Origin of the sequence: Frigoribacterium sp. CFBP 13707 (assembly GCF_014842245.1) — a bacterium.
GTDB classification, from domain to species: Bacteria; Actinomycetota; Actinomycetes; order Actinomycetales; family Microbacteriaceae; genus Frigoribacterium; species Frigoribacterium endophyticum.
Window position 1 is genome coordinate 1 of record NZ_JACYVL010000003.1, and the last position, 57,671, is coordinate 57,671.

Annotated in this window: 51 protein-coding genes, 1 tRNA gene and 1 pseudogene (1 of these 53 running past the window's edge); 35 read left to right on the forward strand and 18 right to left on the reverse strand. The window is 72.8% G+C overall.

What is annotated here, in order from left to right:
• Window positions 1-681: 681 nt before the first annotated feature.
• The 21 genes and pseudogenes from IFT45_RS07030 to IFT45_RS07130 all read left to right on the forward strand — a co-directional run bounded on the left by IFT45_RS07030 (window position 682) and on the right by IFT45_RS07130 (window position 21,155).
• Window positions 682-1,578, forward strand: coding sequence for a hypothetical protein (locus tag IFT45_RS07030; protein ID WP_192127436.1), 897 nt, complete (start codon window positions 682-684; stop codon window positions 1,576-1,578).
• Window positions 1,535-2,575, forward strand: a complete 1,041-nt coding sequence (locus IFT45_RS07035; protein WP_192127785.1) for an HAD-IIA family hydrolase — start codon at window positions 1,535-1,537, stop codon at window positions 2,573-2,575. The genes IFT45_RS07030 and IFT45_RS07035 overlap by 44 nt, the downstream gene beginning before the upstream one ends.
• 13 nt (window positions 2,576-2,588) lie before the next feature.
• Window positions 2,589-2,798, forward strand: coding sequence for a hypothetical protein (locus IFT45_RS07040; RefSeq protein ID WP_192127851.1), 210 nt, complete (start codon window positions 2,589-2,591; stop codon window positions 2,796-2,798).
• Window positions 2,799-2,857: 59 nt separating this feature from the next.
• Window positions 2,858-3,685 (forward strand): TlyA family RNA methyltransferase, encoded by an 828-nt coding sequence (locus IFT45_RS07045; RefSeq protein ID WP_185234027.1) that lies wholly within the window; start codon window positions 2,858-2,860, stop codon window positions 3,683-3,685.
• A complete protein-coding gene (locus IFT45_RS07050; RefSeq protein WP_185232930.1) occupies window positions 3,649-4,611 on the forward strand; it encodes an NAD kinase in 963 nt (320 codons plus the stop codon). The genes IFT45_RS07045 and IFT45_RS07050 overlap by 37 nt, the downstream gene beginning before the upstream one ends.
• Window positions 4,608-6,314 (forward strand): DNA repair protein RecN, encoded by a 1,707-nt coding sequence (gene recN / locus IFT45_RS07055; RefSeq protein WP_167259375.1) that lies wholly within the window; start codon window positions 4,608-4,610, stop codon window positions 6,312-6,314. The genes IFT45_RS07050 and recN overlap by 4 nt, the downstream gene beginning before the upstream one ends.
• Window positions 6,315-6,403: 89 nt before the next feature.
• Complete coding sequence (locus IFT45_RS07060) at window positions 6,404-8,161, forward strand: CTP synthase (RefSeq protein WP_192127787.1); 1,758 nt, start codon at window positions 6,404-6,406, stop codon at window positions 8,159-8,161.
• The gene (locus IFT45_RS07065; protein WP_056055410.1) at window positions 8,161-8,730 is read left to right on the forward strand and encodes an NUDIX hydrolase; all 570 of its coding nucleotides are present in this window, start codon (window positions 8,161-8,163) and stop codon (window positions 8,728-8,730) included. Before IFT45_RS07060 ends, IFT45_RS07065 begins: the two co-directional genes overlap by 1 nt.
• A gap of 22 nt (window positions 8,731-8,752) precedes the next feature.
• Window positions 8,753-9,688 (forward strand): tyrosine recombinase, encoded by a 936-nt coding sequence (locus IFT45_RS07070; protein WP_192127438.1) that lies wholly within the window; start codon window positions 8,753-8,755, stop codon window positions 9,686-9,688.
• Window positions 9,689-9,746: 58 nt separating this feature from the next.
• Window positions 9,747-10,655, forward strand: coding sequence for a ParA family protein (locus IFT45_RS07075; RefSeq protein WP_082514396.1), 909 nt, complete (start codon window positions 9,747-9,749; stop codon window positions 10,653-10,655).
• Window positions 10,656-10,701: 46 nt separating this feature from the next.
• A complete protein-coding gene (locus IFT45_RS07080; RefSeq protein WP_371810938.1) occupies window positions 10,702-11,535 on the forward strand; it encodes a ScpA family protein in 834 nt (277 codons plus the stop codon).
• Window positions 11,525-12,118, forward strand: coding sequence for an SMC-Scp complex subunit ScpB (gene scpB, locus IFT45_RS07085; protein ID WP_192127441.1), 594 nt, complete (start codon window positions 11,525-11,527; stop codon window positions 12,116-12,118). Before IFT45_RS07080 ends, scpB begins: the two co-directional genes overlap by 11 nt.
• Window positions 12,108-12,899 (forward strand): annotated as a pseudogene (locus IFT45_RS07090) (pseudouridine synthase); the annotation flags it as partial. The gene scpB and the pseudogene IFT45_RS07090, both read left to right, overlap by 11 nt.
• A 1,373-nt stretch (window positions 12,900-14,272) precedes the next feature.
• Window positions 14,273-15,385: a prephenate dehydrogenase gene (locus tag IFT45_RS07095; RefSeq protein ID WP_192127789.1), complete on the forward strand. Its 1,113-nt coding sequence runs from the start codon at window positions 14,273-14,275 to the stop codon at window positions 15,383-15,385.
• Window positions 15,386-15,537: 152 nt separating this feature from the next.
• Complete coding sequence (gene cmk / locus IFT45_RS07100) at window positions 15,538-16,215, forward strand: (d)CMP kinase (protein ID WP_192127791.1); 678 nt, start codon at window positions 15,538-15,540, stop codon at window positions 16,213-16,215.
• An 8-nt stretch (window positions 16,216-16,223) separates the two neighbouring features.
• Window positions 16,224-17,732 (forward strand): ribosome biogenesis GTPase Der, encoded by a 1,509-nt coding sequence (gene der, locus IFT45_RS07105; protein ID WP_056055401.1) that lies wholly within the window; start codon window positions 16,224-16,226, stop codon window positions 17,730-17,732.
• 142 nt (window positions 17,733-17,874) lie between these two features.
• A complete protein-coding gene (locus IFT45_RS07110) occupies window positions 17,875-18,219 on the forward strand; it encodes a hypothetical protein (RefSeq protein WP_192127443.1) in 345 nt (114 codons plus the stop codon).
• The gene (locus IFT45_RS07115) at window positions 18,216-19,349 is read left to right on the forward strand and encodes a hypothetical protein (RefSeq protein WP_192127445.1); all 1,134 of its coding nucleotides are present in this window, start codon (window positions 18,216-18,218) and stop codon (window positions 19,347-19,349) included. Before IFT45_RS07110 ends, IFT45_RS07115 begins: the two co-directional genes overlap by 4 nt.
• Window positions 19,235-20,023 carry a hypothetical protein gene (locus IFT45_RS07120; RefSeq protein ID WP_192127446.1) on the forward strand — a complete coding sequence of 263 codons (789 nt, stop codon included), beginning with the start codon at window positions 19,235-19,237 and terminating at the stop codon, window positions 20,021-20,023. Before IFT45_RS07115 ends, IFT45_RS07120 begins: the two co-directional genes overlap by 115 nt.
• Window positions 20,020-20,553: a hypothetical protein gene (locus IFT45_RS07125; RefSeq protein ID WP_206759066.1), complete on the forward strand. Its 534-nt coding sequence runs from the start codon at window positions 20,020-20,022 to the stop codon at window positions 20,551-20,553. The genes IFT45_RS07120 and IFT45_RS07125 overlap by 4 nt, the downstream gene beginning before the upstream one ends.
• 107 nt (window positions 20,554-20,660) lie before the next feature.
• Window positions 20,661-21,155, forward strand: coding sequence for a hypothetical protein (locus IFT45_RS07130; RefSeq protein WP_371741202.1), 495 nt, complete (start codon window positions 20,661-20,663; stop codon window positions 21,153-21,155).
• 45 nt (window positions 21,156-21,200) lie between these two features.
• On the opposite strand, the gene IFT45_RS07135 is transcribed toward IFT45_RS07130, so the two are convergent.
• The 4 genes from IFT45_RS07135 to IFT45_RS07150 form a co-directional block, all read right to left on the reverse strand.
• Window positions 21,201-22,115, reverse strand: a complete 915-nt coding sequence (locus IFT45_RS07135) for an ABC transporter permease (RefSeq protein ID WP_371810898.1) — start codon at window positions 22,113-22,115, stop codon at window positions 21,201-21,203.
• Window positions 22,112-23,179 carry an aliphatic sulfonate ABC transporter substrate-binding protein gene (locus IFT45_RS07140; protein WP_192127448.1) on the reverse strand — a complete coding sequence of 356 codons (1,068 nt, stop codon included), beginning with the start codon at window positions 23,177-23,179 and terminating at the stop codon, window positions 22,112-22,114. Before IFT45_RS07140 ends, IFT45_RS07135 begins: the two co-directional genes overlap by 4 nt.
• 90 nt (window positions 23,180-23,269) lie before the next feature.
• Window positions 23,270-24,085 (reverse strand): ABC transporter ATP-binding protein, encoded by an 816-nt coding sequence (locus IFT45_RS07145; protein WP_192127450.1) that lies wholly within the window; start codon window positions 24,083-24,085, stop codon window positions 23,270-23,272.
• 277 nt (window positions 24,086-24,362) lie between these two features.
• The gene (locus IFT45_RS07150; protein WP_192127452.1) at window positions 24,363-25,400 is read right to left on the reverse strand and encodes an HNH endonuclease; all 1,038 of its coding nucleotides are present in this window, start codon (window positions 25,398-25,400) and stop codon (window positions 24,363-24,365) included.
• 68 nt (window positions 25,401-25,468) lie between these two features.
• Here IFT45_RS07150 and IFT45_RS07155 point away from each other — a divergent pair.
• The 3 genes from IFT45_RS07155 to IFT45_RS07165 all read left to right on the forward strand — a co-directional run bounded on the left by IFT45_RS07155 (window position 25,469) and on the right by IFT45_RS07165 (window position 27,758).
• A tRNA-Pro gene (locus IFT45_RS07155) sits at window positions 25,469-25,545 on the forward strand.
• A 127-nt stretch (window positions 25,546-25,672) separates the two neighbouring features.
• On the forward strand, window positions 25,673-25,993 hold the full coding sequence (locus IFT45_RS07160) for a nucleotide pyrophosphohydrolase (protein ID WP_192127454.1): 321 nt from the start codon (window positions 25,673-25,675) through the stop codon (window positions 25,991-25,993).
• Window positions 25,983-27,758, forward strand: a complete 1,776-nt coding sequence (locus IFT45_RS07165) for a DUF2075 domain-containing protein (RefSeq protein ID WP_192045824.1) — start codon at window positions 25,983-25,985, stop codon at window positions 27,756-27,758. Before IFT45_RS07160 ends, IFT45_RS07165 begins: the two co-directional genes overlap by 11 nt.
• 45 nt (window positions 27,759-27,803) lie before the next feature.
• Here IFT45_RS07165 and IFT45_RS07170 read toward each other — a convergent pair whose 3' ends face one another.
• Both IFT45_RS07170 and IFT45_RS07175 read right to left on the reverse strand, forming a co-directional pair.
• The gene (locus IFT45_RS07170; RefSeq protein ID WP_197982289.1) at window positions 27,804-29,846 is read right to left on the reverse strand and encodes a nuclease-related domain-containing DEAD/DEAH box helicase; all 2,043 of its coding nucleotides are present in this window, start codon (window positions 29,844-29,846) and stop codon (window positions 27,804-27,806) included.
• A 431-nt stretch (window positions 29,847-30,277) separates the two neighbouring features.
• The gene (locus IFT45_RS07175) at window positions 30,278-30,739 is read right to left on the reverse strand and encodes a GNAT family N-acetyltransferase (protein WP_192127458.1); all 462 of its coding nucleotides are present in this window, start codon (window positions 30,737-30,739) and stop codon (window positions 30,278-30,280) included.
• A gap of 364 nt (window positions 30,740-31,103) precedes the next feature.
• On the opposite strand from IFT45_RS07175, the gene IFT45_RS07180 reads away from it, so the two are divergent.
• Window positions 31,104-31,652 (forward strand): G5 domain-containing protein, encoded by a 549-nt coding sequence (locus tag IFT45_RS07180; protein WP_244637816.1) that lies wholly within the window; start codon window positions 31,104-31,106, stop codon window positions 31,650-31,652.
• A gap of 206 nt (window positions 31,653-31,858) precedes the next feature.
• Here IFT45_RS07180 and IFT45_RS07185 read toward each other — a convergent pair whose 3' ends face one another.
• The 3 genes from IFT45_RS07185 to IFT45_RS07195 form a co-directional block, all read right to left on the reverse strand.
• Entirely contained in the window at window positions 31,859-32,686 is an 828-nt protein-coding gene (locus IFT45_RS07185; RefSeq protein WP_192127460.1) for an inositol monophosphatase family protein, read from the reverse strand.
• 94 nt (window positions 32,687-32,780) lie between these two features.
• Window positions 32,781-33,086 carry a hypothetical protein gene (locus tag IFT45_RS07190; protein ID WP_192127463.1) on the reverse strand — a complete coding sequence of 102 codons (306 nt, stop codon included), beginning with the start codon at window positions 33,084-33,086 and terminating at the stop codon, window positions 32,781-32,783.
• A gap of 209 nt (window positions 33,087-33,295) precedes the next feature.
• Entirely contained in the window at window positions 33,296-34,213 is a 918-nt protein-coding gene (locus IFT45_RS07195) for a hypothetical protein (protein ID WP_192127464.1), read from the reverse strand.
• 359 nt (window positions 34,214-34,572) lie between these two features.
• Here IFT45_RS07195 and IFT45_RS07200 point away from each other — a divergent pair, with 359 nt between their 5' ends.
• From IFT45_RS07200 to IFT45_RS07245, 10 genes are all read left to right on the forward strand, one after another.
• Complete coding sequence (locus IFT45_RS07200) at window positions 34,573-36,180, forward strand: ABC transporter substrate-binding protein (protein ID WP_192127466.1); 1,608 nt, start codon at window positions 34,573-34,575, stop codon at window positions 36,178-36,180.
• A complete protein-coding gene (locus IFT45_RS07205) occupies window positions 36,177-37,268 on the forward strand; it encodes an ABC transporter permease (RefSeq protein WP_192127468.1) in 1,092 nt (363 codons plus the stop codon). The genes IFT45_RS07200 and IFT45_RS07205 overlap by 4 nt, the downstream gene beginning before the upstream one ends.
• Window positions 37,265-38,251, forward strand: coding sequence for an ABC transporter permease (locus IFT45_RS07210; protein ID WP_192127470.1), 987 nt, complete (start codon window positions 37,265-37,267; stop codon window positions 38,249-38,251). Before IFT45_RS07205 ends, IFT45_RS07210 begins: the two co-directional genes overlap by 4 nt.
• Window positions 38,248-40,098, forward strand: a complete 1,851-nt coding sequence (locus tag IFT45_RS17780) for a dipeptide ABC transporter ATP-binding protein (RefSeq protein ID WP_192127472.1) — start codon at window positions 38,248-38,250, stop codon at window positions 40,096-40,098. The genes IFT45_RS07210 and IFT45_RS17780 overlap by 4 nt, the downstream gene beginning before the upstream one ends.
• 122 nt (window positions 40,099-40,220) lie before the next feature.
• Window positions 40,221-42,224 carry a CocE/NonD family hydrolase gene (locus IFT45_RS07220; protein ID WP_371810899.1) on the forward strand — a complete coding sequence of 668 codons (2,004 nt, stop codon included), beginning with the start codon at window positions 40,221-40,223 and terminating at the stop codon, window positions 42,222-42,224.
• On the forward strand, window positions 42,221-42,865 hold the full coding sequence (locus IFT45_RS07225; RefSeq protein ID WP_371810900.1) for a TetR/AcrR family transcriptional regulator: 645 nt from the start codon (window positions 42,221-42,223) through the stop codon (window positions 42,863-42,865). The genes IFT45_RS07220 and IFT45_RS07225 overlap by 4 nt, the downstream gene beginning before the upstream one ends.
• Window positions 42,866-43,063: 198 nt before the next feature.
• Window positions 43,064-43,480: a G5 domain-containing protein gene (locus IFT45_RS07230; RefSeq protein ID WP_192127474.1), complete on the forward strand. Its 417-nt coding sequence runs from the start codon at window positions 43,064-43,066 to the stop codon at window positions 43,478-43,480.
• 112 nt (window positions 43,481-43,592) lie between these two features.
• Window positions 43,593-44,069, forward strand: coding sequence for a hypothetical protein (locus IFT45_RS07235; RefSeq protein ID WP_192127476.1), 477 nt, complete (start codon window positions 43,593-43,595; stop codon window positions 44,067-44,069).
• A 10-nt stretch (window positions 44,070-44,079) separates the two neighbouring features.
• Entirely contained in the window at window positions 44,080-44,316 is a 237-nt protein-coding gene (locus IFT45_RS07240; protein WP_192127479.1) for a hypothetical protein, read from the forward strand.
• A 91-nt stretch (window positions 44,317-44,407) separates the two neighbouring features.
• Window positions 44,408-44,770, forward strand: a complete 363-nt coding sequence (locus tag IFT45_RS07245; RefSeq protein ID WP_192127481.1) for an SdpI family protein — start codon at window positions 44,408-44,410, stop codon at window positions 44,768-44,770.
• A 41-nt stretch (window positions 44,771-44,811) separates the two neighbouring features.
• Here the strand turns inward: IFT45_RS07245 and IFT45_RS07250 are convergent, their stop codons facing one another.
• From IFT45_RS07250 to IFT45_RS07290, 9 genes are all read right to left on the reverse strand, one after another.
• Window positions 44,812-45,057, reverse strand: coding sequence for a hypothetical protein (locus tag IFT45_RS07250; protein WP_192127482.1), 246 nt, complete (start codon window positions 45,055-45,057; stop codon window positions 44,812-44,814).
• Window positions 45,058-45,474: 417 nt separating this feature from the next.
• Window positions 45,475-49,068: an SbcC/MukB-like Walker B domain-containing protein gene (locus tag IFT45_RS07255; RefSeq protein ID WP_192127484.1), complete on the reverse strand. Its 3,594-nt coding sequence runs from the start codon at window positions 49,066-49,068 to the stop codon at window positions 45,475-45,477.
• Window positions 49,065-49,982 (reverse strand): DUF4194 domain-containing protein, encoded by a 918-nt coding sequence (locus tag IFT45_RS07260; RefSeq protein ID WP_192127485.1) that lies wholly within the window; start codon window positions 49,980-49,982, stop codon window positions 49,065-49,067. The genes IFT45_RS07255 and IFT45_RS07260 overlap by 4 nt, the downstream gene beginning before the upstream one ends.
• The gene (locus tag IFT45_RS07265; protein WP_192127486.1) at window positions 49,979-51,658 is read right to left on the reverse strand and encodes a DUF3375 family protein; all 1,680 of its coding nucleotides are present in this window, start codon (window positions 51,656-51,658) and stop codon (window positions 49,979-49,981) included. The genes IFT45_RS07260 and IFT45_RS07265 overlap by 4 nt, the downstream gene beginning before the upstream one ends.
• A 343-nt stretch (window positions 51,659-52,001) precedes the next feature.
• On the reverse strand, window positions 52,002-52,910 hold the full coding sequence (locus IFT45_RS07270) for a hypothetical protein (RefSeq protein ID WP_192127487.1): 909 nt from the start codon (window positions 52,908-52,910) through the stop codon (window positions 52,002-52,004).
• Window positions 52,911-52,969: 59 nt separating this feature from the next.
• Window positions 52,970-54,142 carry a zinc-binding dehydrogenase gene (locus tag IFT45_RS07275; RefSeq protein ID WP_197982290.1) on the reverse strand — a complete coding sequence of 391 codons (1,173 nt, stop codon included), beginning with the start codon at window positions 54,140-54,142 and terminating at the stop codon, window positions 52,970-52,972.
• Window positions 54,143-54,145: 3 nt separating this feature from the next.
• Complete coding sequence (locus tag IFT45_RS07280; protein WP_192127488.1) at window positions 54,146-55,192, reverse strand: ABC transporter permease; 1,047 nt, start codon at window positions 55,190-55,192, stop codon at window positions 54,146-54,148.
• 14 nt (window positions 55,193-55,206) lie between these two features.
• Window positions 55,207-56,751, reverse strand: coding sequence for a sugar ABC transporter ATP-binding protein (locus tag IFT45_RS07285; RefSeq protein WP_082514389.1), 1,545 nt, complete (start codon window positions 56,749-56,751; stop codon window positions 55,207-55,209).
• A gap of 79 nt (window positions 56,752-56,830) precedes the next feature.
• Window positions 56,831-57,671: the 3' portion of a substrate-binding domain-containing protein gene (locus tag IFT45_RS07290; RefSeq protein ID WP_192127489.1), read on the reverse strand. 182 nt of this gene lie beyond the right edge of the window; only the last 841 of its 1,023 coding nucleotides appear in the window; its start codon lies beyond the right edge, outside the window — the gene reads right to left on this strand; the stop codon is at window positions 56,831-56,833.

A 57,671-nucleotide genomic window follows, 5' to 3' on the forward strand; every position in this document is an offset into this window, starting at 1 on the left:
CCTTTCGTGTTTGTCCGCCCTTCCCGGGCGAAGGCCCTGAGATAGAGTCGGGGCGCCACAACACAACAGCAGCCAGAAGACCCGAGGAGAACCTCTGTGAGCGACCGCGACGACGACCGAGACGACCGGCCCCGACGTTCCCCTTCCTCTGGCGGCTCCACGGGCTCCGGCACCGGTCGTGACGGCGGACGCCGTGACGCGCGAGGCCCGGCACAGGGCAGCCCCGACGGGCAGCGCGGCTCGGCTGACCGCCGGTCGGGTTCTGGCCCCCGTCAGGGAGATCGGCCTCAGAGGTCCGATCGTCCGTCCAGCGACCGACCGCAGCGTTCTGACCGTCCGTCGTACGGTGACCGTCCGCAGCGGTCCGACCGCCCGTCAGGTGATCGTCCGCAGCGGTCAGATCGTCCGTCGTACGGTGACCGTCCGCAGCGGTCCGACCGCCCCTCGGGTGATCGCCCGCAGCGCTCGGACCGTCCGTCCTACGGCGACCGCCCCCAGCGGTCCGACCGTCCGGGCGGGGGCGACCGTCGGGGCGCGCCCGGCCGTGGGGCCGCAGCCGGCGGTCGTGGCGGTGGCCGCGACTCCTTCAACTCGCGGGATCGCCAGACCCCGGAAGAGCGCGACCCGTACGGCCTGAAGTCCGTCCGGCCGGCCCAGGAGGTCGCCCATGTCCCTGACGACGTGGAGCCCCGCGACCTGGACAAGGTCGCTCGTGGCGAGCTCAAGACGCTGAGCAAGGAGAACGCGGACTGGGTCGCCAAGCACCTCGTGATGGCGGGCCGCCTCATCGACGAGGACCCGGAGGAGGCCCACAAGCACGCCCTCTCGGCCGGTCGTCGTGCCGGCCGCATCGGTGTCGTGCGCGAGACGATCGCCATCACGGCCTACACCGTCGGTGACTACGCCATGGCCCTCCGCGAGCTGCGCACGTACCGTCGCATCTCCGGTCGTGACGACCACCTGCCCCTGATGGTCGACAGCGAGCGGGGCCTCGAGCGTCCGGAGCGCGCCCTCGAGCTGGGCCGCTCGGTCGACGTGGCCACGCTCGACGTTCCCGTCCGCGTGCAGCTCGCCATCGCGATGTCGGGCGCCCGCCTCGATCTCGGTCAGCCCGACGCCGCCCTGCGTGAGCTCGAAATCCCCCAGCTCGACCGCAAGAAGGCCTTCTCGTACAGCCCCGCGCTGTTCGACGCGTACGCGACGGTGCTCGACGACCTCGGTCGGGAGTCCGAGGGCGACGAGTGGCGTGCCCTCTCCGAGCGCGCGTCCGCTGCTCTCGACGCTCTCGCCGGCGGAGACGACCTCGAGACCGTCGAGATCGTCGAGGAGGAGCTCGAGGTCGACCTCGACGACGAGTGGATCGACGTCGAGGGCGTGACCGCCGAGGTCGCCGCCGACGACGAGGACCCCGGGGACGCGGACGGCCCTGCCGGGGACGAGCAGGCGACGGACGGCGTCGTCGACTCGCCTTCGGACGACGAGGACGCTGCGGACGAGCATGCTGAGGAAGACCACGGCGACGACGAGCACGGCGATGACGAGCAGCCCCACGACGAGCAGGCCGACGACCGTGGCTGACGGTCCGTCGCCGCTCGACGGCGTCGACACGGTGCTGGCCGACCTCGACGGCGTCGTGTACCGGGGCCGCGCTGCCGTGCCGCACGCTGTCGAGAGCCTGACCGCCGCCTCCCGCACCCACCGTGTCGGCTACATCACCAACAACGCGTCGCGCACCGCGGCCACGGTGGCTGAGCAGCTCTCCGGCTACGGGCTGGCGGTGGGGGAGGACGACGTGGTGACCTCCCCGCAGGCGGCTGTGCGCCTCCTCGCGGACGCGGTGCCGGCCGCCTCGACCGTCCTCGTCGTGGGCGGGGTCGGCCTGACCTCCGTGCTCGAGCAGGAGGGCTTCGTCGTCACGCGGTCGGCCGACGACCACCCCGCGGCCGTCGTGCAGGGCTTCAGCCCCGACGTGGGCTGGGCCGACCTCGCCGAGGCGTCGTACGCCCTGGCCGCCGACATCCCGTGGATCGCCACGAACACCGACTGGACCATTCCGCAGGAGCGCGGCACGGCCCCCGGCAACGGCACCCTCGTGTCGGCTGTGCACACGGCCGTCGGCCGGCTGCCGGTCACCGCGGGCAAGCCCGAGACCCCGATCTACCACGCTGCCGTCGAGCGCTTCGGCGCCACGAAGGCGCTGTTCATCGGCGACCGCCTCGACACCGACGTCGTCGGGGCGAACGAGGCCGGACTCGTCTCGGTGCTGGTGCTCACCGGCATCGACGGGGCGAAGCAGCTCCTCGCCGCCGACGCGCGGTCGCGGCCGGACTTCGTTCTCGGCGACCTCCGTGAGCTCTCGCAGCCCTACCCCCAGGTCGTCGAGCACGACGAGGGGGACGTGCACGTCGTCACCGTGCGCGGCGCGAGCGTCGCCGTGCGCGGCGGCACCGTCCGCGTCATGACGCCCGGCCCCGACCCCGTCGACCTGCTCCGGGCCGGCGCGGCCGCCGTGTGGGGCACGGGGCGTGCGATCTACGGGCTCGACATCGACCCGGCCCTCCACCCCGACGGTTAGGGTGGACGCCACCATGCAGCAGATCGACGACCCCGGGCACGAGCGCTCCGAGCACGAGCGCATCGACGATCGTCCGCCGGCGGTGCCGGGCCTGGAAGCGCGCCTCCGCCAGGTCGAGGAGTCCCCGCTGGAGTCGCGGGCCGACTCGTTCGCCGCCCTCCACGACGAGCTCCGTGGCGTGCTCGAGGGCACGACGGCCGACGGCGCGGCAGGCCCCCGGTGACGGTCGACGCCTCGGGGAAGCCCCTCCGCTCCGGACGCGGCACCTCGGCGCCCGAGCCCGTGGCCGACGAGCCGGTCGCGGCCGAGGCCGTCGACGAGCGCCTCGACGCTGCGCTCGCCCGCCGGGGCCTCGCGCGGTCCCGCACCCACGCCGCCCGGCTGCTCGCCGACGGCCTCGTGACCGTCAACGGCACCGGCGCCGTCAAGGCCTCCGCCCGTGTCTCGGTCACCGACCGCGTCGAGGTCGCCGGCCTCGACCACTACGTCAGCCGAGCCGCCCACAAGCTCGTCGGCGCCCTGGACGCGTTCGGCGTCGACCCCACTGGTCGCACCGCCCTCGACGTGGGCGCCTCGACCGGAGGCTTCACCCAGGTGCTGCTCGAGCGCGGCGCGGAGCACGTCGTCGCCCTCGACGTGGGCCACGGGCAGTTGTCGCCGTCGGTGCGCTCGGACCGCCGCGTCTCCGTCGTCGAGGGCGTCAACGCCCGCTACCTCACCGCCGAGCAGCTGCGCGGCCTCACCGACCGGGCCGACGACGTCGACCTCGTCGTGGCCGACCTCTCGTTCATCTCGCTGACGATGGTCCTCCCCGCGCTCACCGCGTCGCTCGGCACCGGCGCCGACTTCGTCCTCCTCGTCAAGCCGCAGTTCGAGGTCGGCCGCCAAGGCGTCCGCGAGGGCATCGTGCACGACCCGGCGCTGCGCGCCGAGGCCGTGACGACCGTGCTCTGGGCTGCCCACGACCTCGGCCTCGGCACGGCGGGGCTCATCCCCTCACCGATCGTCGGGACGGCGGGCAACAAGGAGTACGTGGTGCACTTCTCGGCCTCGACCGGGACGAATCCGACAGAATGGCTGAGCACGGCAGACACCACGACGGGAGCGTGAGAGAGATCACTTCGACACGACACATCCTCGTCGTCTCGCACACGGGGCGACCGGACTCCATCGGGGCGGCGCTGGAGGTCTGCGGCCTCCTGCGCGCGGCCGGTGTCGTGCCCGTCCTGCCCCTCGACGAGTGGAACGACATCCGCGTCGCGGCCCCCGAGGTCGGCGAGGTCCACATCCTCGGCGACGACGTCCTGGCCGACCAGCTCGAGTGCGTCATCGTGCTCGGCGGCGACGGCACCATCCTCCGCGCGGCCGAGCTCGTGCGCGGCACCCGGTCGCCCATCATCGGCGTCAACCTCGGCCACGTCGGGTTCCTCGCCGAGAGCGAGCGCGACGAGATGACCGAGACGGTGCAGCGCGTCCTCGCCGCCGACTACGACGTGGAGGAGCGGTTCGCCCTCGACGTCACGGTCACCACCGACTGCGAGGTCGTCTACCGCACCTGGGCGATGAACGAGGCGACGGTCGAGAAGGCGTCCCGCGAGCGGATGCTCGAGGTCGTCATCGAGGTCGACGGGCGGCCGCTCTCCTCCTTCGGCTGCGACGGCGTCGTCATGTCGACCCCGACCGGGTCGACCGCCTACTCGTTCTCGGCCGGCGGCCCCGTCGTCTGGCCCGAGGTGCAGGCGCTGCTCCTCGTGCCGCTGAGCGCCCACGCGCTCTTCGCCCGCCCGCTCGTGGTGGGCCCCGACTCCACCCTCGCCGTCGAGGTGATGAACCGCACCGACGCCAAGGGCATCCTCTGGTGCGACGGCCGACGCGAGCACGACCTGCCGCCCGGGGCCCGGGTGGAGTGCACCCGCTCGACGCAGCCGGTGCTGCTGGCGCGCCTCCGCCAGGGGCCGTTCACCGACCGCCTCGTGGCGAAGTTCCACCTCCCGGTCACCGGCTGGCGCGGGCCCGACCAGGCGGCCGCCGAGTGATCGAGGAGATCGCGATCCGCGACCTCGGCGTCATCGGGCGGGCGACCCTGCCCCTCGGCCCCGGGTTCACGGCCGTCACCGGCGAGACCGGCGCGGGCAAGACCATGGTCGTGACCGCCCTCGGCCTCCTGCTCGGCCAGCGGGCCGAGAGCGGCATCGTCCGCTCCGGCAGCGCCCAGGCGGTCGTCGACGGCCGCTGGGTCGTGCCCGAGGAGGGCTCGGTGGTCTCGCGCGTGCGCGACGCCGGGGGAGACGTCGACGACGGCGAGCTGTTCCTCAGCCGCGTCGTCTCGGCGGAGGGCCGCAGCCGGGCCGTCGTGGGCGGGCGCACCGCCCCGATCGGCGTCCTGGGCGACCTCGCCGACCACCTCGTCGTGGTGCACGGTCAGAGCGAGCAGATCCGGCTGAAGTCGGCGCAGGCGCAGCGCGCCGCCGTCGACGCCCACGGCGGCGCCCCGCTCGCCGAGGCGGCCACGTCGTACCGGTCGGCCTACGACGCCTGGCAGGCCGCCCGGGCGGAGCTCGACGAGATCACCCGCGACCGGGACGCCCGCCGGGCCGAGGCCGAGGCGCTGCGTGAGGCGATCGACGAGATCGAGGCGGTCTCGCCCGTCGCGGGCGAGCTCGACGAGCTCGACGCCACGGCCGAGCGGCTCAGCAACTCCGAGGACCTGAGGCTCGCCGCCGGGCTGGCCCACGAGATCCTGTCCACCGACGCGGTCGACGGCACCCGCGACGTCCTCTCGCTCGTCGAGGAGGCACGGCGCCAGGTCGAGCGGGTGGCCCCGCACGACGCCGCGCTGCAGCCGATCGCCGACCTGCTCGCCGAGGTCAGCGTCCAGGTCAGCGAGTCGTCGTCGCGGCTATCCAGCTACCTCGGCAGCCTCGACGCCGACGCGGCCGGCGACCTGGAGGTCGTCCAGACGCGGCGGGCCGAGATCGGCTCGCTGCTCCGCAAGCACGGCCCGACGGTCGACGACGCGCTGCGCCTGCTCGACGAGGGCAGCCGCCGTCTCGTCGAGCTCGACAGCGACGACGACCGCCTCGCGCAGCTCGACGACGAGGTCGAGCAGTTCCGGGCGGAGGCGGAGACCAGGGCGAGCGTCCTCACCGACCTGCGCCGCGCCTCCGGAGCGGACCTGTCGAGCCGGGTCAGCGCGGAGCTCCGCGCGTTGGCGATGGCCGGCGCCGAGATCGTCGTCGAGGTCTCGCCCCGCGGCGAGCTGGGCGCGTCCGGGGCCGACGCCGTGGCGCTCCTGCTGCGCCCGCACCCGGGCAGCGAGCCGCGCCCGCTCGGCAAGGGCGCCTCGGGCGGCGAGCTCTCGCGCGTCATGCTCGCCCTCGAGGTCGTCATGGCCGGGTCGAGCGAGGTGCCGACGTTCGTCTTCGACGAGGTCGACGCCGGCGTCGGCGGCGCCGCGGCCATCGAGATCGGCCGCCGCCTCGCGGCTCTCGCCGAACGGGCCCAGGTGATCGTCGTGACGCACCTCGCGCAGGTCGCCGCCTTCGCCACGAACCACCTCCGCGTCGTCAAGGACGCCTCGGGCGAGGTCACCGCGAGCAGCGTCCAGCAGCTCGACGGCGACGAGCGCGTGGCCGAGATGGCACGCCTGCTCTCGGGCCTGCCCGACAGCGCGAGCGGGCTCGACCACGCCCGCGAGCTCCTCCAGCTGGCCTCCGCCGGCGCCGACCGGCGCCCGTGACCCGACAGCGGGGTGCCGACGGGCCTCCGCGTGACATAGGATGGAACCCCGTGGTGAACGAACAGAACTCGGGCCTTGATTCCTCCTCGATCGACGGGGGGGGCCCTTCTGAGGTCCCCTCGTCCACGGCAGCCGCTCCCGCGGCCGTCACGAAGCACATCTTCGTCACCGGCGGCGTGGTCTCGTCGCTCGGCAAGGGCCTCACGGCCGCCAGCCTCGGCAACCTGCTGACCGCCCGCGGCCTCCGCGTCGTGATGCAGAAGCTCGACCCGTACCTCAACGTCGACCCGGGCACGATGAACCCCTTCCAGCACGGCGAGGTCTTCGTGACCGACGACGGCGCCGAGACCGACCTCGACATCGGTCACTACGAGCGGTTCCTCGACATCAACCTCGACCAGGCCGCCAACGTCACCACGGGCCAGATCTACTCGACCGTCATCGCCAAGGAGCGCCGCGGCGAGTACCTCGGCGACACGGTCCAGGTGATCCCGCACATCACCGACGAGATCAAGCGCCGCATGCGGCAGCAGGCCGAGGGCGAGCTGAAGCCCGACGTCATCATCACCGAGGTCGGCGGCACCGTCGGAGACATCGAGAGCCAGCCGTTCATCGAGTCGGCCCGCCAGGTGCGCCACGAGCTCGGCCGGTCGAACGTCTTCTTCGTGCACGTCTCGCTGGTGCCCTACATGGGCGCCTCGGGCGAGCAGAAGACCAAGCCCACCCAGCACTCCGTCGCCGCGCTCCGCTCGATCGGCATCCAGCCCGACGCTCTCGTGCTCCGCAGCGACCGTCCCGTCAGCGACGCCAACAAGCGCAAAATCGCGCTGATGTGCGACGTCGACGAGGACGCAGTGGTCAACGCGAAGGACGTCGCGAGCATCTACGACATCCCGTCGATGCTCAACGACCAGGGCCTCGACAGCTACATCATCCGCCACCTCGGCCTCACCGAGAAGGCCGGCGAGGTCGACTGGTCGGGCTGGCAGACCGTGCTCGACGCGGTGCACCAGCCGAAGCACGAGGTCACCATCGGCCTCGTCGGCAAGTACATCGACCTGCCCGACGCCTACCTCTCCGTCACCGAGGCGCTCCGGGCCGGCGCCTTCGCGCACCAGGCGAAGGCCAAGCTCGTGTGGATCCCCTCCGACGACTGCGAGACCCCGGAGGGCGCCGCGAAGGCGCTCAGCCAGGTCGACGGCATCTGCGTGCCCGGAGGCTTCGGCATCCGCGGCATCGAGGGCAAGCTCGGCGCGCTGAAGTTCGCCCGCGAGAACGGCGTGCCCGCGCTCGGCCTCTGCCTCGGGCTGCAGTGCATGGTCATCGAGTACGCGCGCAACGAGGCGGGCCTGACCGGCGCCTCCTCGTCCGAGTTCGACCCCGAGACCGAGTTCCCCGTCGTCGCGACGATGGCCGAGCAGGTCGACATCATCGCGGGCGGCGACCTCGGCGGCACCATGCGCCTCGGCCTGTACCCGGCCGCGCTGCAGACCGGCTCGCTCGCCGCCGAGCTCTACGGCTCGGAGCTGGTGGAGGAGCGCCACCGCCACCGCTACGAGGTCAGCAACCAGTACCGCCAGCAGATCGCCGACGCCGGCCTGGTCTTCTCCGGCACGTCGCCCGACGGCACCCTCGTCGAGTACGTCGAGCTCGACCGCGCCGTGCACCCGTTCTACATCGGCACGCAGGCGCACCCCGAGCTGCGCTCGCGCCCGAACCACGCCCACCCGCTCTTCAGCGGCCTGGTCGAGGCGTCGCTCGAGCGTCAGAACTCGAGCAAGCTCTTCGCCGACGACGCGGACGGCGCCACGCCCGGCGTGACGGACGCCGCCGAGGTCGTGGCCTGATGGGCGCCGAGGGAGAGCTGCTGCGCGACGAGCCCGCGGCCCCCGAGGTGACGAGCTCGGAGACGGTGTTCGAGGGAGCGGTCTGGAACGTCGTCCGCGACACCGTCGACTACAACGGCTCGCCCATGGTGCGCGAGTACGTCGCGCACACGGGCGCCGTCGCCGTCCTGGCGGTCGACGACCAGGACCGCGTGCTCGTCATCCAGCAGTACCGCCACCCCATCCGCTCGCGCGACTGGGAGCTGCCCGCGGGGCTGCTCGACGCCGAGGGCGAGAGCAAGCTCGACGCCGCGAAGCGCGAGCTGATGGAGGAAGCCGACCTCCAGGCGACCACGTGGGACGAGCTGGTCTCGTTCCACACCTCGCCCGGCGGCAACGACGAGATGGTCACCGTCTACCGGGCCACGGGCGTCAGCGCGACCGAGGGGGCGTTCGACCGCTCCGACGAGGAGGCCGACATCGTGACGCGGTGGGTCAGCCTCGACGAGGTCGTGGAGGGCGTGCTCGCCGGCCGGCTGCACAACTCCATCCTCAGCATCGCGGCGCTCGCCGCGGTCGCGGCCCGCTGACGGCCCGACGGGGCGGCAGGCCGTGACGACCGTCGAGGAGGCGGTGGCCCGGTACCTGCGCCACGTCACCGTCGAGCGCGGCCTCTCCCCGAACACGACCGCGGCCTACCGCCGCGACCTCGTGCTCTGGCAGGCGCACCTGGCGGCGCTCGGGCGGGACTCGGTCGACGAGGTCGAGCCGGGCGACGTGGCGTCGTTCCCCGTCGCGCTGGCGACCCGGCCGGAGAAGCCGCTCGGCGCCTCCAGCGTGGCCCGGGTGCTGTCGTCGGTGAGGGGCCTGCACAGGTTCCTGGTCGAGGAGGGGCTGCTCGAGGTCGACCCGGCCGCCACGACCCGGCCGCCCAAGCTGCCGTCGCGGCTGCCCAAGGCGATCTCGGTCGCCCAGGTCGAGGCGCTGCTCGCGGCGACCGACGGCGACGAGCCCGCGCGGGTGCGCGACAAAGCGCTGCTCGAGCTGCTCTACGCGACGGGCGCCCGGGTCAGCGAGGCGGTGTCGCTGAACGTCGACGACGTGGTCGAGGGCGACGTCGTGCGGCTGTTCGGCAAGGGCGGCAAGCAGCGGCTCGTGCCGCTCGGCAGCTACGCCCGGCGGGCGCTCGACGCCTGGCTGGTGCGCGGCCGGCCCGAGTTCTCGGCCCGGGGCGACGCGACCCCCGCGCTCTTCCTCGGCGCGCGGGGCGCCCGGCTCTCGCGGCAGAACGCCTGGCTGGTGATCAGCGGCGCGGCCGACCGGGCCGAGCTCGGCCTCGACGTGTCGCCGCACACGCTGCGCCACTCGTTCGCCACCCACCTGCTCGAGGGCGGGGCCGACGTGCGCGTCGTGCAGGAGCTGCTCGGGCACTCGTCGGTGGCCACGACGCAGATCTACACGCTGGTCACGGCGGACGCCCTCCGCGACATGTACTCGACCGCCCACCCCCGGGCCCGGAAGGCCGTCAGACCTTCACCTGCCGCATGAGGCTTCCTGTGCACGGGCCGGGCGCGGCAGCCGCGCCCCGCTCGGGGGCGCTCGTACTATGGAGCCCGTGAGCACCAAGCCGACCCCGAGCACACCCGCCCTCTTCGAGAGCGCTCCGGCGGCCGTCCCCGCGAACGGCCCGACGGGGCGACCCCGCACCGAGTTCCCGACGCCCGACGTGCTGGCGAGCCACGGCCCCGCGCGCATCATCACGCTCTGCAACCAGAAGGGCGGCGTGGGCAAGACCACGACGACCATCAACCTGGGCGCCGCGTTCGCCGAGTACGGCCGCCGCGTGCTCGCCATCGACTTCGACCCGCAGGGCGCGCTCACCGCCGGCCTCGGCGTGCAGTCGCACGACCAGTCGACGATCTACGACCTCATGATCGGCGCCGTCCGCGACGCACACGACGTCATCGTGCCGACCCGCGTCGAGGGCCTCGACGTGATGCCGGCCAACATCGACCTCTCCGCCGCCGAGGTGCACCTCGTCAACGAGGTCGCCCGCGAGCAGATCCTCGCGCGCATCCTCCGCCAGGTCAGCGCCGAGTACGACGTCATCCTGATCGACTGCCAGCCCTCGCTGGGGCTGCTGACCGTGAACGCCCTCACCGCGGCGCACGGCGTGCTCATCCCGCTCGAGTGCGAGTTCTTCGCCCTCCGCGGCGTCGCCCTGCTCGTCGAGACGATCGAGAAGGTGCGCGACCGGCTCAACCCCGCCATCGAGCTCGACGGCATCCTGCCGACGATGTTCGACTCGCGCACGCTGCACAGCCGCGAGGTGCTCGAGCGCGTCGTCGAGGCGTTCGGCGACGAGGTGCTCGAGACCGTCATCGGCCGCACCGTCAAGTTCCCCGACGCCTCCGTCGCCGGGACCCCGATCACGAAGTTCGCGCCCGAGCACCCCGCGGCCCAGGCGTACCGCCAGCTGGCCCGAGAGCTGATCGCGCGTGGTGCCGCAGCCTGAGCCGGCCACGACGGTGACGGTCGACGTCGCTCCCGAGCGGGGCGGCGTGGTGGACGCTGCCGCCTCGACGCGGGGCGACGCCCCCGTGCCGCCGGAGGTGCCCGGCTTCGCCGTGGCCCTCGACAACTTCACCGGCCCCTTCGACCTCCTCCTGACGCTGATCAGCAAGCGCGAGATGGACGTCACCGAGGTCGCGCTGAGCGCCGTCACCGACGAGTTCCTCGCCCACCTCCGACGGCTCGACACCGACGCCGACCTCGACCAGGCCAGCGGCTTCATCGTCGTCGCCGCGACCCTGCTCGACCTCAAGGTCGCCGGGCTGCTGCCGCAGGGCGAGCTCGTCGACGCGGAGGACGTGGCCCTGCTCGAGGCCCGCGACCTGCTCTTCGCCCGCCTGCTGCAGTACCGCGCGTTCAAGCTCGCCGCCGAGTGGTTCGCCGAGCGGTCGGTCGCCGAGGCCGCACGACACGCCCGGTCGGTGCGGCTCGAGGAGAAGTACCGGGTCACGACGCCGGAGCTCGTCTGGACCCTCAGCCCCGACGACTTCGCCGCCCTCGCCACGCTCGCGCTGACCCCGGCCGAGGTGCCGACCATCGGCCTCGACCACCTGCACGCGCCGCTCGTCAGCATCCGCGAGCAGGCCGCCGTCGTCGTCGCGCTGCTGCGCGGGCGCGGGCTGCTGACCTTCCGCGAGCTCGTCTCGGGGGTCGACGTCAAGGGCGTCGTCGTCGCCCGCTTCCTCGCGCTGCTCGAGCTCTACCGGCACGGGTCGGTGTCGTTCGAGCAGATCGAGCCGCTGGGGGAGCTCAGCGTGCGCTGGGTCGCCGAGACCTGGACGGACGAGAGCCTCGCCGCGCTGGGGGCCGACTATGACGGCTGACCCTGTGACGGCTGACCCTGTGACGACCGTCGCCGTGGCCGTCGAGCGGCGCCTGGAGGCGCTGCTGATGGTCGCCGACGAGCCGCAGTCGCTCGTCGACCTCGCCACCGCGGTCGGCGAGCCCGTCCCTGTCGTGCGCCGGGCGGTGGAGGCGCTGGTCGCCGACTTCGACGGCGTGGACGGCGGCGTGCGGCGCGGTTTCGAGCTGCGCGAGGTCGGCGTCGGCTGGCGGTTCTACGTCCGCGAGGAGCACGACCCCGTCGTCAGGGATTTCGTGATGACGCAGAACCCGTCCAGACTGTCGCAGGCGGCTCTCGAGACGCTGGCGGTCATCGCCTACAAGCAACCCATCACCCGCAGCAGCATCGCGCAGATCCGCGCGGTGAACGTCGACTCGGTCGTCCGCACGCTGCTGGGTCGAGGCCTGGTCACGGAATCGTCCACCGATCCCGAGACGGGCGCCACCACCTACGAAACGACGGAACTCCTGTTGACCCACCTCGGCATCAGCTCGCTCGACGAGCTCCCGCTGATCTCCCCGCTCCTCTCCGACGGATCCGGAGGATTCGACGATGCCCACTGACACCACCCCCACCTCTGACGACCTGCCCTCGGGCGAGCGCCTCCAGAAGGTCATGGCCGCCGCCGGCGTCGCCTCGCGCCGCGTCTCGGAAGACCTGATCGCCGCCGGCCGCGTCACGGTCAACGGCAAGGTCGTGACCGAGGCCGGTCGCCGCATCGACCCCGCGACCGACAAGGTCGTCGTCGACGGCACGGCCGTCCAGCTCGACTCGACGCGCCGCTACGTGATGCTGAACAAGCCGGTCGGCGTCGTCAGCACCCTGAGCGACGAGAACGGCCGCCCCGACCTGACGCAGTTCACCAGCGACTACGAGGAGCGCCTCTTCAACGTCGGCCGCCTCGACGTCGAGACCAGCGGACTGCTGCTGCTCACGAACGACGGCGAGCTCGCCCACGTGCTGGCCCACCCGTCGTTCGGCGTCACCAAGACCTACATCGCGAAGGTCAAGGGCCTCGTGACCCCGGCCGTCATCGCCGAGCTGCTCTCGGGCGTCGAGCTCGACGACGGCCCGATCGCGGCCGACAAGGCCGCGGTGGTCGGGGGAGGCGCGGGGCTGTCGCGCTCCGCCGACTCGTCGCTCATCGAGATCACCCTGCACTCGGGGCGCAACCGCGTCGTGCGCCGCATGCTCGAGGCGGTCGGGCACCCGGTCATCGACCTGGTGCGCCGGTCGTTCGGGCCGCTGCACCTCGGCACGCTCAAGGTCGGCCACATGCGCTCGCTGAACAAGGCGGAGCTCGGCGCCATCCTCACCATCTCGCGCGACGCCTCCCCGTCGCCCCGCGTCGACGCGATGCCCGTCACCGAGAGCGCCGACGCGCCGGTCGACGAGGCCGACGTCGTCGAGGTGCCCCTCGACGAGGCCGAGGTCGAGAAGGAGTACTACGACGAGGACGACGAGGAGTTCGACCCCGAGACCGACGCTCGCGACGCAAAGCGCCGCCGCGGGCCGTCCGGCTTCACGGGCGACGCCTCGGCCGCTCCGTCGCGCCGGGCCGAGGTGCGCCGCCAGCAGGCCGGCCGCCGCGAGCCCCGCGACGAGCGCGGTGCGCGCCCGGCGCGCGACGACCGCGGTGGGTACCAGGGTCGCGACGACCGCGGTGGCCGTCCGGCCGCGCGCGACGACCGTGGCGGGTACCAGGGCCGTGACGACCGCGGCGGGCGTCCGGCCCGTGACGAGCGTGGTGGCTACCAGGGTCGCGACGACCGTGGCGGGCGACCCGAGCGTGGCGGCTACCAGGGTCGCGACGACGGTGGCGGGCGGCCCGACCGCGGTGGCTTCGTGTCGCGCGACGACCGTGGCTCGCGTCCTGAGCGCGGGGGCTTCGTCTCCCGCGACGACCGTGGCGGTGCGTCGCGGGGCGGCGACCGTCCGCTGAGCGCCGGCGAGGAGCGCGCGGCGGGCTACCCGAACCGCGACGCGAACCGCGACCCGCGCACGGGCCGTCCCTCCGGCGTCCGCGCCGGTGGCCCCGGCGCCGGCCGCGGAGGCCGTGACTACCCCGTCCGCGACGACCGCACGGGCGACCGCGGCGGGTACCAGGGTCGTGACGACCGCTCCGGCGACCGTGGCGCGCCTCCTCGCGGTGGCTACCAGGGTCGTGACGACCGTGGTGCGCCGTCGCGCGGCGGGTACCAGGGCCGTGACGACCGTTCGGGCGACCGTGGCGGACCTTCGCGTGGTGGGTACCAGGGTCGTGACGACCGTGGCGGCCCCTCGCGGGGCGGCTACCAGGGTCGCGACGACCGGTCGAGCGACCGTGGTGCGCCCTCGCGCGGCGGGTACCAGGGTCGTGACGACCGCTCGGGCGACCGTGGTGCGCCGTCGCGCGGCGGCTACCAGGGTCGCGACGACCGTGGCGGGCCTTCGCGTGGGGGGTACCAGGGTCGTGACGACCGCTCGGGCGACCGCGGCGGCTACCAGGGCCGTGACGACCGTGGCGGGCCCTCGCGGGGTGGGTACCAGGGTCGTGACGACCGTGGCGGGCCCTCGCGCGGCGGCTACCAGGGCCGTGACGACCGTCGCGACGACCGCGGCGGCGACCGTCCGTACCGCGGCCGCCCCGACGGCGACGGCCGCGGGCCCCGGGGAGGCGGCCGGTCGTGACCGACCCGACCCGCGACTCCTCGACGCTGCCTGAGCCGGCGACGGCGGTGACCGTCGGCGACCTCGTCGACGGCAGCCGCCGCCTCGCCGGCCAGGTGCGCGTCGTGGGCGCGGGCCTGCTCGGCACCAGCATCGGCCTGCGCCTGCGCCAGCACGGGGTGGACGTCGTGCTCGACGACGTCTCGCCGTCGGCGCGCGCGCTCGCCGTCGACTACGGCGCCGGCCGCGTGCCCGCCGCCGACGACGCCCCCGTGCTCGTCGTCGTCGCGGTGCCGCCCGACGTCACCGCCGAGATCGTGCACCGCGAGCTGCAGGCCCACCCGGAGGCGCTGGTCACCGACGTCGCGTCGGTCAAGGGCCTGCCCCTCGACGAGCTCGTCGCCCTCGGCGCCGACGTCTCGCGCTACATCGGCTCGCACCCCATGGCCGGGCGCGAGCGCGGCGGGGCCGTCTCGGCCCGCGCCGACCTCTTCGTCGGCCGCCCGTGGGTCATCGCCGGGCACGACGACATCAGCTACCGGCGCGCGGCCCTCGTCGAGGACCTCGCGCTCGACCTCGGGGCGACCCCGATCGAGATGACGCCGGAGGAGCACGACGCCGGCGTCGCCCTCGTCAGCCACGTGCCGCAGGTCGTGGCGAGCCTCACGGCGGCCCGTCTGCGCGACGCGCCCGACGCGTCCCTCGCCCTGGCCGGCGGCGGGGTGCGCGACGTCACGCGCATCGCGAGCAGCGACCCGGCCCTGTGGGTGCAGATCCTCGGGGCGAACGCGCCGCGCGTCGCCGCGGTGCTCCGCGAGCTGCGCGACGACCTCGACGGCGTCGTCGCCGCGCTCGACGCCCCCTCGGCCCCCGGCGCACGTCGTGCGGTGGCCGACCTCATCGGAGCCGGCAACGCCGGCGTCTCACGGCTGCCCGGCAAGCACGGCCAGTCGACCCAGTTCCGCTCGGTGGTCGTCATGGTCGACGACACGCCGGGCCAGCTCGCCCGCCTGCTCACCGAGATCGGTGAGATCGGCGTCAACCTGGAAGACCTGCGCCTGGAGCACTCGCCCGGCGCGCTGGTCGGACTCGCGGAGGTGTCCATCGTGCCCGAACAAGAAGACCGGCTCGTCGCCGAGCTGCAGCAGCGCGGCTGGACCGTCGTCGGAGGTGTCGCGTGAGCGCCGCGGACGGCGGCGCCGGTGCCGACCTCACCGGTGCCGACCTGACCGGTGCCGACCTCGGGGTGGAGCGCTCGCCGGGTGAGCACGGCGTCGGCGGCCCCGCCGGCGAGGCGCACACCGCCGAGCTGCGCGACGAGACCGCCGAGGCCGTGCACCGCCACGTCGTCGTCGCCGTCGACGGCCCCGCCGGCAGCGGCAAGTCGAGCGTCAGCCGCGCCTCGGCGATCGCCCTCAACTACGACTACCAGGACACCGGCGCCGCCTACCGGGCCTTCGCCCTGCACGCCCTGCAGACGGCCGTCGACCTCGACGACGCGGACGCGATCGTGGGCGCGCTGCCCTCGTTCCGGTACGCGATCGAGATCGACCCGCACCGCGCCTCCTCGGTGACCGTCGACGGCGTCGACGTGACCGACGAGATCCGCACGCCCCGCGTCACCGGCGCGGTCAGCCACGTCGCGAAGGTGCCGGAGGTGCGGCGCTACATGGTCGACCTGTTCCGTCGCGTGATCGCCTCGACCGACAAGGCCGGCATCGTCACCGAGGGCCGGGACATCACGACCGTGGTCGCGCCGGACGCCCAGGTGCGGATCCTGCTGACGGCGAGCGAAGAAGCTAGGATGGCCAGGCGTTCAGCCGAGGTCACCGGGCAGAGCGCCGAGGAGACCGCTCGGCAGCTCTCGACCCGCGACCGGCTCGACAGCAAGGTCGTCGACTTCATGACCGCCGCCCCCGGCGTCTCGACGGTCGACTCCACCCACCTCGACTTCGACCAGACCGTGCAGGCCGTGGTCGAGCTCGTGCAGACGAGCACCCCCACTTCCTAGGAGCCTCCATGGCAGACGACGACAAGTACCCCGCGCTCGACGACTCGATGGTCGAGCGGATCCAGACGATCCCCGACGAGGACGCCGAGCAGCGCGCCCGCGCCCTCCGCGCCGGCCTCGCCGACTACGAGCTCGACGACACCGACCTCGACGTGCTCGACGGCGGCGAGTGGGACCCGAACGCGCTCACCTACGCGCCGGCCCTGCCGGTGCTGGCGATCGTCGGCCGCCCCAACGTCGGCAAGAGCCAGATGGTCAACCGCATCCTCGGCCGCCGCGAGGCCGTCGTCGAGGACAAGCCCGGCGTGACCCGTGACCGCGTCTCGTACAAGGCCGAGTGGGGTGGGCGCCGCTTCACCCTCGTCGACACCGGCGGGTGGGAGCCCGGCGCGATCGGCATCGACCGGTCCGTGGCCCTCCAGGCCGAGATCGCCGTCGACCTCGCCGACGCCGTGCTCTTCGTCGTCGACGTCAACGTCGGGGCGACCGCCACCGACGAGGCCGTCGTGCGGATGCTCCGCGCCTCGCACAAGCCCGTCATCCTCGTCGCCAACAAGAGCGACGACGCCCGGAAGGACCTGGAGGCCGCCGCGCTCTGGTCGCTCGGCCTCGGCGAGCCCTTCCCCGCGTCGGCGCTGCACGGCCGCAACGTGGCCGACCTGCTCGACCTGGTCATGACCAAGCTGCCCGCCGTCTCGACCGTCGCGAAGGAGGAGATCGGCGGCCCCCGCCGCGTCGCCATCCTCGGGCGCCCGAACGTCGGCAAGAGCTCGCTGCTGAACAAGGCCGCGGGGGAGGAGCGGGTCGTCGTCAACGAGCTGGCCGGCACCACCCGTGACCCGGTCGACGAGCAGGTCGAGATCGCCGGACGCGTGTGGACCTTCGTCGACACGGCCGGCATCCGCAAGCGCGTCCACCTGCAGCAGGGCGCCGACTTCTACGCGTCGCTCCGCACGTCGGCCGCGCTGGAGAAGGCCGAGGTCGCCGTCGTCGTCATCGACGTCACCGAGCAGATCTCGACGCAGGACCTCCGCATCATCGACCTGGTGCTCGAGTCGGGCCGCGCGCTCGTGCTCGCCTTCAACAAGTGGGACCTCCTCGACGACGACCGCCGCCGCTACCTCGAGCGCGAGATCGAGCAGGACCTGGACCACGTGTCGTGGGCGCCGCGCGTCAACATCTCGGCCCGCACCGGCCGCCACCTCGAGAAGCTCGTGCCCGCCCTCGAGCTCGCGCTCGACTCGTGGGACACCCGCATCCCCACCGGCAAGTTCAACGCCCTGCTCGCCGAGCTGGTCGCGGAGCACCCGCACCCGCTGCGCTCGGGCAAGCAGCCGCGCATCCTGTTCGGCACCCAGGCGGCCAACCGCCCGCCGACCTTCGTGCTGTTCACGACCGGCTTCCTCGACCCGCAGTACCGCCGCTTCATCACGCGCCGCCTGCGCGAGATCTTCGGCTTCGAGGGCACGCCCATCACGGTGAACATGCGGGTGCGCGAGAAGCGCAAGCGCCCCTGACCGGGCGGCCCCCGGGCCGTTCCCCTCACAGCCGCTGGAGCACGACGCCCGGTGTGGACCCCGTCCACGCCGGGCGTTCGTGTTGCTAGGGTCGTCCGTACGTCACATGACGTATATCGACGGCGATGCGGAGGGCTGCGGCATGACGACAGGGGTGAGCGTCGATCTCGACGCGCTGGGCGAGATGAGCGAGGTGATGGCGCACGCGCGCGACGACCTGCCCTTCTCCCATCAGCTGACGGGCGACTGCACGGCGGCGCTCGGCTCGGGCGAGGTCGCGGCCGCCCTCGCGGAGGTGAGCCGCCACCTGGCACGCCGGGTCGACCGCCTGGTCGCGGCGATCACGGACGCGGCGCGGCTGCCGCGCCGCTTCGCGGAGGAGCTGCGCGCGGCGGACGAGTCGCTGGCGGGCGTGGCGGCGGGCACGGCGGGCGTGGCAGCGGGCACGGCAGGCCTGGCGGGGGCGGTAGGGGGCGGTCGACGGTGACCGGGCACGAGGGTGACCCCGGCCGGGGCGACGCCGCCGAGGTCGAGCGGCTCGCGCGCTGGCGGCGGGAGAAGGTCGACGACCTCGACCTCGGGCGCTACCACGCGGTGCGCTGTGGCGAGTGGGCGGCGACCTCGTGGCGGGCCGAGTCGGGTCGTGCCTTCGTCGCGGAGGCGGAGGCGATCGTGCGGGAGCTCGACGTGCTTCTGTCGACGGTCGACGAGCACGGCGTCGCCCTCGAGGGCTACGCGAGGGAGCTCGTCGACATCGCCGCCGCTCAGCGGCTGCTCGAGCAGGCGCGGGCGAGGGCGGAGGAGGCGCGGGACGACGCGTCGGCCACCCTGGTCGTCCTCGAGGCGGAGGCGGAGCTGCGGGTCGATCTGCCCGGGGTCTCGACGCCCGCCGATCACCGGCACGTCGAGCGGTCGGCCCTCGAGCGGCGGATCGTCGACGCGGTCGCCGAGCTCGGCGTCGTGGGGCGACGGTGGGCCGAGCTCGTCGACCGGCGGCGGGCCGCCGACCACCGCCTCCTCTCGGCCCTGCACGGCGGGGGAGCGGTCGGAGCGCTCGTCGAGACCGCCGACGCCGCCCGCGGCGTCACGAGCCCGGAGGGTGCGCTGGGGGTCGTGGCGGGGCTGACGCCGTTCGAGCTGGCGTCGCTGCTGGCCGACGTGCCGCTGCTGGCCGTGCTCGTCGGCCAGGCGTCGCCCGAGGAGGTGCGCGGCTGGTGGGAGTCGCTCGGCGTCGACGTCGCGCTCGACGAGGACGGCTTCTCCGCGGCGCAGCGGGCGCTGCTGGCGGGGGCGCCCGGCCTCTTCGGCGCGCTGGACGGCCTGCCGCCGAGCGCGCGGGTCCGGGCCAACGGGATCGCCGCGCGTCGACAGATCGCCGAGAACGAACGGACGATCGCGGGGGTGCTCGACGACCCGGAGCGAGGCGCCGTGATGGACGGGCTCGTGACGGCGCTGCGGAGGGAAACGAGTACCTCGCGCGTGCCGCGGCGGTGCCGCCGGCGGTGCAGCTCTACACGTGGGACCGCGAGGGCGACCGCATCGTCGAGATGGTCGGCGACTGGGAGGCTCCGCCCGAGCGCGTGTACACGTACGTGCCCGGCACGTTCTCGGAGATGACGGGGTTCTGGGCGGAGAGCGGGGGCACGCAGTCGGTGGGCACCTGGCTCGTCGAGACCGACTCCGTCGACAGCGTCGCCTTCGTCTACAAGGACGGCCGCTTCCCCGGAGGGGGCGGCGTGGTCGCCCCGACGGAGACGATGGGCCTCGTGCCCGGCCTGCTCGAGGCGAACGACCAGGGCTACGCCCGCGAGTCGGGAGACCGCCTGGCCGCCTTCCAGCGGGGCCTGCACGCCGACCCGCTCTTCCGGTCGGCGCCGCCCGTCGAGGTCGCCGTCGGGCACAGCTGGGGCCTCGCCGACGTGTTGGCCTCGGAGGTGGCCGGGGCCCGGTACGACCACGTGGTGTCGCTCGCGGGGGCGGGCGCCGTCGACGACTGGCAGCCCGACCCGTCGACCGAGTACGACTCGCTGCGCTACCGCGACGCCCTCGGGCTGGCCCAGGCGACCGGCGGTGTCTACGCGGGGAGGGACCCCCAGTCGATGGTGGTCTTCGAGGACCAGGTGTTCGAGAGCGACGGAGACCGCGCTCTCGAGCTCGGCTCGCCGGTCACGGAGTGGTTCGAGGTGCTCGCGGCCAACCACGGCCTCGTCGCGACGACCGAGGTCGAGAACAGGCTCGTGCTCGGTCAGCTGCTGGCGGAGCTCGAGCGCAAGGACGTGTGGCCCCGATGAGGGTGCTGCACAGGTCGGTCGCGGTCGTCGCCGTGGCCTCGGTGGTCGCGGTGGCGACGGGAGGATGTTCCATGCTGACAGGGCCCCGTGCCGACCGGACGCCGGTGCCGATCTCGCGGCAGCCGCTGGCGGAGATCAAGGTCGACGTCAAGGCCGTCGAGGCCGACCTGGCCTCGTTCGTACCCGCCGAGCTGGTGCTCGCCGTCGAGCCCGACACGAGCGGCGTCATCATGGACTGCTCGAACGGGGGCGTCTCGTGGGCGAGCCACACGACGGTGCGGGTGTCGCGGCCCCCCGACTTCGAGGAGATGGCCGAGCGCCTCCGGGCGACGTGGGCGCGCGCCTCCGAGTTCTCGGTCGTCGTCGGTGACCCCCGCCAGGCCGGCGACGGCTTCTACCTCGTGGGGTCGGGGGCGCAGAGCTACATGGTCGGCATGCTCGGCGACGTCGTCCAGATCATGTCGTTCGGGCCCTGCTTCGAGCTCGTGCCCGAGCGCGACGGCTACGCGTGGGACATCCGGGCGGAGTAGCGGGCGAGATGGTGCACGATGGGGTCGTGCGACTTGTGCGAGACGGCGTGGTGCGACCCCGGGAGGGTGCCGAGGCGACCACGCGGCTGAGCGATGCGGCCGACGAGCTGTGGCGGCGCCTCCGGCTGGACCGCCTCGCGGGCGGGCGGCAGGCGAGCTACGTCATCCACGAGGACATGCGGGAGCACCCGCGCACGGTGCGGGCGTTCATGGGCATCCGCTGGCTGCTGCTCGCCGAGACCGTCGTCGGCCTCACCGCGATCTTCATCGCGGCCGTGCTGACGGCCCGCGGGGAGCACGTGCCGTGGGCGGTGTGGTTCCGGTCGACCGTCGTGCTCTTCCTCACCGCGACGCTCTACGTCTTCGCCTGGCGCGCCCAGCTCGGCTGGTGGTGGGCCTACGCCCGGCTGAGGCTGTTCAGCCGCATCTTCCCGATCGTCACGCTCGTCGTCGCGACCATCCCCGGGCTGTACCCGTTCTGGATGGTCGTCGAGCAGATCGTCTTCTCGCTCATCATGATCGGGATCGGCGACCTGCTGACCAGCGACCACATGCGCGAGGCGTTCCCGCGGCCGGCGAAGGGCGGGCGCGACCGGCGCTGACGGGTGTCGCTGCTGCTGCTGCTGTCGCCGCCGCTGCCGTCGCGGCTAGCGCCAGCGGCGGAGCAGGACCTTCTGCAGGAGGTTCAGCACCGCGTCGGTGAGGGTGCCGAGCACGGCGAGCAGGATGATCGCGAGGAACATCCGGTCGACGCGGCCGTTCGCCTGCGAGTCAGAGAGCAGGAAGCCGAGGCCCATCGACGAGGCGATCAGCTCGGCCGCGACGAGGAACAGCCACGACTGCGCCAGGGCCAGCCGGAGCCCCGACACGAGCGACGGCAGCACGGCCGGCAGCTGCACCCGGGCGAAGAGCGAGACGGGGCCGAGGCCGTAGGCGCGGCCCGCCTCCACGAGGTGGGGGTCGACGTGCCGGAGCGAGCCGGCGACCGTGGTGAACACGGGGAAGGCCGCACCGATCGCGATCAGGGTGATCTTCGAGTCCTCGCCGATGCCGAGGTAGAGGATGAGCAGCGGCACCCAGGCCAGCGACGGTACCGCGCGCACCGCGGCGATCGACGGCGCCAGCAGCGCCTCGCCGACCCGCGACAGCCCGACCACCGCGCCGAGCACGAGGCCGACGACCGAGCCGACCGCGAAGCCGATCAGCACCCGCTGCACTGAGATCGCGACGTACTGGCCGAGCTGCCCGGTGCCGGCGAGCTGCACGCCCGCCGTCCAGACGTCGAGCGGCGAGGGGACCTTGTAGGCCGGGACATCGCCGACCGTGGTGGCGAGCACCCACGCGAGCACGAGGGCGACGGGCAGGATCGCCCCGAGCAGTGCCAGGCCGCGGCGCCGGGAGCGGGACGGTGCGGGGGTGCCGGCCCGCGACTCCTGCGAGCCCGACCGGGCCCCGGCACCGGACCCGGCAGCACCGCCGGCGCGCGCGTCCGCGGCCGCGGCCTCGACGACGGCGAGCGACTCGGCCCGGCGGCCGTCGATCGGGAGCGACTGGTCGGTCACGACGCCGTCGCGGCCTTCGCGTAGGTGTCGTCGAAGAGGGAGTCGAGGGCGTCGTCGACGGCTCCCTCGGAGGCGACGTCGCCCGACTCGACGAGGATGGGCGCGACCTTCTCGAGCACGGCGCGCTGGTCGTCGCCGGGCACCGGGTCGACGTCGAAGTGGGTGCGGTCGAGCACGCTCGTCGCGACGGCGGGGTCGATGCTGGCGACCCCGGCGAGGATCTCAGCGGTCTGCTCGGGGTTCTCCTCGGCCCAGGCGCGGGCCTCCTCGTAGGCGTCGACGACGACCTGGGCGAGGTCGGGCGACTCGTCGAGGAACGACTCCGTCGCGTTGAGGAACCCGTAGGTGTTGAAGTCGACGTTGCGGTAGAGCAGCTTCGTGCCCGACTCGGCCTCGCTCGCGGCCATGATCGGGTCGAGCCCGGCCCAGGCGTCGACGCTGCCGTTCTCGAGGGCGGCGCGGCCGTCGGCGTGCTGGAGGTTCTGCACCGTGACGTCCTGAGGGCTGAGGCCGTTCGCCTCGAGCGCCTGCAGCAGGAAGAAGTAGGGGTCGGTGCCCTTCGTCGCGGCGACGGTCTTGCCCTTGAGGTCGGCGACGTCGGTGATCGCGCTGTCGCCGGGGACGACGAGGGCCGACCACTCGGGCTGCGAGTAGATGTCGATCGTCTTGATGGGGGAGCCGTTCGAGCGGGCGAGCAGGGCGGCCGAGCCGGCGGTCGAGCCGACGTCGACGGCCCCGGCGCGCAGCAGCTCGTTGGCCTTGTTCGAGCCGGCCGACTGGGTCCAGGTGACGGTGACGTCGTCGCCGAGGGCGTCCTCGATGAACCCCTGGTCCTTCACGATCAGGCTCAGCGGGTTGTAGGTGGCGAAGTCGACGTCGAGGGTGTCGGCGCTCCACTCGGCGGTGCTCGCGCTGGCGTCGCCGCCGGCCGCGGCCGCCGCGTCGCCGTCGGAGTCCTCGCCGGCGACGCAGCCCGTGAGGGCCAGCGCCGCGACGGCCGTCATGCCGAGGGCCGCGAAGGAGGCGCGGGTGCGGCGCGAGGGGGAGGTGCGGTGGCGGGTCATGGTCGTCTCCGTGCTGTCGGGGGCGGGGCTGGTGGGGTGGGTGGTGGGGGTGATGGGGCGGGGTGGCCGGCCGGCCGGGACGGTGGCCGGTCAGGCGGTCCGGGCGTGGGCGCGGTGGACGCCGAGGCCCTCGAGCAGCTCCTGCCGGAGGGCGGCGAGCTCGGGGGCGTCGCGGTCGCGGGGGCGGGCACCCGGGACGGTCACGATGCGCTGGACGCTGGTCGCGCCTCCGGTGCTCGCGGCGAGATCAGCGAGCAGCACGACGCGGTCGGCGAGGTAGAGCGCCTCGTCGACGTCGTGCGTCACGAGCACGACGGTCGTCGGCAGGGAGGCGTGGACGTCGAGCAGCAGGTCCTGCATGCGCAGCCGGGTGAGGGCGTCGAGGGCGCCGAACGGCTCGTCGAGCAGCAGCACCGCGGGCTCGCGGGCGAGCGCCCGGGCGAGGCTGGCGCGCTGGGCCATGCCGCCGCTGACCTCGCGGGGGCGGAGGTCGCCTGCTGCTCCGAGCTGGACGAGGTCGAGGAGCTCGGTGAGGCGCGCCTCCTTCGCTGCCTTGCTCAGCGACGACCCGTCGGGCCCTCGACGGGGCAGGCCGAGGGTGACGTTGCCGCGGAGGGTCCGCCAGGGCAGGAGGCGCGGCTCCTGGAACGCGACTGCGCACCGCTGGTCGGCCGGTCGCGCTGCGTCGTCGGCGATCTGCACGGTGCCGACGTCGGGCTGGTCGAGCCCGCCGATCTGGCGCAGCAGGGTCGACTTGCCGCAGCCGGAGGGGCCGAGCACGGCGACGATCTCGCCGGCCGTCACGTCGAGGTCGAGCCCGCGCAGCACGTCGCGCCCGAAGGTGCGGCCGACGCCGCGCAGGCGCAGCGGCAGGGCGCGGGAGGCGGTGGTCGGGTCAGCGGGCATGGGCACGACGGTAGGGCGCGGGCGGCGCTGCCCGCGCGGTGCCCGTAACGGGGCGCAACAGAGGCGAGCGGGGCTCGGGGGCGCGGGGCGCGCCTGTCATCGGTGGTCTGCGTAACACGTTCCGCGCCTCCTCGTGGCGGCGGGTGCCGACGAGATCGCCCCGGCGGCGGTTCTGGTGTTCGGGCGAACTCGGTGATCGTGATGTTCCTCTTCCTGCAGCGGCACGTCGTGACGGGGATCGCGCAGACGGGTTGAAGGAGGGGTGACGGTGCCGGCCTCAGGCGTCGTCGCGGTCGTCACCCGGCCTCGACCATCGGCTCATCGCCTTCTGTGCGGCCCTGGTCCGGTACAGGGCGTCCAACGCCCTCGGGCTCGGACGCTGAGGCAGGTGCGTGAGGGCCTCGCGCGTGATGCGGAGGGCCTCGGCATCCGTGCCCGGCGCGTAGCTCAGTCGCTGCGTGTCGGGGTCGACGATGACCAGGAAGCGATCGAATGCCAGGTGGTGGTTGGCGCAGAGTGGAAGACCGTTGGCGGCCTCATCGATGCCGCCGAGACTCTTCGGGGCGATGTGAGCGGCCTGGACGAGGTGCTCGGAGTCGATGTCGCAGAAGGCGCACCGCGGTCCGTAGCGCTGCAGGACATGGATGCGGAAGCGCAGCTGATTGGGGCGTTCAGCGACGAGGCGCGTCGTGCGTGTGGGGAGTTGCTCGAAGAGGATGAGGGCACGGTCGTCGGCGGGGAGCTCAGAGGGTCTGGGCAGGGGAAGCGGTTCGTCGAAGAACGTGACGACGAAGACTCGCTGGGCGTCGTCGTGCTCGCCGACGTAGCCGAGGCGGACTCGGCGCAGTGAAGCGGCCCCGGGCTCGGGAGAGATGACGAAGACCGGCAGGCCCAGAGCTTGCGCGGTCTTGACGGCCGTGATCTCGTTCGAATCGTGCGCTCCCCGACGATTGGTCGAGGGGTAGTGGTAGAGCAGGCCCTCGTCCGTGAGGTCGTCGTCATAAGAGGTGCCAGTGTGGACGAGCGTGAGCGCGACGGGCCCCGGTCCGTCCCTCGCCCACTCGGCCTTCATGTCGGCGAAGATGCCGGCCTGGCCGCGATAGAGCCCTCTCGCCTCGATGTCGTCCTTGGGACTGAGTCGTCGCGCTCCGCCCCGGGCGAGGAGCTCACGCCACAGTGCCGACCGACGAGCGGCCTCCGTCTCGACCCACGTCGCAATCGTCACGAGTCGATCATTGCTCAGTCCTGGGTGACCGGCGCCGTCGCCACGCCATCCTGCGCCGGAGCTACAGGTGGCAAGACGGGGCCCGTTCATCCGCTATGCTTGTCGGGTTGCCTCGGTCGGGGCAACACCAAGAAATTGTTTCTTCGGAAACGAATTCTCGGGCTGTGGCGCAGCTTGGTAGCGCACTTGACTGGGGGTCAAGGGGTCGCAGGTTCAAATCCTGTCAGCCCGACCAATTACTTCATGCGTCGCATCGCGGGTGCCGGTGTTAGCGCGTAAAGGCCACGGCAGGGAATGGGCCATTCCACCGCGAGCGTCCCCGCTTGCCGAGCTCGGTCAATGCCACTGATACGGTCGGTCGCATGACTGGCAGGGCAACCATGGATGCGATCAAGGCGGTCACTGCGGAGCGTCAGTGGGAGCAGTTCCACGCACCGGAGAACTTGGCCAAGAGCGTCGCCGTCGAGGCCGGCGAGTTGTTGCAGTGCTTCCAGTGGGGAGCCGAATTCGACGTTGACCGCGTGCAGGACGAGTTGGCGGACGTGCTGACCTACTGTCTGCTCCTCGCTGACAAGCTCGGCGTGGACCCGGAGCAGATCGTTCTGCAGAAACTCGCCGTCACTCGGGAGAAATATCCTGTGGACGGAGCCCGGGGTCGGAGCACGAAATACGATGCCCTCTGAGATCGTCCGAGTTCCCTTCGACCGAGAGGCCATCGACCTCTGGGCCCTGACCGATGCGCGCAACGTGGACTGGCCTGTCGTCTACGTCCTCGATCAGTCCAGGCCCCACCGGACCAGCCGGCACCCGCACGAACGGCTGAGAGACATCTACGTGGGCGAGACCCGTAACGGTGCGGGTCGGATGAGGCAGCATCTCGCGAGCCCGGACAAGCGCCAGCTCGACACAGTCCGAGTAGTCGTCGATGAGACCTTCAACAAGTCTGCGTGCCTCGACCTGGAGTCGAGGCTCATCCAGTTGTTCTCAGCCGATGGCGCCTACAGCGTGCTGAACCGCAACGACGGCATCACCTCGGCCAACTACTACGACCGTGAGCGGTACCGAGGCCTGTTCACGGCCGTCGTGCAGCAGCTCAGATCCGAGGGAGTCTTCACGCGGCCGATCCCAGAGATCGAGAACAGCGATCTCTTCAAGTTGTCGCCGTTCAAGGCTCTGACGCAAGACCAAGCCGCAGCTCTTGAGGACATCCTCGAAGGCCTCTTCGTCGACCTCCGCGAAGCGCGGGGCGACACGATCGTCATCCAGGGGCACCCGGGCACGGGCAAGACCGTCGTCGCCATCTACCTGCTCAAGCTGCTCGTCGACATCGGCTCCACGCCTCCTTCGGACGACTTCGACGGGGACTCGCTCTTCGCCGACTTCTTCTTGGGTGAGTACCCGGCTCTGTTGGCGGATCTGCGCGTCGGCATGGTCGTGCCCCAGCAGTCACTCCGCGAGTCGATCAAGCGAGTGTTCCGCAAGACGCCTGGGCTCGACCCAGCCATGGTGTTGACGCCGTTCGAGGTCGGTCAGTCCGACGGTGACTGGGACCTGCTCCTGGTCGATGAAGCCCATCGTCTGAATCAGCGGGCGAACCAGTCGACGGGCGTGCTCAACGCGAAGTTCCCGCTGATCAACGAACGCCTCTACGGCGCTGACGACCTCTCAAAGACGCAGCTCGACTGGATCCGAGCCAAGAGCCGTCACCAGATCTTGTTCGTCGACGAGGCCCAGAGCGTGCGGCCGGCCGATCTGTCGAAGGAGTCCGTCGTCGAGCTTCTCGAAGACGCGCACGCCCGTGGGCGGCACTATCGGCTATCGACGCAGATGCGCGTCCAGGCCGGCGCTGACTACGTGGGATACGTGCGGGACGTTCTCCGGATTGCTCGTGCGGGGCACGCCGTGGGCGACGTCGTGCCCAGGAGCTTCGAGGGTTATGACCTCCGGGTCTTCGACGACCTGGCGAAGATGCACGAGGAGATCCGAGCACGTGATGCTGAGCACGGCCTGGCCCGACTCGTTGCGGGCTACGCCTGGCGGTGGGCTTCGAGGAAGGACCCCGAGGCAGCCGACATCGAGCTCGACGGCGTCGCCCTGAAGTGGAACGGCACGTCCAAGGACTGGATCGCCTCGCGCGGAGCGCTGGAGGAGGTCGGGTCGATCCACACCGTCCAGGGCTACGACCTGAACTATGCCGGCGTCGTCATCGGCCGAGACCTCCGGTACGACGTCGACCGCGACGAACTCTTCATCGATCGCGCTTCGTACTTCGACACCAAGGGTGCAGAGAACAACAAGCAACTCGGGCGGTCCTACACAGACGGCGAGCTGCGTGAGTTCATCAGCAACATCTACGGAGTGCTGCTCACGCGGGGGATCAGGGGAACGTACATCTATGCCGTCGATGCAGGGATGCGTGCCTACGTGAGGCGTTACTTCTCGACCTGAGCGAGGCCCTGAGGCCGCTTGCTCTCACGGCACCGGGAACACTTCTTATGTGCGCGTGCCGACCCAGAGGCCGTCGCGGGCCCGGGTCATCGCGACGTACAGCTCCCGCCGGTCGAGCTCGCGGCGTTCTCGCTCCGTCTCCGAGGAGGGTGCAGGCGTGTCGTGCTCCAGCAGCTCCGCCTTGACTCGCGCCAGCAGCACCTGCTTGAACTCGAGGCCCTTGGCTCGCTTCACTGTTCCGACCTTGACGGCGTCCGTGTGCTGACCGTCGTAGTCGAGGAGATCGATGGCGGGAATGCCGGCGGCGACCAGTGACGCCTTCATGGTGGTGGCGTCCCAGGTCGTGGCGGTCAGGACGCCGATGTCACCCCGCCTCACGCCGATGAGGTGCATCACGTCGCGGACTCGCTCGACGACGGCAGCGTCGTGCTCGGCCCAGGTCTCGTGCCTGGAGAGTACAGGCGCTGGGCCCGTACGTTCGACGGTCTCGACACCGTCGATGGTCTGGCCCGTTCCCTCGATGTCCGCGTACTCGTCACCGAGCACTGCGGCGTTCGCGAAGGCGAGGATCTCCGCTGTGTTCCGGTGGTTCACGTCGAGGACGACTCCTCGACCGCTCAGGGAGATCCCGACCTCGGAGAGCGTGTAGCCCCCGGGGTAGATGGTCTGCTGGCCGTCGCCGATGAGGGTAAGACCATCGGGCCGGTTTCCGACCAGGCTGTGGAGGAAGGCGACCATGGCGCAGGTGAGGTCCTGCGCCTCATCAACGAGGACAGCGCCGTACCCCGTGATCGGCGTGGTTCTGACGCTGGAGAGCGCCATCAGGATGACGTCAGCGAAGTCGATCGCCTTCCGTCGACGGAGTCCCGCGTCGTAGCGCTCGTAGAGGGACCAGACGCTCCTGCGCTGATCGACCGTCAGGCGGTGCCTGCGTCCCACGCGCGCCAGGTCCGCGTACTGCTCGAACGTGCGGATGCCACGGCCCTTGATGACGTAGGTGATCTCGTCTCGCCAGTAGTCGGAGGACATCCTCGAGGAGCCGAGAGCGCCTCCTTCGCTTCTCCCTGCCCACGCTTCGGCGAACGCAGCATCAGCCGCCTTCGGGTCGATGCGGACAGACGTGCCGCGTTCTCTGAGGATGCCGAGCGCCAACTTGTGGATGTTCGCGAACTCGACCTGATGCGCGGCCTCGGGAGCCATCCTGACGAAGAGGTTCTCGAGCACGACGGGGAGCGTCTTGACGAAAGTCGTGAAGAGGACCTTGCCTTGCCCTCCGCGGGCCAGGTAGGCGGCACGGTGGAGGCCGACGACGGTCTTGCCGGTGCCGGCGGACCCGCGGATGCGCGCTGGGCCGTTGAAGCTGCGGCGGGCGAGCTTGGCCTGTGCCGGGTCGAGGAACGACATCCACGTCTCGATGGGAGCCTCGAGGACCCCGTCGAGGAGGGCTGCGTTGACCTCCTCGGCGGTGATGAGCTCGGCCGTGTCGACGGGATCAGTCGGTCGAGTGAGGACCGGCTCCGGCACGGTGACGTCGATGGCGGAGGACGTCCGCAACACCGGGAAGTGGTCGAGGACGCGACGGAGCACCGTGTCGACCTGCAACGAGGTGAGGCGGGCGCCGGGCGAGGTGACGTGACGGAGGGCGTCGTGCTCGCCGATCACGGTCACGGGACCGACCGTCTCCCTGATGCCTCGGTGGCCCGCCAGCACGGCGAGCGCGTGCACCTCGGTCGCGGCCAGGCCCACCTCGGAGAGGAGCGCCTCGGTGTTGTGCGCGAGGTCGGCCATGTTCGCGAGGTCGTCGGACACATCGGCCTGGCCTCGGAAGATGCGGCCGCCGCGGATGGAGACCTCCTTCCACGCCTTCGTGTCGACGATGTGCACGCCGGACGGGCCGACGACGATGAGATCGACCTGGGCGCCGCTGCGACGGCTCCCCGGCCAGGCGCGGTCGGGGAGGAGCGTGTAGCCGACGGCGGCGAGCGGGGCGAGGACGCCGGCGACGCGGCTCTCGGTGATGCCGGCGAGGCCGTAGCGGGCGGCGGCGTCGCGTGCTTCTGCCGCCGCTTGCTCGTGCGCTTCGGCCAAAGCCTGTTGACGATGCGCTTCTTCTCGCGCGGATGCTCCTGCTGCGGCCATGTCATTCCCCCATGTTCGAGGTGAACCTGGTCGGGGTCCGCCTCGGAACCATGCTCACATGGGAGCGCCGAGGGCTCGGTCGATCGTACGGACCCAGTTGAGGGGGGAACCAGTGTTCGACGCAGCGCCGTCTGGACAGGCTGTCGGTGGTCATCGAATTCGGGCTTGATGCCGAGACCTGGGGCTGAGTCGGGATGTCATCCCCTCTTCGTGTTCGCTCTTTTCGATGACTCAAGCAGGAGACGAACTAAGGGCAGACAGACCTGGTCCTGTCGGCATCGGGCGCGCTTCACAAGACTCGTGAGTCACCCAGAGCCAGTGCCAGTGCCATCGAGGTCAGCTGCGGGCCGGGCAGCCGTGTCGGAGGTGACCCGCGCCTCCTAGGGGGTCGTCGGGCGGAGGTCGGCGAGGGGGCGCGACCAGGCGACCTCGCGGGCGAGCTGGCCGCTCGCGCGGAAGAGCTGCACCTGGTGCGTGTCGGGGAGGGCCGCGGCGAGGGCGTCGCGGTCGGCGGGCGTGAAGCCGAGCTTCTGCCAGAAGGGTCCGGAGCGGCGAGAGAAGAGCCAGGCGTGGTCGGCTCCGGCCGCGGCTGCCTGGGTGAGGGCGTGGAGAGCGAGTCGGGATCCGGCACCGCGGGTGCGGCCGGTGGCGGCGACGGCGACGCTGCGGATCAGGGCGTGGGCGCCGTCGGTGCTCGACTCGTAGCCGGTGCTGCCGACGATCATGCCCGTGGGGTCGCGGTCGATCCACAGGTGGAGGCGCGGTGACGGGGCGTCGAGACCGGCGAGGGTGAGATCGGCCGCGGCGAGGAAGGCGCGGAGGTCGCCGAGGTCGGCTGACATCGAAACGCTCGGGGTCGACGCGACGTTCGGAGGCCCTGCATCGGAGGTCGCCAAGGGGGAGACGCGGACTAGGGGCATGGAGTCGATTCTGGTGTGCAGTCGTCCTGCTCGATGCCCGGGGTCACACAGTCCGCGATCGTCCTGGCGGCCTCAGTGAGCATCGCCCCGTCGAACGATGACCTCGTGGCTATCTTCATGACCGGACCCGGAAGGGGGGTTCTCTCCTCCGCTCCACGTGAGTGAGGATCGCTCGGGGCGTCATGGTGACGTCTGTCAGGTCAGGGGGCCTTCGATGACGCACCGCCGAACGACGAACACGATGGGGAGGCTCGCGGTCCAGGGCGCTGCTGTGACAGTGGGGCTCTTGCTGGTCCTGGGGCTCACGGGATGCGGCGACGCGGCACAGGCCGAGAGCGCCCGGGCCGGCTCGGTCGTCCAGGCGTCGCCGTCTCCGACTCCCGTCGTCACGGTCGAGCAGGAGGACGTCACCGAGGTCGTGCCGTTCGACGCCGTCTCGGTCGACGACGCGACTCGCGACATCGGTCAGGACGCTGTCACCGTCACGGGCCAGAACGGGTCGATGGTCCTCACGTACGACGTGACCTACACGGACGGCGTCGAGACATCACGAACTCTCGCGGGTCAGTCCGCCGTCGTTGCGCCTGTGCAGCAGGTCACGAGCGTCGGCACCCGTGTTCCCTACGTCGCCCCGGCACCCGTCGCTGCCCCAGCCCCCGCCGCATCCGGCTGTGACGCCAACTACTCGGGAGCGTGCGTTCCCGTGGCCTCCGACGTCGACTGCGCGGGGGGCAGCGGGAACGGGCCGGCCTACGTGCAAGGCCCGGTGACGATCATGGGCAGCGACGTCTACGACCTGGACCGCGATGGGGACGGCATCGCGTGCGATCGCTGAGGTGCGTCTCCCATCACCCTTGCCGCGGGCGTCAGATGGCCACGGCGGCCACCGGCCTCACGCCCCCGGTCAGACGGGGAAACGCGGGGGTCGCCACCCGCGCCACGCCACGACCGGCGCTGACCGAGGGCGCTCGACTCGAACTACTCCGGCCCGCGCGTTCTTAGCGACTCGGACGTCGAGTGTGCCGGAGGTCGCGGTAACGGTTACGGCTGAATCCAAGGACCCGTGACCGTGCGCAGCACCTCTGAGGCCTCGCCTACCGCCCGAGCGGACCCCGCGAGGTGCCAGCGCCGCCCGAGATGCTCGATCACCTCGGTGCGTCCACCCGCTCCCTCGACGAGGGCGCGCCCCGGCATCCAGTCCCAGTCGTCGCAGTCCCACTGCACCCAGAGTCCGATGCGCCCGGCGGCGACGTCCGCCAGGTCGCACGTTCCCGACCCGCTGATGCGCACGGTCGCCGCCGAGTCGAGCATGCCCGTCATGACGGCGACCACTGTGGGGTCGACCATGTCGGCGGGGTTGACGTAGGTGGCGACACTGCTGTCCGCCAGCGGACGATCGGCCAGGGGAGCGACGCGCTTGCCGTTGACACGCGTGCCTCGGGCATCAGCCAGCCAGGTCTCACCGAGCTCCGGGCGGTGCACAGCGCCGATGACGAGCTCGTCGTCCACCTGCAGCGCCACCGCGCTGCACCACGAGGCCAGGCCCGACAGGAAGTTGAAGGTGCCGTCGACGGGGTCGACTATCCAGAGGCGCCCGTTCCGGGAGTCGGACGAGGTGCCCTCCTCGCCGAGCAGGCCATCGCCGACACGCTCGCGCGCGAGCGTGCCCCGGACGAGGTCCTCGGCCGCACGGTCGGCGGCGCTGACGAGGTCGGCGTTCGACGTTTTCCGTTCGCTCGTGAGCCCTTGGCGGCGCAGCTCGCTCGCCAGTGACGCCGCTCGCGTCACGAGCTGCTCCGCCAGATCGATATCGTCCACGACGGCTCTCGGGGAGGCAGGGTCTTTGCTCGGAGGAAGCACGGTGTCCATTCGTTCAGGGGTCGGGCAGGGATCGACTGCTCGGTCGCGCCGACCGTGGCCTCAGGGGCGCATTCATCACGCGTCGGTCATGGCGACTCTTCAGTCACGCCAGGGAGTGGGACACACGACCTCGCAGCTGCACGATCACCGTGACGGCCGCGAGCGCCGCCGCCGCAGCGGGCAGCACGGGCCCTGCGGCCGAGAACTCGAACACGGGGGCTCCGCCGGGGAAGGCTGCGGACCACGACGCGACCCCCGGGATCGCCAGCGGCGTGCCCGCGACGAGGCTGATGGCGAACGCGACGAGCATCAGCAAGAACATGACGGCCACGGTGAAGAGAAGGGCGCCGACGAGTGCCGACAGGACACCGCCCGCGACGCGCGCGGAATGAGACACGGAGAACATCACCCGATTCTGCTGGTCGCCGGAAGAGCTTGGCAAGTGGTAGCCGGCAAGGCGGGTCCGCCTCGTTGGACAGCGTCACCACCGAGCCCGGCGAGGCTCTCCTGGGGAGGCGCGGATCGAGAGAAGCTCTCCAGTGCGTTAATGCCGTAGCGAAGGAAGCGTTCTTCTCGGGATGGTCAGCAGGTGGTCGCGCAGCGTCACCGGGAGACGGGTCACGTCTCGGGGGAGGGGGTGGTGCGGTGCGAGGCGTCGACGAGGGCCCCGATGGTCGCGATGGCGAGCACGGCGAGCATCACGCCGCCGAGTGCGAGTGACCACGTCGACTCTCGGAGCGAGGAGCCGACGTAGACGAGGGCGGGCAGAGACGACATGACGAGTTCGTTCCGGAGGGGATCGCCGTGGACGATGCCGATCTGCAGCACGAGGAAGGGGAGGGCGATCAGGAGGACGGCGACGATCGGTCGCACCCCCACCGGAGGCCCACCGACGAGGAGGACCGGACCGGCGATCAACGCGAAGAGGACGCTCGATCCCACGAAGCGGACGACGTTGATGTCCGTGGCCGTGAGACCGTGTGCCCGCAGGCGCTGGGACGCGAGCACGATGACGACGCCCGCCACCCCGACGACCACCGTCACGGCGAGGCCGATCGCAGTCGCCGACGAACTCGGCTGCTCTCCAGCGCGTCCCAGCACCAGCAGGACCACCACCACGGACAGCAGCAGCACGATGCTGGGCGCCGTGGCTCGTCGGAGCGACCCTCCTCTCACCGGGAAGAGCAAGAGGGCGAGGAAGGGACCGATCCCTGCCTCGAGCGAGCTCACGGCGACAGCGTCGATCATCGTGATCGCGAGGTAGAAGCCTCCGAAGACCGCGCTCGTCGCGGCGAGGAGGAGGAGGCTCCATCGCCGTGCTGGCGTGACCGACGTCAGCAGCGCGGCCAACCGGCGCGCGCCTCGAGGCCCGAGCGCGGCGACGGAGATCACCGCTGCCGCCACGAACGCGATCAGCGTGTTCGCGACGGCTCCGCCAGGCTCGACCCCGTGGCCGAGGATGACGCTCCCCGCTGCCTGTCCGAGCGTTCCCGTCGCGACGCAGGCCAGGGCTGTTCGCTGAGTAGATTTGCGCATTAGCAAAACACTAGCCGTGACATGTTCCGTGATCCACGCCGCATATCGAGCGACATCACCATCGACCTCCTCTTGTCATGCCCGTGGCCATCGTGTTCGTGCGGCGGCGACCATGCCGTCCCGGTCGCCCCGGTGATGAAGGGCTCATAGAGCGACCTGGCGGCGCCGTCGTGTAACGACTGCGTGAAGGTTCGGGGGCGGGAGGGGGAGGGCGCGGGGCGCGTTTGAGGCCCGTGCCTGCGGGGATCGCGGGGTGCAGAGTGCGCAGCCGACCCGCGCCTCCTACGACCCTGAGGCCTCGCCGCCGGCGCGACCTTCCCCTATCGTTCACCCGAACGATAAACGGAAGGCCATCCCGAATGACACCGATCGTCCCCGAACACCGACCCGAGAGCAGAGACGCCCGCGGCCCCAGCCGGCGCTCCGTCATCGCCGGCGCCGCCGGCCTCGCCGGGCTCGGCCTGCTCACCCTCGCCGGGTGCACCCCGGCCCGCAGCACCCCGACCATCCCCGAGGCCGCCGCCACGGGCATCGCGAAGAGCGGCGGACGCCTCCGCATCGCCCGCCCCGCCGCGAGCGCCGCCGAGACCCTCGACTCCGCCAGCTCCCTCTCGGCCTACGAGTACCTCGGCGCCCTCTACAACCGCCTCGTCAAGCTCGACGAGAAGGGCGTCACCGTGCCCGACCTCGCCGAGGAGTGGTCCGCCACCCCCGACGGCGTCACCTGGACCTTCCGCCTCCGCCGCGGCGTCACCTTCCACGACGGCCGCCGCTTCACCGCCGCCGACGCCATCTACTCGATCGAGCACATCCTCGACCCCGCGACCGCCTCGCCCCAGGGCGAGGTGCTCGCCGCCATGATCGGCCCGGGCAGCATGAGCGCCCCCGACCCGCTGACCCTGCGCTTCGAGCTGCTGACCGCCAACGCCGAGTTCCCCTCGCTGCTCACCGCGTACCAGTGCTACGTCATCCCCGAGGGCAGCGCCGGCGAGATCGGCACCACCGGCATCGGCACCGGGCCCTTCACGCTCAGCAGCTTCGAGCCCGCCGGCACCGGCAGCGTCGAGGCCTTCGACGACCACTTCGCCGGGCGCCCCGTGCTCGACGGCATCGACTTCTACTCGATCCAGGACACCACCGCCCGCGTCAACGCCCTCCTCGCCGGCCAGATCGACCTCATCTCGCAGACCAACCTCGACTTCGCCACCGCCCAGGTCGTCAGCGCCTCCAGCACCGCCACCGTCGCCCGCTCCGCGAACGCGCAGTGGTACACGATCCCGATGCTCCACACCTCCGCCGAGTTCAGCGACCCCCTCGTGCGCCAGGCCATGAAGCTCGCCTACGACCCCCAGGCCATCGTCGACACGGCCCTGCAGGGGACCGGCAGCCCCGGCTGGGACAACCCCGTGCCTCCCACCCAGGCCGCCTGGCTCGACGAGCAGCGCGCCTACGACCCCGACAAGGCCAGGGCGCTGCTCAAGCAAGCAGGCCGCGAGGGGCTCCGCACCGAGATCTACACGTCCAGCTACGAGTCGGTCTTCACCCCGATGGCCGTCGCCTACCGCGACCAGGTCAAGCAGGCGGGCATCGACCTCGTCGTGCGCAACGCCTCCTCCGACTCGTACTACACGCAGATCTGGATGCAGAAGCCCCTCATGGTCAGCTACTGGTTCACCGGACGCCCCATCGACCAGCTGCTCAACCAGATCTTCCGCACCGGCTCGTCGTACAACGAGAGCGCCTGGTCGAACCCCACCTTCGACGGGCTGCTCGACTCCGCCCGCGCCGAGATGAACGACGACCGTCGCCGCATGCTCTACCAGGACGCCCAGCGCGTCATCGTCGACGACTCCGCCGACATGACCCCCATGTTCGGCGACCGCCTCGTCGGCCTCGGCCGCGACGTCGTCAACTACCGAGAGTTCGGCTTCGAGTTCGACTACCTGCAGATCGGACTCCGCGCATGAGCACCTCCGACACCCGCACCGACACGACCGGCACCGGCACGACCGGCACCGGCGCCACGCCCGCTGAGAGCCGAGGACGCGCCCCCGCCTCCCGCACGCCCTCCCGACCCAGCGGGGCCGGCCTCGCCACCCTCGCCCTCGTCGCCCGCCGGGTCGGCACCGCCCTGCTCACCGTGCTGCTCGCCTCCTTCCTGGTCTTCTTCGCGGTGCAGGCGCTGCCCGGCGACGTCGCGCAGCAGCTGCTCGGCCAGGACGCCACCCCCGACGCGGTCGCCGCCCTCCGCGAGACGCTCGGCCTCGACCAGAACGTCTGGGCCCGCTACGGCCAGTGGCTGCTCGGCGCGAGCCACGGCGACTTCGGCGTCTCGCTCGTCAGCGGCGCCCCCGTCGGCCCTGACCTGCTCATCGCCTTCCGCAACAGCATGCTCATCGCCGTGCCGGCGATGCTCGTCGGCGTCACGCTGTCGCTCACCCTCGGCGTCATCGCCGGCGTGCGCCGCGGACGCCCGAGCGACCACGCCATCTCGCTGATCAGCCTGATCGTCATGAGCGTGCCCGAGTTCATGGTCGCGACGATCCTCGTGCTGCTCTTCGCCGTCGCGATCCCGGTCTTCCCTGCCGTCGTGCTGCGCGGCGACAGCGCCACGATCGCCGAGCTGCTGCCGGCCGTCTGGCTGCCCGTCATCGTGCTCACGCTCGCCATGGCCGCCTACATCGTCCGCACCGCCCGCTCGTCGACCATCGACGTGATGGCCTCCGAGTTCGTCACCACCGCCGAGCTCAAGGGCCTCACCACCCGCCAGGTCGTCTGGCGCCACGCCGTGCCGAGCGCCATGCTGCCGACCCTCAACGTCGTCGCGCTCAACGTCGCCTGGCTGCTCGGGGGAGTGGTCGTCGTCGAGAACGTCTTCAACTACCCCGGCATGGGCAAGCTCATGCTCGAGTCCGTCTTCACCCGCGACCTGCCCACCATCCAGGCCATCGCCGTCGTCAGCGCCCTCGTCTACGTCGTCTGCAACCTCGCGGCCGACCTGATCGCCCTCGCGCTCGACCCGAGGCTCCGCACCCGACGGAAGGCCCGCTCATGAGCCCGCGCACCAGCCCCGGCCCCGGCAGTAGCACCGGCACCGGCAGCAGCACCGGCACCGGCACCGAGGAGGCGCGGGCCGCGTCGTCCGCACAGCCCGCCGCCCCGCGCACGGTCGGCACGCGACTGCGCAGCACCGCGACCGGCCTCACCGGCAGCCTCCGCGCCTCCTCGGCCCTCAGCCTGGGGCTCGGCCTCATCGCGCTGCACGTCGTGCTCGCGGTGCTCGCGCCCTGGGTCGCCGGCCACGACCCCGTCGCCACCGACTCGACCGCCGCCCTCACCGGCACGAGCTGGTCGCACTGGCTCGGCACCGACCAGTACGGGCGCGACATCCTGTCGCGCACGCTGAACGGCGGTCGCTACGCCCTGCTCGTCACCGTCCTCGCCACGACCATCGCGGTCGGCATCGGCACGGTGCTCGGCTGCGTGACGGCCTACGCCGACAACTGGTTCGACGAGGTCGTCATGCGCGTCGTCGACGCGCTGCTCAGCGTGCCGTCGATCCTCGCGCTGCTCGTCGTCGTGACCGTGTTCGACTCGGGGCTCTGGGTGATCGTGCTCGCCGTCACCGTCGTCTACGCCCCGGCGGTGACCCGCGTCGTGCGCGGCGCCGCCCGCACGGTCATCACGCAGGACTACGTCACCGCCGCCCGCGCCCGCGGCGAGAAGCCGCTGAGCATCGTGTTCCGCGAGATCCTGCCCAACGTCACCGACGTCGTGCTCGTCGAGTACGCGATGCGCGCCTCATGGATCGTGCTGCTCATCTCGACGCTGTCGTTCCTCGGCTTCGGCGCGAACCCGCCGACGCCGGACTGGGGGCTCATGGTGCAGGAGAACCGCACCGCCCTCACCGTCGTGCCCCTCGGCACGCTCGCCCCCGTGGTGGCGCTCGCCACCCTCGTCATCGGCCTGAACCTCAGCGCCGACGGCCTCAGCAAGTCGCTCGGCATCGACCGGGCCCAGAAGGGAGCCGTCTCGTGACCACCGCACCCGAGACCGTCGGAGGCGCGGGCCGGGTCGCCGGCACCGCCTCCCTTGGTGCCCCCGTCGTCCGCGTCGACGACCTCTCGATCTCGTACGCCGCCGGACGCCGCGAGGTGCCCGTCGTGCGCAGCGTCAGCTTCACCGTCGAGCCGGGCCGCGCGCTCGGCCTCGTCGGCGAGAGCGGCAGCGGCAAGTCGACCGTCGCCCGCACGCTGCTCGCCCACCTGCGGCGCGGCTCGCGCATCGTCGGCGGCAGCGTCACCGTCGACGGGCAGGACGTGTTCGCGCTCGACGACGCGGCGACGCGCGCGCTGCGCGGCGGCACCGCGGCTCTCGTCGCCCAGAACGCCGGCCAGGCGCTCACCCCCTCGATGCGCGTCGGCCAGCAGCTGCGCGAGGCGCTCGAGAGCCACGGCCTGCCCGGCGGCCACGACCGCGTGCTCGAGCTCGTGCGCCACGTGCGCCTGCCCGACCCCGAGACCATCGTGCGCCGCTACCCGCACCAGCTCTCGGGAGGGCAGCAGCAGCGCATCGCCATCGCCATGGCCGTCGCCGCCCGGCCGCGCCTGCTCGTGCTCGACGAACCGACCACCGCGCTCGACGTGGTGACGCAGTCGGCGGTGCTCGCGCTGATCCGCGACCTCGCCGTCGAGCTCGGCATGGCCATCGTGCTCGTCAGCCACGACATGGGCGTGGTGTCGACGATGGCCGACGAGATCGCCGTGATGCGCGACGGCGAGATCGTCGAGCACCGGCCGACCGCCGAGCTGTTCGCCGACCCGCGGCACCCGTACACGCGGGAGCTGCTCGCGAGCATCCCGCGCGCGTCCGGAGCCGCCGGTGCGGGTGCCGCCGGCGCCGAACCACCGACTGATCAAAGAACCACGTCAAAGCGTGGTTCGTTGATCAGTCGGTGGTTGGGGAGGCACGCGGAGGATCCGAGGGGAGGCGGGTCGCACCTCGCGCCGGCGGCACCGCCGGTCGTCGCCGCGCGCGACCTCGTCGTGCGGTACGGGCGCTCGCTGCCCGCGGCCGTCGACGGCGTCTCGTTCGACATCGGCCGGCGCGAGACCCTCGCCGTCGTGGGGGAGTCGGGCAGCGGCAAGTCGACGCTCGCCACCGCCCTCGCCGGGCTGATCCCCGCCGAGTCGGGCAGCTTCGCCTTCCACGGCTCGGACGGGGTCGAGAGCGACCTCACGCAGCCCGTCGCCCGGCGCACCCTCGCCCTGCGACGCTCGGTGCAGCTCGTCTTCCAGAACGCCGACACCTCGCTCAACCCGCGGCGCACGGTGGGCGCGGCGATCGCCCGCCCGCTGAAGCTGTTCACCGGCAGCGCCACGAGCGAGCGGGTCGCCGAGCTGCTCGTCGAGGTCGGCCTCACGCCCGACTTCGCGGCGCGGCTGCCCGCCCAGCTCTCGGGCGGGCAGCGTCAGCGCGTCGGCATCGCCCGGGCGCTCGCCGCGGGGCCCGACCTGATCATCGCCGACGAGATCACGACCGCGCTCGACGTGCGGGTGCAGGCCGGGGTGCTCGACCTGCTGACGACGCTCCGCGACGAGAAGGGGCTGAGCTGCCTCTTCATCAGCCACGACCTCGCCGTCGTGCGCGGCGTCGCCGACCGCGTCGCCGTGATGACCGGTGGCCGCATCGTCGAGATCGGCTCGACCGAGGACGTCTTCCGCGGCCCGAACCACCCCTACACGCGCACGCTGCTCGAGGCGACGCTCGACCCGGGCACCACCGAGCTGCCTTCCGTCGGCGACGCCCGGCCGCGCTGGCGCGACGCCGGCGGGTGGGACGACCACGGCGACGGCCACCGCGTCGCGCGCTGGGAGTCGCTGTGAGCGGGTCGGGCCTGCCGGGGACGGCGGCCGGCGAGGAGGCGGGGGTCGGCACGGGACCGGACGGGCGCCTCCCAGAGGACCCCCGCCTCCCACAGGACCCGCGCCCCTCGCACGACGTCGCCGTGCGTGACGAGTGGGTGCCGCTGCCGGACGGGACCCGGCTGCACGCGCGCATCTGGGCGCCGGTCGTCGAGCACCCGGTGCCGGTGCTGCTCGAGTACCTGCCGTACCGGCTCGACGACTGGACGGCTCCGCGCGACAGCGAGCGGCATCCCTGGTACGCGGCGCGGGGGTACGCGTCGGTGCGGGTCGACATCCGCGGCACGGGGTCGTCGGACGGCCTGTTCGACGACGAGTACTCGGTGCAGGAGCTCGACGACGGCATCGCCCTGATCGAGTGGCTCGCCGCGCAGCCCTGGTCGACGGGCGCGGTCGGCGCGTTCGGCATCTCGTGGGGCGGGTTCAACGCCCTGCAGCTCGCGGGGCGGGCCCCCACCGCGCTCAAGGCGATCGTGACGGTGTGCTCGACCGACGACCGCTACGACAACGACGTGCACTACATCGGCGGCGCCGTGCTCGGCATCGACATGGCGTCGTGGGGCGGCACGATGTTCGCGTTCAACTCGCGACCTCCCCGGCCGGAGGTCGTCGGCCCGGACTGGATCGCCCGCTGGCGTGAACGGCTCGAGCACAACGTGCCGATGACCCCGACCTGGCTGGCGCACCAGGAGCGCGACGACTACTGGCGGCACGGCAGCGTCTGCGAGGACTACGCGTCGATCACGGCCGCGGTGCTCGCCGTCGGCGGCTGGGCCGACCCGTACCGGGACGCGGTGCTGCGGCTGGTGTCGAACCTCGACGCGCCGGTGAAGGGGATCATCGGGCCGTGGTCGCACCAGTACCCGGACCGCGGGCTGGCTCCGGGGCCGGGCATCGGGTTCTTGGAGGAGACGCTGCGCTGGTGGGACCGCTGGCTGCTCGCCGAGCCCAACGGCGTCGAGGACGAGCCGGCGCTGCGGGCCTGGATCAACGACTCGGAGCCGCCCGCGACGTACTACGCGTCGCGGACCGGGCGGTGGGTCGCCGCGGAGGCGTGGCCGTCGGTGGCGACGGAGGCGCGGGCGGTGCCGCTGGGGTCGTTCGCGGCGCCGTCCGCCGGGTCCGCCGACGGCACCGTGGTCGTGCGCTCGCCGCAGAGCACCGGCATGGACGCCGGCCGCTTCTTCCCGTTCGGTAACTCGACGGACCTGCCGCCCGACCAACGAGCGGAGGACGGGCGGTCGGTGTGCTTCGACCTGCCGGTCGGGTCGGGCGCGGCGCCGCTGGACGTGCTCGGGAACGTCGTCGTGGACCTCGCCGTGACGAGCGACGTGCCGCACGCGCACGTGGTCGTCCGGCTCTGTGACGTGGCTCCCGACGGCAGCTCGACGTTGGTCACCCGCGGTGTGCTCAACCTCGACGCGCGCCACGGGCGCGACCGGGCCGTGCCGATGGAGGCGGGGGTCGAGCAGGTGGTGAGCGTCGCCCTGGTCTCGACCGGGCACTCCTTCCCGGCCGGCCACCGCCTCCGGATCGCCCTGTCGTCGACCTACTGGCCGTGGGTCTGGCCGCGCGCCGAGGAGGCGACGCTCGTCGTCGACCCGGCGCAGAGCACCGTGACGCTGCCGGTGTGGACGCGGGCCGGCGACGACGGCGTGCGGTTCGCGCCGCCGTCGCACGCGGAGCCGCTCGCCGTGCGGAGGCTGCCCGCCGCGTCATCGCTGCCGCAGCGGAGCGTGACGCACGACGTCGAGACGGGGGAGTGGACGCTCGACGTCGACCCCGGCTACGGCGGCGGGCGCGAGTACCCCGACGGCCTCGTCTTCACCGAGGACAGCCGCGAGACGTACCGCATCGTCGACGGCGACCCCCTGTCGGCCACCGCCGAGTCGCAGTGGCGGATCGGTCTCGAGAAGCCGGAGTGGAAGGCGTGGCTCGAGACGTCGTCGCGGCTGACCGCGACGGCGACGGAGTTCGTCCTCGAGAACGACGTGCGGGCGTGGGCCCGCGACGGCGGGCCGGACGCGGAGGTCGTGCTCGTGGCCGAGCGGTGGTTCGAGGACCGCGTGCCGAGGACGTCGGCGTGAGCGGGGCGGGTGCAGGTTCTGCCTCGGTGACCGGGGCGGCGACGCGGCGGAAGCCGGCCGAGCGGCGGGCGCTGATCGTCGAGGCGGCGCGCGCGGTGATCGTGCGCGAGGGCCTCGGGGCGACCCGGCTGCGCGACATCGCGGCGGAGGCGGGCGTCTCGGTGGGCACGGTGACGTACCACTTCGAGAGCGTCGCGGAGATCCTCAACGAGGTGGTCGTGCTCGAGACGGCTCGTTTCTACGCCGCGGTGATCGAGGCGGTCGACGCCGAGCCCGATGCGGTCCACGGGGTGCGGATGCTCGTCGAGCCGCTCTTCCAGGACACCGACGCGACCGACGAGCACTGGCGGCTCTGGTCGGACTACTGGACGGCCGTGGCGCGGAAGCCCGCCGTCGCGGCCGAGTACGTCGACCGCATCCGGGTGTGGGAGGCGTGCCTCACACGGACGCTCCGGCGCGGTGCCGAGGCGGGCACGTTCGCCGTCGACGACGCGTCCGAGCTGGCGCTGAAGCTCGCCGCCTACAGCGACGGCGTGGCGACGCAGCTCGCGCAGAAGGCGCCGGGGCTGACGCCGAGGCGGGCACTGGAGTGGATGTGGGTGTTCCTGGAGCAGGAGACGGGGGCGCGGTTCCGGCGCTGAGTGCCGTCTGGTCGTGAGCCCGAACCGCAGTGCGGCCGAGGGCTCGAGCGCGGCTGCCCCGGACTGGGGCCAGCCCCGCGGCCTCCCGACCCGAACGGGGTGTGCCGCCCGCCGCGCATACCGGCCAGCATCGAGAGGACGGCTACCCGACAGTCGTCAGATACTCGGAGAACGACAGTGATGCAGTGGTGGAACGACATGACGACCAAGAGCCGTGTGCTGCGCAGCGCCGGCGTGCTGGCGGCGTGCATCGTGATCGGCGGCGGGGTCAGCGCGACCGCGGAGACGATGGGAGCGCAGACCAGCGCTGAGGCCGAGACGGCCCCCACGACACCGGAGGCGACCTCCACGGCCGCGCCCACCGCGCCTCCCGGGGCCGTCATCAGCACGACCCGCGTCGACGTCACCGAGCCCGTCGCGTTCACCACCACGACCTACACCGACCCGGAGCTCGACTCGGGCACCTCCGTCGTCACCCACGAAGGCCACATGGGCAGCGTCGTCCGCAGCTACGACGTCGTCACCGCCGATGGGGTCGAGCTGCGCCGCGTGCTCCGCAGCGAGCTGACCGTCGTCGCGCCCGTCGCCCAGGAGGTCAGCGTCGGCGGACGCTGAGCACCGGTCTCGCCGCGGCGCCCACGACAGGACGCCCCGTGGTCGAGACTGTGAGCATGGACGTCGAATGGGGCCGCGGTCGTCGCGGTCACGATCTGACGTCGGGGGTGACATGAGCACGAGACTGAGACCGCTGCGGATGCGCCACGTCGTGTGGGGCGGGGTGCTCGGGGGCGCAGCATCCGGCGTCGTCGTGTCGCTGCTCGTCGCCGACGATCCGCTCGGCGGTGACGCGCTCATGCTCAGCTACTTCTCGTTCTGGTTCCTCGTGGCGGGCACCCTCGTCGGGGTCGTCGCCGCACTCGCCTCGTGGGGAGCAGGTTGTCTCGTGACGATCGGCCGGCCGGAGTCGCGGGGCCGGGCGGTCGTGACGGTCGCGGTCGCCAGCGTGCTCGGAGGCGCCTCCAGCGGTTGGTTGGGCTGGTCCCAGCAGCTGGCGTCTCCTCTGGGTGCGGCGGTCGCGTGCACGGTCGTCGGGATCGTCGGAGGAGCAGCCGCCGCGTGCTGGGCGGTGTGGATGTCACAGGGGAAGCCCGCGACGACACCGCAGACCAGCACGACAGGCGACGGCGCCGCTCCCGCCGCCTAGGCTCAGCGTCATGCAGCTGCAGCGCGTGGTGACCGGGGTGGGCGCAGGCGTGCTCGTCGTCGCCGTCGTGCTCGTCGTGCTGGTGGTCGTCTTCGGCGGGTCGTCGTGCGGCGGGGGCTCGACGGATTCTGTCAGCGACGGCGAAGCCGGGCCCGTCGTCGCCACGGCCGCCCCGGTCAACGGCCCGACCTACTGGACCGAGGAGCGCATCGCGTCCGCCGCGGCCGCCCCGGTGCCGACCTGCTGACTCCCGTCTCTCGGTAGCCGTCGGCCCACCGGCCCGCCGATCGATCGCACGGGGGAGGCGCCGCCGAGGCGCCCGGTCCTAGCCTGGAGCGATGCTGGTCGCCGTCGTCATCCTCGTCCTCAGCAACGTCCTCGTCGTGGCGGTCGTCACCGCCGCGGCCCGCGGGCGCCTCGCCCCGAACGCCCTGGCCGGGCTGCGCATCCCCTCCGTCATGGAGTCCACGGCTACCTGGCAGGCCGGGCACCGCGCCGCCCTGCCGGCGGTCGTCGTCGGGTGCGCCGTCGCGACGGTCGCCTCGGTGCTCCCGCTCGTCACGGGGTGGACCGACGGGGAGGCCGCGGCGAGCATCCTCGCCGGGTGCGGAGCGCTGCTCGCCGGGACGGCCGTGGGCGGAGTCGCCGCGCACCGGGCGGCGGGGCGCGTCGAGCGGGACGCCGAGGTCGCCGGGCGGTGAGGTGACGGGCGGCCCCGCCTGCCAGCCCGGCTGCGCGTGGGTCAGCCCGCGCAGGAGTCCCAGCGGGCCCGCCAGACGTCGGGCTCGTCGTGGGGGTCGACGGGCTCCAGCGCCAGGACACGGTCGCTGAAGGTGAACTCGCCACGGTCGATCTCCGCGAGGTCCGGGGCGTCGAGCGGCAGGCCGCAGGAGTACGGGTTCCAGTAGTCGGGGTGTGCGTAGAACACGGAGTAGTCCAGGTCCTCGTTCCAGTTCAGGGCCCACTCGCCGTACAGGTGCGGCCTCACGCGCCGCCGCCTCCACCAGGGGCCCTCCACGTCCCAGGTCCACGCCCTCGAGACGGACAACCAGCCACGCACGACTCCGGGCTCGCCCGGCAGCGACATCCGGTACAGGGTGGGCGCCACCAGCGCCGGGTCGGACGGCGGCGGTTCCGGCGGCGGGGAGAAGAGCACGGGCCGAGCCTAGGGTCTGCGGAAAGCGAGAGAGATCCGGGTGCCGACCCGCGACTCCTTCAGGCTCACCGGTGCGTCAGGCGCCGATCCCTCTCAGATTCGGAAGGGACGGGACGCTTGTTCACCCGGCGGGGACAGATCCCTCTCAAATTCGGAGGGGGAGAGGGGGAGAGGGGGAGGCGCGGGGCGAGTGGGCGCGATCTGCTGCTCCCGAGGGGCGGGAGGAGCAGGTCGCGACCACTCGGCGGGCTAGGCCAGGGCGGCGGGGTCGAGGCCGTGGCGCTCGACCTCCATCGCCTCGCGGATCTTGAGGGGGTAGATGCGCGACAGCTCGGGGTTCATCGGGTCGCTCGAGATGTACGCCACGCTCTCGACGTGCTGCTCGAAGGCGTTCACCTTGTCTCGCGGGGCGCCGACCACCAACTGGAAGCCCAGCGACCGCAGCGCCGAGAGCGCCCGGCCGGTGTACTCCGTGTCGGCCTTCACGAAGCCCTCGTCGAGCACGATCGGTGCGTAGGTCGGCACCCGGTCGGTGCCGTCGCCGAGCCGGAAGCGCAGCGCGGCACCGAGCACGAACGCGATCAGCTCCTGGCCCTCGCCTCCTGACTTGCCCGCGACTCCCTCGTGCACGATCTGCGTGCCGTCACGCCTCGTCTCGATCGCCCGGAACTGGTAGTGCTCGCGCGCGTCGAGCACCCGACGACGCCACGCCTCGCCTGACTTCGAGCGCTCCTCGAGGCTGGCCAGGTCGCGACGCAGGCGCAGGAAGCGGCGCTCGATCTCGCCGGGGTCACGGGGATCGACGGCCGAGGCCGCTGAGCCGCCGGCGCCCGCAGCAGAACCGCCGCCCCCGCCGCCCGTGTGCTCGCGCAGCGTCCGCTTGAACTCGGCCAGGTCGCTGTTCGACACCGGCCGCGGCTCGATGTCGAGCGTCGACCCCTGCCGGAACTCGATCGCGGCCAGCGCCTGCGAGATGGGCCGGACGCCGCGACGGATGACGTGCCCGTCCTCTTCGATCTGCACCAGCAGCGCCCGCAGGCTGTCGCCCACGCTGGCCCCGGCCTTCGCCAGCCAGCGCTGCTTCGCGTTCGGGAGGTCGTCGTCGACGAGCGTGCGATGGATCGCCAGCACTGCTGGCAGGCTCTCGATCGACGCGTCGAAGCCGGCGTTCGGGTCGAGCTCGAGGTAGCGCGTGAAGACGAGCTCGAGCGTGAGCTCGTGCTGCGTCCGCTCGCGGTCGTGCGCATCGACCTGCGCCCGCAGCTGCGCCGCCGCCTCACGGCGCGTGCGCTCGACGTCGGCCACCTCGCGCGGCGCCGCGAACGGCAGCGGCGCGAGCAGCACGCGCTCGTCGTCGGTCAGGGGGTCGGCGCCCGAGGCGTCGCTGAACGCGTCCTCGATGTCGACCAGGGTCGCGTGCGTCGCCTCGAGCTGGTCGAGCACCTGCTGAACCTCGGCCCCGCGACGCACGGCCTCGAGCCGCGCCTCGTCCTGCGCCGCGGCCTCGGCCTGCAGCGCCGTCACCTCGGGGCGCTCGACCGCGACCCGCTCGAGCTGCGCCTGCAGGTCGGCGAGACGGGCCCGCGCCGGCGCGGGGTCGACGTCCGACCACTCCACGGCGGCGGCGCGCGCCACGGTCTCGACGACCGTGCGGCGGGCGGTGGCGACCGTCTCGGCGGCGTCCCACTCCGCGCGCGCCGCGTCGAGCGACTCCGTCAGCACGGTGATCTCGGCCGTCAGCTCGGCGACCCGGCCGGTGTTGTCGAGGCCGATCCAGGAGCGGACCCGCCGGTCGTCCTTCGTCACCCGACGACGTGAGCCAGTGCGGAGGCCCGAGCGCGTCACGGCGCCCTTCGCCCCGACGGGCAGCGGGTCGTCGAGCGCCGACGCGTCGTCGACGCAGAGCACGCTGCGGTCGTCGACGACCTCGTCGCGCAGCCAGCCCACGAACGGGCTCGCCTCGTCGAACACGAGCATCGACGGCACGGTGCGCGCGACGGGCGTGCGCGTCGGCGTCAGGCCCGGCGTCGCGGGCACGAGGGTGACGCGGCCGCGCATGTCCTCCCGGTCGACGAAGCGGCGCACGGCGTCGAAGTCGTCGGGGTCGACGAGGAGGTGCGTGGCCAGGTCGCCGAGCACCCTCTCGATCGCGGTCGTCCAGTCGCGGTGCTCCGTGGCGACCTCGAACAGCTCGCCCGCGTAGGGCAGCCGGGCGACCGGCACGCCCGTGCCGTCGGCGATGCGCCGACGTCGCTCGACCGCGTCGTCGGGCACGTTGCTGCGGCGCCGCTCGAACGACTCCTTCTCGCGCTGGCGCTCGCCGACCGACCGCCGCGTCTCGGCGATCCGGGCCGCGAGGTCGCCGCGCAGTTCGTCGTGCTCGCGGCGGGCCGCCGCCTCTTCAGCCGCGAGCTCCGTCGCCCGCGTGCGCAGCGACTCCAGCTCGTCCGCGGTCGTGGGCACCGGCTCGCCGACGCCCTCGAGCGGGGCTGCGAAGCGGCGGTGCTCCTTCTCGACGCGACCGAGCGCCTCCCCGGCCCAGCGCACCTGCTCACGGAGCGAGTGCGAGGGGTCGCCGCCGAGGTCGGCGATCTGCGCCAGGGCCTGCTCGCGGGCACGGAGGGCGGCCTCCGCGGCCTCGGCGGCGCGCCTCCTCGTCTCGACGTGGCCGCGCTTCTCGGTCTGCACCCGGTCGACCTCGCCGCCGACCCAGCTGCCGACCGCCTCGGCCAGCCAGACGTCGAGCCGGCGCGGTTCGTCGTCGCCGCCGGCCAGCAGACGGCGCTTGGCGGTCGCGTCGTCGCCCGCGGTGCGCCAGCGCTCGGCGAGGCCCGGCACCGGCTCGAGCACGTCCAGCTTCCGCCGCGTCGTCTCGAACACGTCGTAGAGCTGCGACGCCTCGCGGTAGGTCGCCAGCGTCGTCTCCCACCGCGAGAGCGCCTTCGGCTGCGTCAGCACGAACTGCTTGAACAGCTCGTCGATCGAGAAGACGCCCTTCGACGCCTGCGCCCGCCGCAGCAGCGTCAGCGCCTTCAGCTGCGACTCGTCGCTGCCGCCGATGCCGAGCCGCGCGCAGAGCTGCACGCGGAGCTCGGGCTGCGAGTAGGTGACGAGGTCGTGCGCCGGGTCGACGAGGCGGGTGAGCGAGCTCTTCGTCAGCGGCGACGTGCTCGTCTCGTCGCGGCGGACGTCGGTCAGCCGGCTGAGGTCGAAGCGCCCGCGCACGAGCAGGTAGACGCTCGCCTGCGTGACGTCGTCCTGGCTGGCGGTGTCGGGGCCGATCCAGGCGAGGCGCACGGCGGTGAGGGTCTCGCCGAGCTCGGTGCTCCAGGTGATCGCGGCGCCGCTCGCGAACGACTCGCCCAGCGGGCGGAGGAACCGCGTCGTCGTGCGGTCGGAGTCGGCGTCGCGCACCTCGTCGGTCTTGCCCCGTGCGTAGCTGTAGACGGTGCGCTCGGAGCGCTGGCGCGAGTCGTCGCGGGCGGCCCGGTTGAACTCCTGCGGGTTCGGCATGATGACCGCGGCCATCGCGTCGAGCACCGTCGACTTGCCCCGCCCGGTCGGGCCGAGGATGGCGATGCCGCCCCGCCCCACGGGCATGCGGTGCAGGCCCGCGTAGCTGCCCCAGTTGAGCAGCTGCACGAGCTCGATGCGGTACTGGCCCGAGTGGAACATGCCGAGGTCGGGGGCGTCGGCGGGCTCGACGTCGACGTCGAGCGCGGGGGTGACGGGGGGCGCGGGCGTGGTGGCGGCCGTCACGTCGGCGGGGACGGCAGGGGCGGTGCCGGCCTCGACGGGCGTGCGGGAGGCGCGGGGCGCGTCGGCGGGGGAGGCGGGGGTCATGCCTGGTCTGCTTCCGGGTCGAGGGGGAGGTCGAGCGGCAGGTCGAGGGCCGTGTCGGAGGCGCGGGGCGCGTCGTCGGGGGCGGGGGCGCCGTCCGCGTCGGCGCGGGGCCCGGCGGCGTCTCCGGAGCCCGGTGCGTCGCCGTCGTCGGGCTCGGCCTCGGGGTCGAGGTCGGTCATCTCGTCGGGCTCGTCCAGCTCGCCCGGAGCGGCGGCGCTCGCCGCGGGCGCGCCGGCCTCCGGCTCGGCGCCCGCGGCCTCGAGGTACACGCGCTCGAAGTGCCGCAGCTGCTCGGGGCGGACGAGCGGCACGATCGCGGGGGCGACGACGAAGAGCGACGGGTCGTCGGGCTCGGGCTCGAGCAGGTCACGGGCGACCATCGCGGCGATCGCGGCGTCGACACGGCGCAGGGCGCGGACCTCGTCGTGGGCGGTGTCGTCGTGGAACCGGCCGAGGAACTCGGCGACCTGGTCGCGCGAGACCACGACCGCGTCGTCGTCGCCGTCGGCGTAGGCGTGTTCGCGGCGCAGGAAGATCAGCAGGAACGACGCGTCACGCGACAGCGGCTTCTCGCGCCGCAGCAGCACGGGGGCGTCGTCGCCGCCGACCTGGCGCTTGAAGGCGACCTCGTAGCCGCGGTCGACCTCGAGCTCGAGGAACATCTCGGCCAGGCGGGCACGGATCTCGGGCTCGTGCGCCAGGAGGCCGGCCCACGCCTCCTTCTGCGTCGCGCGGCTGATGAAGCGGTGCGTCATCAGCGTGACCAGGGCCTTGCGGCCGGCGAGGGGGAGCTCGTCGGAGACGGGGCGGGCGGGGGCGTCATCGGAGTCGGGCGTCGCGTCGGTCGTCGCGTCGGCCGCCTCGCCGGGCGTCGCGTCGGCCGGGCGGAGGTCGTCGGTCGGTGCGGCGGTCATGCGGGGTCTCCCTGGAGGGTGCGGGCGGTGTCGTCGGGGGCGGGGGCGGGGGCGGGGGCGTCGGCGCCGGGCGGGGGTGCGTCCCGGGTGAAGACCAACCGGGGCAGCGTGACCTCGCGGGGGGCGCCTCCCCGGGGTGCTCCGGCCCCGGTGCCGGACGGGTCGTCGGGCGTCAGCACGACCGACTCGGTCTCGTCGGTGACGACGCCGCGCTCGACGGCGAGGTCGAGCATGCTCAGCACCAGCGCGAGACGGCGGAACTCGGGCTCGGTGGCGCGGTAGACGTCGGCGCTCGTGACCTCGTCACGGCCGTCGCCCTCGTCGAGCAGGCGGTCGATCGTCGCGGCGACCGCCGCCGGGCTGGTGCCCGCGGTGAGGCGGAGCGCGGCGCGGTCGGCGGCGGGCAGGGCGGCGTCGCCCTCGGCCACGCGCACCTCGACGGTGGGGCGGCCGCGCTCGCTCCAGAGCTGCACCTGGCTGACGTCGACGACGTCGACGGGGCCGAGGCCGAGCACGTCCTCGGGCAGCACGGCGGCGCCGGGGCGACGCTCGGCCCAGGCGGCGCCGGCGTGGAGGGCGCGCTCGGCGAGGGTCAGCAGACGCTGGTGCTTCTCGGCGCCCGACCGGCTGAGGAACCGGCGGAGCGACGACGTCCAGCGCCCGTAGGTCTCCTGCACGGACTGCTCCTCGGCGAGCAGCGACGAGATCAGCTGCTCGAGCTGCTCGCGCTGCCGCTCGGTGAGGTGCTCGGCGGCGCCGGGCTGCGAGAGCACCTTGTCGATGTCGGCGCGCATCACGTCGATCTCGCGCGACGAGAGCATCTGGGCGAAGCCGCGGTAGGCGCGGCCCTCGGGGGTCTGCTCGAGCAGGTCGTTCTCGCGGAGGTACTGCTCGACGAGCGCGCCCTTGCCGACGTGCTCGTGGGTCGCGCGGCGGGCGACCTCGCGGTGGCGCTGCTCGACCATGGCGCTGAGCTGGCGGAAGTCCTCGGGCAGCGACGCGGTCAGCCGCACGACCTCGCGCACCTGGCGCGACACGACGTCGGCGGTCGCGGGGACGGGGCCGTGCCGCTCGACCTCGTCGCGGCGGCGCTGCAGCTCGGCGATCTGCTCGTCGATCCGGGCGACCTGCGACGCGGGGTCGGGGTCGGCGAGGCCGGCGAGCTGGCGGACGGCGTGCGCGATGCTGCCGAAGCGGGCCTCGGAGACGGCGTTGTCGGCCTCGGCCAGCTCGCGGACGATGCGCAGCGCCTTGAGGGCGTGCGGCGAGAGGCGGTAGCGGGCCCGGGCGGCCTGGCCGTCCTCCTCGCCGGAGGCGCGGGTGCGGATCAGCCATCGGCTGTCGACCCAGCCGCGGCAGTAGTCCGCCGGGGTCTTGGCCTCGGGGAGGTCGGCGGTCTCTGCGGGGCCGGCGGGCGCCTCCCCGGGGGTGGTGTCGGTGGCGCTCGCCGTCTCGCCGGCCGCGGCCTCCGCGGCGTTCTCGGCCAGCGCCTCCGCGACGGCCTGGTGGAACCAGTCGGCCGAGACGGGGCCCTCGGCGCGCTCGAGGTGGCGGGAGAAGAGGGGGAGGATCCAGCGGCTGTTCGAGCTGCGCAGCAGCGCCCAGGTGGGGTCGGTGCCGAACACCTCGCGCACGCCGTCGCGGCTGAGGGCGTCGTGCCCCGACGGTTCTTCCACTGCCCAGCCTCCCTGATCGTCGACGGACGACGATACCGCGGGGGCGGTGGGGCGCCGGACGCGGGCGGCCCGGTCGGTGCCGTCACGGGGCCTGAGTGCTCCTCGTGAGGTGCGGCGGGTCGGTGTCCTCATGGGCGGGTCGGCGCCGACCCGCCCAGAGGGACGTGGACCCGCCCCACTGCTCGGCGTCGCTGACGCTGACCCGCCCGGAGGGGCGCTGACCCGCCCGGGGGGACGCTGACCCGCCCGCACGGATCGTCGGGGCGGGCGCACGTGCTCGCCGCGTCGGGCCCCGAGCGGAGCACCTCGGCGACGTCGTCGCACCTCGGCCCGGATCGGCCGGCTACGCCGGCCCGACCCGCCACTCGATCTCGAGCGTCGACGCGTCGCCCGGCTGCAGGGTCTCGAGCGGCCCGAGCACCTCCAGCTCGACGAGGTGCGCCGACGGGTGGAGCCCCTCCAACGACGCGATCGGCTCGGCCGTCGGGCGCTGCAGCCAGACCTCGACCTTCGCGCCGCCGTCGGGCCACGTGCCCGTCGTCGCGGGCGTCGTCGACAGCGCGAGCACGGGGCCGCCCTCGTCGTGCAGGGCGACCGACCCCGAGGCTCCGGGGTAGCCCCGCTTGGCGACGCCGGTGCCGAGGGGCAGCACGACGTCGTGGCCGCGTCGTCCGCTGGGCAGCTCGCCCTCGTAGGTGCCGAGGTCGAGCTCGTCGGCGACCCGGTCGTGGGGCACGACCACCGACGACCCGGCGGACGGGGAGACGGCGCCGGCGGCCGTGTCGGCCTGGCAGACCTCCCAGATCGCCCATCGCCGGGTCGTCGACGACACGTTCTCGAAGGTGACGTGCTGGTCGAGGCGGGTCGACCCGTCACGCACCGTGAACCGACGCGTCACCCGCAGGCCCGAGCGCGGGTCGTCGGGGCTGGTGAGCGTGACCACGGCGACGGACTCGTCGACCGTCCACGACGCCGACCAGGTGCCCGAGTCGAGCACGGGGTCGGGCGGCCCGGCCCACTCGTCGGGGCCTGACCAGCCCTGGGGGGCGGGCCAGGTCTTCGACCCGCCGACGTTCGCCCAGGTCGACATGCCGCCGTCGCCGGCCGGCCAGGTCGAGAGCGGCACGACCGGCCGCAGCGCGCCGTCGAGCAGGGCGGGGTCGCGCCAGAGCAGCTCCCGGCCGCCGTGCACGAGCGAGAGGAGGCGCCCCCCACGGGTCGGCGCGAAGGTCAGCTCCAGCTCGTCGGTCACGACCCTGATCAGCGGGAGGCCGTCGTGCTCGCCAGCCCCGACCGACTCGACCCGCACCGTCACGAGGCCGGGTGCCCGATCGTCGTGGCCCGGGCGGCGGGCTCCTCGCGCACCGGGGCTCCGGTCGGCACGAGGACGACCTTGCCGGTCGCGCCGGCCGCGGCGATCCGGTAGGCCTCGTCGGCGTCGGTGAGCGGCAGGGTGTGCGAGACGACGATCTGGGGGCTGAGGCCGCCCTCGGCGATCATGCGCGCGACGTCCTCCATGCCCTGCAGCGACGTCACCCACGACGCGGTGATCGTGAGCTGCTTGTGCAGGAGGGTGTCCGAGACCTCGGTCTCGAGCCGGCCGCCCTCGCCGAGCAGCCCCACCCGGCCCCACTCCGCCGCGGCCTCGACCGCGGTGAGGCGACCCGGCGTGCTGCCCGAGCAGTCGACCGTGACCTGGCAGCCCACGCCGTCGGTGAGCGCGAGCACGTTCTCGACGGCGTCGCCGTCGGCCAGCACGACGTCGTCGACGAGTCCGGTCGCACGGACGAACTCGATGCGCTCGGCCGACCGCTCGACCCCGATGACGCGGCGGGCGCCGAGCATCCGCCCGAGCATGGCGGCGGCGAGGCCGACCGGGCCCAGGCCGACGACGAGCAGGTCTTCTCCGCCGTGGACGCCCGTGCGGCGGAGGCCCTCGTAGGCCGTGCCGAAGCCGCAGGCGATCAGCGCGCCGTCGACGTACGAGAGTCCGTCGGGCAGGGGCACGCAGGTCGACTCGTCGACCAGCACGTACTCCGCGTGGCCGCCGTCGCGCTGCCAGCCGTACGACGCCTTGTGCGGCTGGTCGGTGCAGCTGATGAAGTAGCCCGCGCGGCAGTTGCGGCACCGGCCGCAGCCCTGGATGTGGTAGACGATGACGTCGTCGCCGACGCCGAAACGGGTGACCCCGGGCCCCGCCGACACGATGCGCCCGCACGGCTCGTGGCCCGCGACGACGCCCTTGTAGGCGGGCGCGCCGTCGAGGCCCTTGTGCGTCTTGTAGCCGTTGTAGATGAAGCCGATGTCGCTGCCGCAGATGCCGCTAGCGCCGACCTGCACGAGCACCTGCCCGGGGCCGGGCGTCGGCACGTCGTGCGTCCGCAGCTCGGCGGTGCCGTCGCCGGGCAGGAACACGCCCTGCATGGTGCCGGTGGGCGAGGAGGCGCGGGTCGCGGCCTCGGGGGAGGGGACGGTGGTGGTCATGGCCTAGCTCTCTTCGATCGACCCGCGCTTGCGGGAGAGGGTGACGTTGAGCAGGACGGCGAGCACGATGATCACACCGCGCACGACGCTCTGGAGGAAGGAGTCGACGCCGAGCAGCACGAGCCCGTTGCCGATCAGCGTGATGAAGATCACGCCGAGGAAGGTGCCGACGAGGCTGCCGCGCCCGCCCGACATCGCGGTGCCGCCGATCACGACCGCGGCGATGACGTCGAACTCGAGGCCGTTGGCCGCACCGGCGTTGCCCGAGCCGAGGCGGGCGGCGAGCAGCACGCCGCTCAGGGCGCCGAGCATGCCCATGATCGCGAAGAGCAGCACCCTCACCCGGGCCACCTTGATGCCTGCGAGCCGGGCCGCCGCGGCGTTGCCGCCGATGGCGAAGACCGAGCGGCCGAAGGCCGTCTTGCGGGCGACGAAGGCGAAGACCAGGAAGGCGACGATCATGATGACGGCCGGGGTCGGCACGCCGAGCACGGTGCCGGTGAGGAAGGGCATGACCGGCTCGTCGAGGGGCAGCGGCACGGGCAGCGCGTCGGTGCTGAACTGGCCGAGGCCGCGCAGCACGCTCCAGAGCCCGAGCGTCGCGATGAACGACGGCACCAGGAAGCGGGCCCGCAGCACGCCGGCGAGCGCGCCCCAGCCCGCCCCGACCACGAGCGTGATCAGGATGGCGAGCAGCGCGGGCAGCCCCCACTGGGTCATCGCCACGGCGACGATGACCGACGACAGGGCGACGGCCGGGCCGGTGCTCACGTCGATCTCGCCAGCGATGATGACGAGGGTCATGCCCGTCGCGGCGATGCCGATCAGCGCGGCGTCGCGGAGCAGCCCGCTCTGGTTGGCGACGGTGAAGAAGCCCACCGCGTTGAACATCAGGTAGAGGTACAGCACGACGATCGCGACCAGCAGGCCGACGATGTTGACGAGGGTGGTGTTGCGACGGAACGCGTCGCGGACGCGGCCGACGGCGCCGCCGCGGTGGCGGTCGCCGGGCGTGGCCGAGGTGGTGGTGGAGTCGAGCGTGGAGGTCATCGGGTCGTCCTTCTTCAGCTCGAGACCATGGAGGCCTGGAGCAGCACGGGCAGGGAGATGTCGGGGGCGCGGTACTCCTCGCGGAGGCCGCCGTCGCGGAGGACGAGCACGCGGTCGCAGGCCAGGGGCAGCTCCTCGATCTCGCTCGAGACGAAGACGACGAGCTTGCCGGTGTCGGCGACGGCGCGCATGATCTCGTAGATCTGCGCCTTCGCCTCGACGTCGACGCCCCGGGTGGGCTCGTCGAGGAGGAGCACGCGGCTGTCGGCGTGCAGCCAGCGGGCGATGACCGCCTTCTGCTGGTTGCCGCCGCTGAGGGTGCTGATCGGGCGCGAGAGGTCGTGGGCCTTGATGCTGAGCCGGTCGGCGAGCGCCTTCGTGGCGGTGGCGATCGCCCCGGCCGACAGCGCGCCTCCCCGGGTGACCCGGCCGAAGTCGCTCATGACGATGTTCTCGTCGATGCCGAGGCCGGGCACGACGCCGCGGCCCTTGCGGTCCTCCGGGGTCATGCCGACCCCGAGGGCCAGCATGCGGGAGGCGGTGGGCCGGTCGACGACGGAGCCCGCGATCGAGACGGTGCCGCCCGTCGCCGGCCGGAAGCCCGCGATCGCCTGGAGCAGCTCGGTGCGCCCGGAGCCGAGGAGCCCCGCGATGCCGAGCACCTCGCCGGCCCGGCCCTCGAAGCTGACGCCCCGGAGCTTCGGGGCCACGTCGAGGTCGTCGACGCGGAGGAGCACCTCGCCTGAGGTGACCGGTCGCGTCGCGACGGCCCGCTGTTCGGGGTCGGCGCCGATCATCAGCTCGATGATGTGGGCGGTGTCGCTGCCCGCGATGGAGACGGTCTCGACGACCTTGCCGTTGCGCATCACGGTCGCGGTGTCGGCGATCTGACGGATCTCGTCCATCCGGTGGCTGACGTAGAGCACCGCGACGCCCTGGGCGGCGAGCCGCTTGACGGTGTCGAGCACGAGGTCGACCTCCGCCGCCGCGAGCGCGCTCGTCGGCTCGTCGAGGATGAGCAGGCGCGGGTCGTCCTGCAGGGCACGGCCGATCTCGACGATCTGCTGCTGGGCGAGCGTGAGCCCGGCGACCTCGGCGTGCACGTCGATGTCGGCCCCGAGGCGCTCGAAGGTCGCGCGGGCCCGCTCGACCATCGCGCGGGTGTCGATGCCGAACCGGCCGCGGGGCCAGCGGCCCATGGCGAGGTTCTCGGCGACGGTGACGCCGGGCACGAGGCTGAGCTCCTGGTAGCACGTGGCGACGCCCGCGGCGGAGGCGGCGGTGACGCCGCCGTCGCCGAGCGGCTGCCCGCCGAGCAGGACCTCACCGGCGCTGGGGGTCTCGACGCCGCTGAGCAGGCGGATCAGCGTCGACTTGCCGGCGCCGTTCTGGCCGAGCAGGGCGCGGACCTCGCCGGCGTGGACGGCGAAGTCGACCCCGTCGAGGGCGGTGACGCCGGGGTAGACCTGGCTGACGCCGCGGGCCTCGGCGATGGGGGCGCCGCGGTCGCGGGCGGGATCGAGCGGCGCGATCGGGGTGTCGGCTGTCGACTCTGACAAGGGGATCCTCCGGGGATCGGGTGGTGGTGGGGGAGAGGGGCGACGGTGAGCCCGGCGGGGGCCGGGCTCACCGTGCCGATCACGGGAGACCGTCGGGGTGGGTCTCGGTCCACCCGGCCGCGTCGGCGGGCAGGTAGAGGTCGATCGGCGCCGCGACGACCTTCTCGTCGGGGGTCTTCCCGTCGATGGCGTCCTGCGCGGCGGCGAAGGCGAGCTTGCCCGCCTCGATGCCGCTGATGTCGACGACGGCCTTGAGCACGGAGCCGTCGGCGAGCTCGGCCGCGATGTCGGACGTCATGTCGGAGCCGAAGACGGCGACCTGACCGGTGAGGCCGCGGGTCTGGACGGCCTTGTAGGCCCCGACGGTCGCGCCGCCGGCCTCGCCGTAGAGCCCGTCGAGGTCGGGGTTCGCGCTGAGCATCTGCTCGGCGGTCGAGACCGCCTGGTCGACCTCGGCGCCCTCCTGGTTCGCGACGAAGACCGTGCCGGGCAGCGCTGCGGTCAGGGCCTCGGAGAAGCCCTCGAAGCGCTGCTGGCAGACCTCGTACTGCTCGCAGTTGATGACGCCCATCTTCGGGGCCGTGATGCCGGCCTCGGTGAAGTACGCCGCCGCCTGCGTGCCGAGGTCGCCGCCGAACTTCAGCGGGTCGCCGAGCACCCAGGCCGTGACGTACTGGTCGACGGCGTCGTCGCTGACGCAGGTGTTGTAGCAGATGACCGGGATCCCGGCCTCGCTGGCCTGGCGCACCGCGGGCACGCTGCCGTCGGTCGAGACCGCGGACATGATGATCGCGCTGACGCCGGAGGAGGTGAGCGTGTTCATGAACGAGCTCTCTTTCGAGACGTCGCCCGCCGAGGTCGACTCGAGGAAGTCGACCTTCTTCGAGTCGGCGTCCGCGGCGTCCTGGACGCCCTTCTTG

Excerpts from the sequence above, each read along its gene's own strand:
- IFT45_RS07040 (WP_192127851.1), top strand. The coding sequence starts at position 2,589 with ATGCAGCAGATCGACGACCCCGGGCACGAGCGCTCCGAGCACGAGCGC.
- der (WP_056055401.1), top strand. The coding sequence starts at position 16,224 with ATGGCAGACGACGACAAGTACCCCGCGCTCGACGACTCGATGGTCGAG.
- IFT45_RS07160 (WP_192127454.1), top strand. The coding sequence starts at position 25,673 with ATGACTGGCAGGGCAACCATGGATGCGATCAAGGCGGTCACTGCGGAG.
- scpB (WP_192127441.1), top strand. The coding sequence starts at position 11,525 with ATGACGGCTGACCCTGTGACGGCTGACCCTGTGACGACCGTCGCCGTG.
- IFT45_RS07205 (WP_192127468.1), top strand. The coding sequence starts at position 36,177 with ATGAGCACCTCCGACACCCGCACCGACACGACCGGCACCGGCACGACC.
- IFT45_RS07065 (WP_056055410.1), top strand. The coding sequence starts at position 8,161 with ATGGGCGCCGAGGGAGAGCTGCTGCGCGACGAGCCCGCGGCCCCCGAG.
- IFT45_RS07240 (WP_192127479.1), top strand. The coding sequence starts at position 44,080 with ATGCAGCTGCAGCGCGTGGTGACCGGGGTGGGCGCAGGCGTGCTCGTC.
- IFT45_RS07230 (WP_192127474.1), top strand. The coding sequence starts at position 43,064 with ATGACGACCAAGAGCCGTGTGCTGCGCAGCGCCGGCGTGCTGGCGGCG.
- IFT45_RS07245 (WP_192127481.1), top strand. The coding sequence starts at position 44,408 with ATGCTGGTCGCCGTCGTCATCCTCGTCCTCAGCAACGTCCTCGTCGTG.
- IFT45_RS07195 (WP_192127464.1), bottom strand. The coding sequence starts at position 34,213 with ATGCGCAAATCTACTCAGCGAACAGCCCTGGCCTGCGTCGCGACGGGA.
- IFT45_RS07035 (WP_192127785.1), top strand. The coding sequence starts at position 1,535 with ATGACGAGCAGCCCCACGACGAGCAGGCCGACGACCGTGGCTGACGGT.
- IFT45_RS07075 (WP_082514396.1), top strand. The coding sequence starts at position 9,747 with ATGGAGCCCGTGAGCACCAAGCCGACCCCGAGCACACCCGCCCTCTTC.
- IFT45_RS07165 (WP_192045824.1), top strand. The coding sequence starts at position 25,983 with ATGCCCTCTGAGATCGTCCGAGTTCCCTTCGACCGAGAGGCCATCGAC.
- IFT45_RS07150 (WP_192127452.1), bottom strand. The coding sequence starts at position 25,400 with ATGAACGGGCCCCGTCTTGCCACCTGTAGCTCCGGCGCAGGATGGCGT.
- IFT45_RS07235 (WP_192127476.1), top strand. The coding sequence starts at position 43,593 with ATGAGCACGAGACTGAGACCGCTGCGGATGCGCCACGTCGTGTGGGGC.
- IFT45_RS07145 (WP_192127450.1), bottom strand. The coding sequence starts at position 24,085 with ATGCCCGCTGACCCGACCACCGCCTCCCGCGCCCTGCCGCTGCGCCTG.
- IFT45_RS07275 (WP_197982290.1), bottom strand. The coding sequence starts at position 54,142 with ATGACCACCACCGTCCCCTCCCCCGAGGCCGCGACCCGCGCCTCCTCG.
- IFT45_RS07200 (WP_192127466.1), top strand. The coding sequence starts at position 34,573 with ATGACACCGATCGTCCCCGAACACCGACCCGAGAGCAGAGACGCCCGC.
- IFT45_RS07260 (WP_192127485.1), bottom strand. The coding sequence starts at position 49,982 with ATGACCGCCGCACCGACCGACGACCTCCGCCCGGCCGACGCGACGCCC.
- IFT45_RS07110 (WP_192127443.1), top strand. The coding sequence starts at position 17,875 with ATGACGACAGGGGTGAGCGTCGATCTCGACGCGCTGGGCGAGATGAGC.
- IFT45_RS07050 (WP_185232930.1), top strand. The coding sequence starts at position 3,649 with ATGGCTGAGCACGGCAGACACCACGACGGGAGCGTGAGAGAGATCACT.
- IFT45_RS07175 (WP_192127458.1), bottom strand. The coding sequence starts at position 30,739 with ATGTCAGCCGACCTCGGCGACCTCCGCGCCTTCCTCGCCGCGGCCGAT.
- IFT45_RS07255 (WP_192127484.1), bottom strand. The coding sequence starts at position 49,068 with ATGACCCCCGCCTCCCCCGCCGACGCGCCCCGCGCCTCCCGCACGCCC.
- IFT45_RS07210 (WP_192127470.1), top strand. The coding sequence starts at position 37,265 with ATGAGCCCGCGCACCAGCCCCGGCCCCGGCAGTAGCACCGGCACCGGC.
- IFT45_RS07140 (WP_192127448.1), bottom strand. The coding sequence starts at position 23,179 with ATGACCCGCCACCGCACCTCCCCCTCGCGCCGCACCCGCGCCTCCTTC.
- IFT45_RS07125 (WP_206759066.1), top strand. The coding sequence starts at position 20,020 with ATGAGGGTGCTGCACAGGTCGGTCGCGGTCGTCGCCGTGGCCTCGGTG.
- IFT45_RS07280 (WP_192127488.1), bottom strand. The coding sequence starts at position 55,192 with ATGACCTCCACGCTCGACTCCACCACCACCTCGGCCACGCCCGGCGAC.
- IFT45_RS07185 (WP_192127460.1), bottom strand. The coding sequence starts at position 32,686 with ATGGACACCGTGCTTCCTCCGAGCAAAGACCCTGCCTCCCCGAGAGCC.